The organism is Cypionkella sp. PAMC25878 (assembly GCF_058135695.1).
Map to the genome: position 1 here is coordinate 1,100,775 of NZ_CM176871.1, position 54,527 is coordinate 1,155,301.

Consider the following 54,527-nt stretch of genomic DNA (forward strand, 5'->3'; position numbering starts at 1 on the left):
CAGGTCGCAAAGCCCGTGGTGGAAACCTATGTCAGCCGCAATGTCGGACCACTCGCGTTGCTGCGCGATCTGGCGCAGACGGCGCGGGTGTTGGCGCGGTTTGGGCCGCGTTTGCCGCGACTGGTGGAAGCGGCTTTGATCGCGCAGGCCGAAAGCCCGCCGCCTGTGAAAACCCGGCCCCGGTTATTCGCGCTGCGGCTGGTTTTGGCGGCGTTTGTGGTGTTCGCCTTGGGGATTTGGCTGGGGCGTATCCTGTAGCTAAAGCGTGTCAGGTTTAGATTGAATCGAAAATCGCGGCCTCTCGCAGATGCTCTAGCGCGTTTTCGATAAGCATGTTTCTATCAAGACCTGACCCGCTCTAAGGCACGCGCAGGGCAGTGATTTCTGTGGCGTTTACCTCGACCCCGCCCGCCAAAACCAGTGTTGGGCCATTGGCCCCGCCACGTGCCTCAAGGATCTTTGCATAGGATTCGACGGCTGCGGCATCGCCCAACTGCTGCGTGCCGCTATAGCTTTCAAGGCTGAGGGAATAGATGCCATTCGGCAGAGGATTTCCGGCTGCATCCGCGCCAAGCCATTGATAGGTTCCGCCCTCTCGCGAGACATCTTCGCGGGAGACGACCTGATCTTGCGCATTTTTCACCACCAGAACCGCGCGATCGGCGTGGATTTTGGGCTGATAGCTGATGGTGACGGGATCGTCGCCCAGATAGACCGGGGCGGCAGAGCGGGCCTCTTGCCCGACCCAAGCCGCCAGCTGCGCCATGCCAAGAACGCCGAACTGGCTGGTCAGCCCTTCGAGCAGTTGGTTGGTTTTGGTCTGCTGCTCGACCCCGGAAAAGGTCGCCAGTTGCACCGCATAATCTGCCGAATCAATCGGCTTCGTCGGGTCTTGGTTCTTCATTTGCGTCGTCATCATCTTTAGAAACGTATCAAAATCTGTCGAGACGGCGGTTTTGGAAGGGGTTCTATTGGCAGTTGTCTGGGCTGTGGTGACGGCGGAGGTTTCCATCAGATGCTCCTTTCAAGAGCTTTTCGAGGTACGTTGATTTCAGGTGCTTCGCTTTTCTAACTGGGTTCGAAAGGCTTTAGAGCCGGAGATTAAGCCCCTGCCCAGACGGTGCGACAGCGGCGGTAGAAATGGGTCGTGGGGTGGGGTGGGGCTCGACGAAGTCTGCGTCGGACAGCGCGATAGGTTCGGGTGGCGGTGTGGGGGATCTTTGTTGCTGACCCCATTGGCCGAAGTTGAGCGAGGCTTGCGAAAACCCAGATTGACGGAATTCTTGCAGCAACTGATCAGAGTGCCGCCGCAACAGATCAAGGGTTTCCGGGCGCTCGGCGCTGAGCAGGATGCGGACGGTCTCGCCGTGTTGCTGGATCTGAAACTTGACGTGGCCGAGTTCCTCGGGTTGCAGCAGCACATCAACGCCGTCGGTTTTCGCGGCGGTGATGTGGTGGAGGAGTTGTGCCGGAACAGCAGTGGCAAGGGCAGGCGGCAGGGCTTGCGTTTGCACCGTCTGATGGGGAGGGATCGGCTGCGCTGACGCCGGGTTTGCCTGCTGGTTGACCTGATCGGGGGTGGGCTGGAGTGTGGTCTGATCTGGCAGTGCTGCGGGCGGATTGGGCGGTACGGCGGCATCGGCTGTTGGTTTGGGTGTCATGGCTGGGGATAGCTGTGCCGAAGTAGGCGCAGCTGGGTGTTGGGCTGGCGCGGTGTCAACCTTGGGGGTTCGCGGATTCGGGCTATCGGCGACTTGCGGGATCGGGGCCACATTCGCACGCGTGTTTGGCGGAACAAATGACTTGAGATCAATGCTATCGGTCTCGGGCCACGCATTTGCAGGGGCGGGGCCATCCACTTCGGGACTGTCCGTTTTGGACGCATGCGCATCAACCCGCATCCGATTAGGTGAGATGTTTGGTATGTGGAGCGAACCAATCGGCACAGTGACTTGAAGGCGGGTTAGCCATGCGGATTCTGCGGGGGAAATGCTTGGCTTATGCTCTGGCACTGGGGATGATGGGGTGTCCTGAGTTTGGTCCTCTGGGATTTGACCTGGCTGGATTTGAGTGAACAGAGCTTGGGCGGGAAGGGTTTTATCTGGCTGGGCTTCTACGGGCAGAATCTGCTGTGATGCAGCTTGATCTGCCGAGGTTTGATTGGGGAAAGCGTGCGGGGGAAACGCCTGAAGCGGGGGGGTGTTTGCTTCGGCGCGAAGCGGGGCGGGCGTCATCGCAGGCCGGTTTATGCGGGTGGGTCTATCGGCGGGTTGGTCGGCCGTTTGCGCCGGGGCGACGATTTCTGCGGCAGTGATTATTGGAACCAAGACTGCGGCTGCGACACTGGTCTTTGCGATGATCGCTGTCGGGGCGGCTATTGATTTGCGTGCGAGGGCGTTGGTGTCTTGTGGTGTCGGTGTCGGTGTCGGTGTCGGTGTCGGTGTCAGGATAGGGGCGGCCTCGGCGGGGACGACATCGCGCGGTTTTTCGGAGGGTGTGATCGGAGGCGAAGGATCGCCCGACGCAAGCGGCAGCTCTGGTTTTGAGATGCTTGTAGCGGGGATTTCCGCAGCCCCGAAAGTGGCAGGCTGCGGTTTATTCTCTGGTGTCAGCCCCAAGGGCACAGGGGTGGAGATCGGCATCGTCTGCGGGACAGTCGGCGCAGAGCCAAGCGCTGATGGGCTTGCTTCTGTTGCTGGGGCGGCTGTTGGATATGCGGCGGCTGGATCAGGGGTCGAAATGGGCGGAGCGGTTAGAATCGATTCCGCCACCAGAATCGGTTGGGTTTGCAGAATTGGCGGGGCGGGCATGACCATGCCGGCCGCAAGACAGGCTTCGGCGTTGACCGCTGCAACGGGTGGGCTTTGGCTGTCATCCTGCGCCGCAAGCGCCGCGAGAAACCCCGGAGCATCCGGAATATCATCGGCAGGGCCGCGCGGGCCCAAAGCCAGAATGTGTAAACCTTGATGGATTATGGGAATCATCTCTCACCGACTTCTACCGCTCTGAGTCCCTTTATTCCGCTGATTGGTTACCACCTGTTTACCGCCATCGCCGATACTAGGAAAAATCCGAAGGATCAGGAGCTTTTGATGCAGATTTCTTCCACCCCGCCCATGCAGCCCTTCCGTAAGACTGCCGATGACAATCCGATGATGGTGCAGGCCAAAGCGCTGGAGGCCAGTTTTCTGTCAGAAATGCTGGGATATGCGGGGGTTGGCAAAACCCCGGAGAGTTTCGGCGGAGGTATTGGTGAGGATCAGTTTGGATCCTTCCTGCGCGATGAACAGGCCCGGCAGATGGTTGAAAAGGGTGGCATCGGGCTGGCCGAACAGTTGTTTCACGCCATGACGAAAGGACAAGATCATGCAGGCTGAGATGCAGATTGAAAGCTTAATGGAAGCGATGCACGCGGCGATTCTGGCGGCGGATTATGACGCGTTGGGGCAGCTTTCGCCTGCGTTGGATACGGCATTGGCCAATCTACCGCAGCATTTGGACGAGAAGGCGCTGTGGCGGCTGCAACGCAGAGCGGAGCGCAACGCGATCAGTGCGGGTGCGGCGGCCAAGGGCGTGCGTGCAGCCATTCAACGCATGAAGGATGTGCGGCAAATCGCAAGCGGGCTGGTGACCTATGACGAGAACGGCCAACGCTCGGGCCCGAGTGGCCAGCGCGAATTGTCGCGGCGGTTGTGAAGGTTTGCTTCAAATCCGCCGCATATGGTCGGGCGGCATTAGAATTCTGTTAGAACTTTTGGCTGTTTATTCAATCTGCATCCCACGACGGGGTGGCGCATCTGGAACAGGCTCTGATCTGAAACGGGTTCTGGATGCAGCGGGTAGAACGCCAAATCAGCCATCGCAAGATGGCGCACCATGCCGGGCGCAAAGCGCAGGCAGATCGCGAAGGAACAGACAATGTCGTCCATTTTGACCAATAACAGTGCCATGGTTGCGCTTCAGACCATGAAAAGCATCAACCACAATATGAACAAAACCCAGTCGGAGATTTCGACGGGTAAATCGGTGGCCAACGCCAAAGACAACGCCGCGGTCTGGGCAATTTCCAAGGTGATGGAATCTGACGTTGAAGGCTTTAAGGGTATCTCTGACAGTCTAAACCTTGGCTCGTCGACGCTGACCGTGGCGCGCGAAGCCTCGGAAACCGTGACAGGTCTGCTGACCCAGATCAAAGGCAAGATCGTGTCGGCGCAGGGCAGCAACGTTGATCGCACCAAGATCCAGACCGATATTGATGCGCTGACAGGCCAGATCAATTCGGTGGTGGGGGCGGCGCAGTTCAACGGGCTGAACCTGATCAACGGCTCGCAAACGTCGATAGATGTTCTGTCCTCGTTGGATCGCAGCGGGACGGGTGTTACGTCTTCGTCGATCACGGTGAACGCGCAAAACCTGTCGACGGGAGCCTATGCGGCCAATGATGTGTTCGGGGCCTCGACCGGCGGTACGGTTTCGACCGATGCCGATACCTTTGTGCTGACGCTGGATCAGGGTGGCGGCACCGATGACATCACCATCCAAGACGGGGCGACCGCTTGGGCGGCGGGCGATAAGGTCAGTATGCGGATCGGCGACAAGACCGCCTCCTACACCGTGTCGGCCAATGATGTGACCAGCGGCGCGAATACCATCGCCGATCTGGTGGCGGTGGGGATGAAGAATGCCATCGACGCGCTGGGTGTGTCCGGTCTGACGGTGGATTACGACTCTGGCAGCCCCGGTTTGCTGTCATTCACCAATGCTGGCACCAAAGACCTTTCGGTCAGCGGTCAGTTCAAGAACGCCTCCTCGGGTGGGCTTGGGGCGCTGGCGTCGATTGATGTCACCACGTCTTCGGGGGCCGCGACGGCCTTGGGCAGTATTGAGGCGATGGTGCAAACCTCGATTGATGCGGCCTCGGAATTTGGTTCGTCACAGAAGCGGATCGAAATTCAGAGCGACTTTGTCGGCAAACTGTCAGATGCGCTGAAATCGGGCATCGGCACGTTGGTGGATGCCGATATGGAAGAAACCTCGGCGCGTCTGCAGGCGCTGCAGGTGCAACAACAGCTGGCGACGCAATCTTTGTCGATTGCCAACCAGCAGCCGCAGAACATCCTGGCTCTGTTCCGTTGATAAAGGCGGTCGAGGGCGATCATGCCCTCGGCCCCGTTCTCTGACTCTCAGATTTCCAGGAAGGAAAGCCCGTGACAGCCCATTTTACGGCGGCGCGCTCGGTCTATGCACGGCCCGAGGCACCGCAAAAGACCCCACGCTCGCTTGAATACGATCTGCTGGCCCGTATCACCAAACGCCTGACCCAAGCGGCGACCTTGCGGCGGCAGGATTATCCCGGCCTGATCGCCGCTTTGGATGAAAACCTGCGGCTTTGGTCAACCTTGGCCGCCGATGTCGCCGATACCGGCAACAGCCTGCCGTCGAAATTGCGCGCGCAGTTGTTTTATCTGTACGAATTTACCAATCTGCACAGTCGTGCCGTGCGCGCCGACAAAGGCTCGGTTGAGGTGTTGGTAGATATCAACACCGCAGTGATGCGGGGCCTGCGTGGTGATGGGGGCGGGCAATGAGTGGCCTTGTCCTGAAACTTGGCCCGCATGAGCGGGTGCTGATCAATGGCGCGGTGGTTGAAAACGGCGAGAAACGCTCGCGCCTTGCGATCATGACGCCGAACGCAAATATCCTGCGGCTGCGTGATGCGATCCACCCCGAACAGGCTGGCACGCCGGTGCGGCGGGTGTGCTATCTGGCGCAACTGGTGCTGTCGGGGGATACGCCGCCGAAGGATGCGCGGCTGCCGTTGTTGCGCGGGATTGAGCAGCTCAGTCAGGTCTTAGTTGACCATGACAGCCGCTTGTTGCTGGCACAGGCGACAGCGGCGGTGCTGGAGGATCAGCATTATCAGGCGCTTAAAGCCCTGCGTGGTTTGCTTCCGCGTGAAGAACGCCTGTTCGCGGCCCATGCCTCATGAGCTATGCCCCAGCCATCCCGCTAAGTGGCTATGCTGGCTGGGCGTATCTGAAACGCACGATGGCGCAGCAGACCAAGGCGTTTAATTCTGCGCCAGACGTGAAAAGCGATGAGGCGTATTTTCGCGAGAACATCGGCAAGATTAAGACGGCGGCACAACTGGTTGAGGATCGGCGGTTGTTGAAGGTGGCCTTGGGGGCGTTTGGGCTGGAGAAAGATCTGGAGAACAAGTTCTTCATCCAGAAAGTGCTGCAAGATGGCACACTGAAAACCGGAACCTTGGCCAATAAGCTGGCGGATAAGCAGTATCAGAAGCTGTCGCAAGCGTTTGGTTTTGGCGATTACGCGGTGCCCAGCACGCAGATTTCAACCTTTGCCGATGGCATCATCTCGACCTACCAAGCGCGGCAGTTTGAGGCGGCGGTGGGCGCGCAGAATGACGATCTGCGACTGGCGCTGAATGCGCAGCGCGAATTGCCGAAACTGGCCGCGAAAACCAGCAGCTCGGAGAATACCAAATGGTTCACGGTGCTGGGGAACGCGCCGCTGCGCATCGTGTTTGAAAAGGCACTGGGGCTGCCGACAAGTATCGGTACTTTGGATCTGGATCAGCAGTTGGTGGCGTTCAAGTCCAAAGCCAAGGCCCAACTGGGCACCGATGTGATTGCAGATTTCACCGATCCGGCCAAGGTGGAGGGGTTGATGCGACGGTTCCTAGTGCGGTCTGAGGCGCAAACCTTTGCGCAATCGGGCAGCGGCAGTGCGGCGCTGTCGATCATGCAGCAGATTTCTAGCCATGCTAGGTCGCGGTATACTTAACCCCCATCGCGGCGGCGAGGCGGGCGAAGCTGCCGGGGATACCTTCTAACGGTGCAGTTTCGGCGAGAAATCCATCCAAGCTGGGCCAGACCTTGATCGCGGCATCGACCAGTGGATCGGAGCCCTTGGCGTAAAGCCCGGCCTGAATCATCATCTCGGCCCGGTCCCATGCGCCCAAAAGCTGGCGGGCTTGGGCAATCAGGGCGTTTTCGGCCCCGCTGGCTGCTTCGGGCAGGCTGCGCGAGACGGAACGCAGCAGATCAATCGCCGGGTATCGGCCACGCTCGGCGATTTTGCGATCCATCACCACATGGCCATCCAGCACGCCGCGCAGGATATCGGCGATGGTTTCCTCCATATCCGAGCCTGCCACCAGCACCGAAAACACGGCGGTAATGTCGCCCTCGCCCTCCGGCCCCGGTCCGGCGCGTTCGGCGAGCGACATGATCGCCTGCGCAACGGAAGGCGGATAGCCGCGCAGGGCTGCGGACTCGCCCGAGGCCAAAGCGACCTCGCGATGCGCCTCGGCAAAGCGGGTGATCGAATCGGCGAGATAGAGCACATGCAGGCCTTGGGCGCGAAAATGTTCGGCGACCGTCATCGCGGCCATTGCACAACGCCGCCGTGCCAGCGCCGACTGATCCGAGGTTGCCGTCACCAGAACTGAGCGTTTCATGCCCTCTGGGCCCAACACCCGCTCGACAAATTCGCGCAGCTCTCGCCCGCGCTCCCCTATCAAAGCGATCACAACGACATCGGCATCAACGCCGCGTGCGAATTTCGCGAGAAGTGAAGATTTGCCCACACCAGAGCCCGCGAAAAGTCCGATGCGCTGGCCGCGTACCAGGGGCAAAAGCGTGTCAAAAATCGCCACTCCGGTTGAGAGGCGTTCGCCAAGCCGACGGCGTTGGGCAGCCGGAGGCGCAGACGCGCGCAGGGGCCGTTCAACGGACCCACGAAACAGTGGGCGGCCATCCATCGGCCGCCCGTAGGGGTCGATGATGCGCCCTATCCAACTGTCATCGGGGGCAAGGCCGGCAGCGCCAAGCAGTTCAACCTCGGCATCCATTGCCAAGCCGTCGGGCGGGCCTTCGGTCAACACGATCACGCCCTGGGCCGACAGATTCAGTATCTCCCCGCCCAAGCGCCCGTCGATTAAAACCCGATCGCCTTGCCGGGCGCTGCGCTCCAATCCCGTTACCCGGACGACGCCGCGCACGACCTCTGCCACCCGACCCAACGGCTTTGCCGCCACCACGGTTGCGATTTCTGCGCGTAAACCAGCAAAAACTTGATCCATCAGATTCCCTCTTTGTTCGTCGCTTACCCTTTCTAAAGGAATCACCCTTAAGCCTTAGTGAAGCGATCCAGGGAGAATCCCGATGTTTGAAAAACTTCAGCTGACCAGTATGGCCAATGCGATGGCAGAGCGCGCCGGTGCCCGGATGGGGGTGACGGCGCAGAATATCGCCAATGCGGATACACCCGGATATAAGGCGATGGACTTGCCGTCTTTTGCCGAGACTTATCAGGATAATGGCACCGCAATGCGGACAACGCGGGCGGGGCACATCGCCGCCGGTGATCAGGTGCCGGAACCGATTTTGCGGCAGGCAAAGGGTGGTGGCGCACCCAACGGCAACACGGTTTCACTGGAACAGGAAATGGTGAAAACCGCGACGATCCGGCAAGATCACGACATGGCCCTAGCGATCTATCGCAACACATCGGAGATCATTCGCGCCAGCCTTGGCCGGGCGCGATAGGGGGCGGGATGAGCGACCTTTCCACCTCATTAAGTTTCGCCGCCTCTGGAATGGAGGCTCAGGCGCAACGGCTGCGGCATGTTTCGGAAAACATCGCCAATGCTGACACTCCGGGATACCACCGAAAATTGGTGGGCTTTCGGGAGGCTATGGAGACCGGTCTGGTTGAAACCACGCCGGTCCATCTGGATCAGAGCCCGCTCACCAGCGTGTATGATCCGGGCAATCCGCTTGCGGATGCCAGCGGTCACTATGATGGGTCGAACGTCGATCTGGTGATCGAAATCGCTGACGCGCGCGAAGCGCAGCGCAGCTACGACGCAAACCTCAAACTGTTCGATCAGGCGCGGCAAATGACGCAGAGCCTGTTCGAACTCTTGCGCAGATAGGAAGTCCAGAATGGATATCAGAACATCTCTTGCCAGCCAGAGCTACGCTTTGGCGCGATCCGCAGCAGCCCCCGAGCCTGCTGCGGACAGTGGCGAAGCGGTGATTGGGCGGGTGATTGGCAGCTTTGCCGATACTTTGGCCCAAGGTGAGCAAACCGCCCGCGCCGCGATGACCGGCAATGCCGATCCGCATGCGTTGGTGCAGGCGCTGGCGAGTTCGCAACTGGCGGTAGAAACCGTGGCCACCGTGCGCGACAAGGTGGTCGAGGCATATCAGGAAATCCTGAGGATGCCGGTATGACCGATCAGTCGATCTACGATATTCTGCGCCAAGGCCTGTGGGTTGCCGTGCTGATGTCGGCGCCGCTGCTGGCGGTGGCACTGGTGGCGGGGGTGGTGATCGGGCTATTTCAGGCGCTGACCTCTATTCAGGAGAACACCCTGACGTTTGTGCCCAAGGTGGGGGTGATGCTGGTGGTGTTCTGGGCCTCGATGAGTTTCATGACCGCCACCCTTGTCGCGTTCTTTCAGGACCGGATCATTCCGATGGTTGCGGGGGGCTGAGATGGACGCTGCAAGTTACACGGCTTTGACCCGGCAATCCGGGCTGATGCGCGAAATGCAGGTGGTGGCGAACAATATCGCTAATATATCCACCACCGGGTTTCGCCGGGAAGGCATTGTTTTTGAAGAATATATCAAGAATATCGACGATGGCCCTTCGCTGTCGATGGCGACGGGCGATGCGCGGGTGGTCGATCTGACCCAAGCGGGGGTAAGCCAGACTGGCGGCACGTTTGATCTGGCGATTCAGGGTGACGGCTTCTTTCAGGTGCAAAGCCCGGATGGCCCAAGGCTGACGCGGGCGGGCAGTTTTACGCCCTCTGCCACTGGCGAGTTGGTCACGAATGACGGCTACCCGCTACTGGATGAGGGCGGCACGGCAGTGGTGATCCCGCCGGGTGCGGGCCAAGTTGCGATTGCACAGGATGGCTCGGTTTCGGCGAATGGCGCGCCTTTGGCGAAGATCGGGCTGTGGCAACCCGGCGATCCGCTGAGCCTGCAACACCAATCCGGCACGCTGTTTTCGGCGGATTCCATGCAGCCCGCGACGGGTGGGATGGTCATGCAGGGCTATCTGGAAGACAGCAACGTGCAACCGGTGCAGGAAATCGCCCGGATGATTGAGGTCCAGCGCGCGTACGAGCTGGGCCAAAGTTTCATGGATCAAGAAGACAAACGCATGCGCGGCGTGATTGACACGCTGGGCCGATAGGAGATCACGGATGAACGCCCTTCAAATCGCAGCCACGGGAATGAGCGCGCAACAGATGCGGGTTGATGTGGTGGCCAACAATCTGGCGAACATGTCGACCACGGGGTATAATCCGCGGCGGGCTGACTTTGCCGACCTGCATTATCAACAACTTGCACGACCGGGGACGGTCTCGGCGCAGGATGGCTCGGTGCTGCCGACCGGCGTGCAGATGGGCTTGGGGGTGCGGCCTTCGTCTGTATCGGTGGTGCTGGGGCAGGGCACTTTGACCCCAACGGGCGGTGATCTGGACGTGGCGATTGAGGGCAAGGGCTATCTTGAGGTGACCCTGCCCACAGGTGGCACCGCTTACACCCGCGATGGGGCGCTGAAACGTACGGCGGATGGGCTGATCGTCACCAATGACGGCTTTCAGGTCTCGCCCGGTGTCACCATTCCGTCGGATGCGCGCGATATTTCGATCAACGCCAATGGCGAGGTTTACGCCAGCTTCAGCAATCAGGTGCAACCGCAACTGCTTGGCCAGCTGACGCTGGCGGGCTTCACCAATGACAAGGGGCTGGAGGCGATCGGCTCGGATCTGTTCGTCGAAAGCCCGGCCTCGGGGCCCGCCAATATCAGCACGCCGGGTTTGGATGGCTTGGGCACCGTGCGGCAAAGCTATCTGGAGGAAAGCACGGTCGATTCGGTGCGCGAAGTGACGGAATTGATCAAGGCGCAGCGCGGCTATGAGCTGAACGCCAAGGTGATCACCGCCGCAGATCAGATGCTGTCGGCCACCACCCAGGTGCGCTGATGTGGCGGTTTTTATTGATCTTGCTCGCGTTTCCCGCACTGGCCGATAGCGTTGTCGCCACCCGCACCATCCGCGCCCACAGCCTATTGTCGGCGGACGATATGACACTGGTGGCAATGGATATTCCGCAAGCGCTGACCGATACAACCGCCGCGATTGGTCAAGAAACCCGCGTCGCGATCTATGCGGGAAAGCCGATTCTGCTTCAGCAAATCGGCCCCAGCGCGATCATCGAGCGCAACCAGATCGTGCCGCTGTCCTATAGCGCGGGCGGGCTGAGCATTCTGACCGAGGGTCGCGCACTGGCACGCGGTGGGGTTGGCGAAACCATCGAAGTGATGAATTTGACCTCGCGCACCAAGGTTGCGGGCCTGATTGGCCCGGACGGCGTGTTGCGTGTCGGCCCTTCTTTCTAAAGGAACAATCATGCGTCTTATGCTTATGTCCCTGACCCTACTGACAGCCTGTGGCCGGTTGGAGCAGGTCGGCCGTGCCCCGGATTTCACGCCGCTGGAGGGCAGCTACCAACACCACGCGATGTATTCGACGCCGCTGCCGGAAAACGCGCCGCAAAATGGGCCGACAGATGCATCTTCGTTGTGGACGGCTGGCAGCAGCTCGCTGTTTGGCGACCGTCGTGCCGCGCGCACCGGCGACATTCTGACCGTGGTGATTGAGATCAACGATAGCGCCGAGATCAAGAATGCCTCAGGCCGCAGCCGCGCCGGGTCGGACAAAATGGCGATCCCGTCGCTGTTTGGCGTGCCGGAATCGGTCAACCCCGATCTGCCTGATGGGGCGACTTTGGACGATGCGGTGAACACCTCGTCGTCGTCGAGTTATAAGGGCGATGGATCGGTGAAGCGCAATGAAAAGCTGACTCTGCGGGTGGCGGCGACGGTGGTCGAGCAACTGCCGAACGGTGTGCTGCGGATTGAGGGCCAGCAAGAAGTGCGGGTGAACTTTGAGATGCGGGTGCTGCTGGTGACGGGATATGTGCGCCCCGTCGACATCTCACGCCAGAACGAGATTACTTACGACAAGATCGCCGGGGCGCAGATTTCCTACGGCGGGCGCGGCCAGATCACCGATGTGCAGCAGCCCCGCTATGGTCAGCAAGTCGCCGATGTCCTTTTGCCGTTCTGAGGTGCAGGTATGATCCGCAAACTTATTCCCGTTCTGTTGGGCCTGATCGGACTCGGCATTGGTCTTGGTGCGGGGATTTTCCTGCACCCCGCCCCGCCCGCCACGATTTCGCAGGATATTGCATCCGAAGGCGAGGGCACATTGGCGGAAGCCGGAAAAGCCGAACATGCCGATGCGCCGCCCAAGGATGTGGCGGCTGAGGGCGGCCCGGAATATGTCAAGTTGACCAATCAGTTCGTGATCCCGGTGGTGGAGCAGGGCAGGGTCGTCTCGATGGTGATCTTGGCGCTGACGCTGGAGGTTGGCGTGGGCACCACCGAAGCCATCTACGCCCGCGAACCCAAGCTGCGCGATGCTTTCCTGCAAGTGCTGTTTGATCACGCCAATTCCGGCGGCTTTGACGGCGCGTTTACCGATGGCGCGAATCTGGTGTTGCTGCGCAAGGCACTGCTAGAGGCGGCACAGACGGCGATTGGGCCGAATGTCTCAGATGTGCTGATCAGCGATATCGCAAGGCAAGACAGCTAATCCTCTCTTGGTTTTAACGCAGTGAGCTTGATGGCCACGCCGCCAAGCGCTTGCTTTTTGCCGAATGCCTCACGCGCAGACTCGCGGGCTTCCATCCAAGCCACGGTCTGGCGGGCGAGCAACATGTTCAACTCGGCCCGCCGCGCATCAGCCCAACGTTGATAGTTCAGACCGGCTAGAGCGCCTGATATCTCGGAAATCTGCTCGGCCGAGGGTTGCGGTGCCGTCAACCCGGCCAGTTGCGCCTCGCTTTCCAGTTTTGCCCGCGCGGCGGCCTGTAACACCGCCAAACGACTGTCGAGCAGTAGGTTTGAAATCTGTCCCAGCTTGGCGAGTTGGTGTTTCTGGCTCATTTTACATAAACCTTCCGGCGTTTGCGCATGGCTTCGGCGAAGCGGATGGCAGCGGCCACGGCGCGGTAATGCTCCGGGCGGATCTGCTGGCCGATCTCGACCGTCGCATAGATCGCGCGCGCGGTGGGCGGATCGGATTGCAGCGGCACGCCCGCCTCGGCGGCGCGGGTGCGGATGCGCGCGGCGACCTCATCGACACCTTTGGCCACACAAATGGGTGCTGCGCGCCCCTTCCGGCTCCATTTCAACGCCACTGCGTAATGCGTCGGGTTCACCACCACGACATCGGCTTTGGCCACGTCTTGCAGCATCCGATTGGTGGCAATCTCTTGCCCACGCTGTCTGCGCTGTTGTTTGACATGCGGGTCGCCCTCGGAATCCTTCATCTCATCCATCAGATCTTTGCGCGACATCCGATTGCGGCGCAGATGCTGCATCCGCTGCCACATGTAATCACCGCCGCCGAACACAGTGGTGGTGATCACCACCAAGACCATGAAATGCAGCAGTAATTTCAACATCAGCGCCACGCTTTGTGCGGGCTGCAACGCCAGGCTGGCCAGAATATCCGCCGCATTATTGGACAGCTGCACGCCCAAAATCAGCGCGACCGTCAGCAATTTTGCAAAGCTTTTGCCAAATTCGAACAGCCCCTCGCGGCCAAATTTCTGCCGCGCCGTGGCCAGCGGTGAGATGCGCGACCATTTTACCGTCAGCTTCTCTGGCACAAAAACCACAGCGCGTTGGGCGAAAAGGACCATCAGCACTGCCAGCATCGGCACCACAAACAGCGGCAACGCGGCTTTGACAAAGCCTGTGGCCATGCCTGCGACCGGGGCGGGGGCGCGGCCGAACAGCAACGGTGCCAGCCGGTCGGGCTGATCCAGCAAAACCAACGCGGACTGACCAAAGTGCTGCAACAGGCTGCCACCACTGACTAACCCGACCAAAACAAAGCCGGCATAGGCGGCTGCGGTGCTCAGATCGGCGGATTTTGGGATTTCACCGCGCTTGCGGGCATCTTCCAGCCGTTTTTGTGAGGGTTCGTGCGACTTGTCATCGTCGTCGTCGCTCATGGCAAAGCCTGAAACGGTGCGGCGAGAAAACCATGCAGCGCTTGCGCCCACAGCGCCAAGGCCAGCGGCACCGACAGCACCATCAGTACCAGTCCGCCCGCCGTCAGGGCTGGGGCCCCGATCATCGAGACCATCAGCGCGGGCATCGCGCGGTTGATGATACCCAGAGCGATATTGTACAGCAGGGCCGCAATGGTGAAGGGCGCGGCCAGACTAAACGCCAGTGAAAACATATGGCTGATCTGCGACAGCCCCCAATATGCTGCATCTTCGGCACCGGGCAACTGACCCGCAGGCAGGATCTGATAGGACAGGATCAGCAGCTCGGCCACCCGCACATGCAGCCCGGTTGCGACCGCGATGGCGAGCCCAGCCATCACCAGCAGATTGCCGATGGCGGGCTGCGGCTCGGGTCCGGCATCGCCGAACATCTGTGACAGAGTGGTCGCCTGCGCCGCCATCGCGCCCGCCGTTTGCAGCGCAAGGATAAACAGGCGCAAGCCCACGCCCAGCATCAGGCCGATGACCACCTCGATCAGCAAGGACAGTACGCCAGCCGCAGCCGGATCAGGGGTAATCTGCAGGGCCGGGGCCACCACCGCCGTAAACGCCAGCGCGAGCACCAACCGCACCCGTTGCGGTAAGACTTGTTCGCCAAAGGCTGGCAGCAAGGACATCGCCGAACCCACCCGCATGAATACGAGAAGCCCGAGCCAGAGCAAATCAGCGCCGATCCCGGTCAGCGTGTTCATTTGCGCGATCAGATCATTCATGGGGGCACGATTCCGACCATCGCGGGGCGCGCCTCCATGCCTATTTCTTCGTATGAAAGCACCGGGGCAGACAGGCCCTTGGCCGCCAAAACCGTGCGCAGAAACCGCCGCCGCAGGGTTGAGGTGACAAGGGCTGGGTAGATTCCCGCCTCGGCAGCACGGTTCAGCCGATCGGCGATAGCATTGGCCAAACGGCTGAATTGATCGGGCGGCAGGGCGACGTCGCGCTGACCGCGCTCCCCCTCGATTTGATACGAGGTAAAGGTCTTCTCCCAATCCGGGGCGAGTTGGATCAGCGGGATGGTGCCGTCTTCACGCTTCAGTTCGGCCACCAGTTGGAAACCCAAGCGTTGCCGGACATGCTCGCAAATGGCCTCGGGTACGCCAAGGCTGCGCGACTCTGCAATGGCCTCTAGGATCAGTGGCAAATTGCGGATTGATACGCGCTCTTCCAGCAGCATCCGCAACACGGTGAGCAGCAGGTCGACTGGAACCTTGTCCGGCACCAATTCCTCCAGCAAGCGGCGATTGGCCTCGCCGCGCGCGGTGTCGGACAGGGTGGCAAATTCGTCCAGCAGTCGGCGCAGGCCACGCAAGGACAGAAGGCGCGCGAGATTGCCGCGGATCACTTCCAAGAGATGCGTCGCTAGAACCTCGGCCGCCGAGACGACAGTGAGGCCTGCAAGCGCCGCTTCTTCGTGATTTTCCGGCCTGATCCAGCGTGCAGGCGCACCATAGACGGGTTCGCGCACATCTTGGCCGGGGGGAGCATCAAGCCCGTCTACCAGCAGAACCAATACCCTATCGGGCATCAGGCGATCGTGCACGCGTTCCACGCCCTGCAGGCGAATCCGGTAGCTGCCCAGAGTCAAGCCTGCCTCATCGGTCAGCCGGATTTCAGGCAGGATCAGGCCAAAGGCTGAGGCGACATGGGTGCGCATATTGGAAATACGCACATCAAGACCAGTGGCGGGGTCGAGCACCATGCCGACCAAATTCGGCGCAAATTCGATGTGAATCTCGTCAAAGTCCAGCACATCGCCGATGGATTTGCGCTTTGGAGCCGCGCGCTCTGGCTCTGGAGCGACGGCCGCACGTTGCGCCTTGTGAAACATCGCCCAAGCACCCCATCCCATAAGCACGGCCCCCGTCATGAACGGGAAAAACGGCATGCCGGGCACCAAAGCGAACAGCGCCATCAGCACAGCAACCGTGCCCAAAGCGCCGGGATACCGGCCCAACTGAGCGAAGAATGATACATCGGCGGCACCCTTAGCGCCTCCGCGAGACAACAGAAGCGCCGCCGCAACCGAGATGATCACCGCAGGGATTTGGCTGACCAAGCCATCGCCAACCGTTAGAATGGCATATGTTTCAAAGGCTTGCCCAATCGGCATCCCGTGCATCACGGTGCCCATCACCAGACCCATCACAATGTTCAAGCCGGTGATCAGCAGGCCCGCCACGGCATCGCCTTTGACAAACTTTGACGCGCCATCGAGTGAGCCGAAAAATGTCGTCTCGGCCAGTTCCATCTCGCGCCGCCGCTTAGCTTCCGCGTGGTCAATCGCCCCTGCCGCCATGTCTGCGTCAATCGCCAACTGCTTGCCGGGCATCCCGTCAAGCGCAAACCGAGCACCAACTTCGGCCATCCGGCCCGCACCTTTGGTGATCACCACAAAGTTGACGATCAGCAACACGCAGAAAATCACCAAGCCCAACAATAGGTTGCCACCCATGATGAACTCGGCGAAGCCTTGAATCACATGGCCGGCGGCATCGGTTCCGGTGTGGCCCTGCCCGATGATCAGCTTTGTGGACGAGATGTTTAGCGACAGCCGCAACATCAGCGAGGCCAGAAGGATCGTCGGGAAGGCAGAGAAATCCAACGGTCGTTCGATGAACAGGGTCACCGTCAGCATCAAAATTGCCAAGGCAAAGGACAAAGCGAGGCCCAGATCCAGCACCCAAGCGGGCATCGGCAGCACCATCATCATGATGACGGCCATCAGCGCCAGCGCCAGCCAGATCGTCGGTTGGTAAAATGAAGCGGCGGTCAGTTGGATTTTTGGCATGTTATGGCCGCGCCGCGAACAGGGGGATGGCACCTTCGGTCAGCGGCACAAGCGAGGCCGCCGAGCCGCGCGCACCCGCTTGAAGCAGCGGAAAGCGGTTTATGCGGGGCGCTGGTGCTGCCGCAGCGATCACATCTTCAGCGACGGGGGGGACGGCACCCGTCGCACGCAGATCAATGAGGGCGGTTTCGACCTTGGCCAAATAGGCCTGTGCCTGATCGGGGCTGCGCGAATGATAGGCGGCAACGGCTTCGGTCCAGCCGCCTTCGGATCGAAACAAGCTGGTCAGAAACGTCGCAGCATAGACGGCGTTGGTTTCTGGGTCAAACATATCCTCAATCGAGCCGAAATTCTTGCTGTGCCAATGCAGGTTGATCTGAAAACAGCCCGCGTCGAAATTTTCCTCACCTTGCGCCAGCAGATCATTCGCATAGCTGATCGCCTCATCGATATCGTCAAACCAATGACCTTGGCCGCCCTGATTGATCGTCCAAGGCCAGGGTTGCATTTCCCCATCCGAATGACGTCCGGTTTCCACCCGACTGATGGCCATCAGCAACTCTAGCGGCACAGAGCTGTTTTGGGCGGCATGTTGTGCTGCGAGGTCACAAACATCGGTATCAGAGCGGCTGTGCGCAGAGCCGCACAGCAAGAGCGTCAGCCCTGCTGTGGCGAGACCGCCGCGAAGCTGCGATGATATGGGCCGGTTTGGCATGGGTTTCACCCGAATGTTCCGTCACGTTTTGTGGCGGCGATAGGGCAAGATTAGGGGCAGAATCTTTCCAAACCGTAACCAAAAGCGGTGATTATGAATTAAGGGGCGGTGACTTGCGTCAATAACGCGTCGATGGCATCGCGTGTGGAGACACTGCGCTCGACCAGTTGTTTGCCAACCGCAAGCGGCCCTTTGTCGACAGCCGCACCGCCATCGGAATTCGGTGCAGGGGTTAGCTTTCTGGCCAGATGCTTCCACGGATCGGCACCACGGATGCCCGTTTCTGCCCAATTTTCCGCAATGCTCAGTGCGCGCTGTTCGGCCGCAGAATCCCCCGACTGTTCGTAGATTTGTGCGGCAGCCGCTTCGTCACCTAGTTGCTGCATTGCCAGCGCGCGCAATTTTAGCGCATCGGGCGAGTCTTGGCCCGTCAACGCCCGCAAAGCTGCGCGTCCATCGTGCCGCTGCAGCTGAATCTTGGCCAACAGAATCGGATCAACCTGCGTTTCGTCGCGCAGCCACTGCAGCGCGCTGTCTGCCATGCCCAAATGTAACAACCGCTCGGCAAGCGTTGCCGCAGTTTCCGGCGTCAGCTTTGGCTCTGGCGCAGAGGAGACAATGACGGCATGTGCCAGCACAGCGTCATCCGTCCCCAAAAGCGACAGTATGCGCCAAAGTTTAGGCTCGGCTGCGGGGGCGTCTGGCAACAAAGCAAAGGCACCCTGCATATCGCCCGAGGCGGCTTTTGCCAATAACAGGGCGCGGATCGCCGCAGGGGCGACGGCTGATCCGGTTTGTTCTTTCGCCACGGCCTCAAGGGCCGTGACCATATCGGGCGCAATCGGCAGATCTTGGGCAATGCGCGCCTCAGCCAATGCCACCAAAGCCGCCGTCGTGCCGGGGCCGGGATCGGAAACCATTTGGTGCAGCGTCACCTCGGCTGCTGCAGCATCGCCCTGGTGCATCTCGATTTTAGCCGTCAGAAGTGCTGCATCCGGCCCCGCCCCGCCCGGAGCCCGCAAGATCGCATCGCGCACGCGGGCTGCTGCGTCATTGGCCCCGATTGCCATGAAGCGATCCGCTAAAACCGGACCCAGATCACGGCGCAAACCGATGGGCAGGGCGGAGAACGCCAGAAAAGCGGCGTTGGTGTTGACATGTTTGCTCGCGTCCAGCTTGGGCTGGGCGAGGATGGCCCAAAGTGCGGCCGCGCTATCGCAAGCTTCTTGACCAATGAAGACAGAGCCCGGATCGGGACGGCCATCCACCAGACGCGCCATGCTTTGCCACAGCGGCTTGTCGGGCATATCCATCGGGAAGGCCTGCATCAACTGCTGCGCCTCGGCACCAAAGCCGATGAAAAGATCGAACTGGATTGCGCGTTGCAGCACTGCGGGGTCTGGTTTATCAAATTCGGCAATCAAACCCTCGCTTGATGTGGCGATTTGCGCAAACACTGGGCGGTCATCGCCCCAACTTGCCACATCCAGCCTGTCAAATTCGATGCAGGTTTGGCCTTGCGCGCCGATCTTGTCGTGATCGGGCAGACCATTTGATAAAGACACGCCCGGCATTTCGCCCCAACCAATCCGCACCGAGGGGATAGTTTCAGCCGTCGATGTGAGATTTACCGTCTTGCTGGGCTGCAATGTTGCCATATTGACCACGCCTTGAGCCGCCCCTCGGCTCAGCTGATGCAACAAAGAATCGCGCAGCGGCTGCAAAGCGGGATCACTGTTGGGTTGGAGGGCAAACGGCCGAGCGTTTGCGGCCTCGGGCTGGCCGGTTCGCAACTGTGCCAAGGCTTGCACCGTCCAGTCGTAGCGAGCGGTTGTGATGTCGGGGGGCGCAGGCGCGGCGCTTGTTTCGGGTTGTGCTGCTTGCACCAGCAGCTTCTCAAAGGACGAGCCCTTTGGTGGCCTGCCATCGCGCAGATCAATCACCACGATGCCGGGGCGAAATTCAAACGGGATCGCGTAGCAGGCGCAGGCGATGGCAAGGTTCAGAACTCCACTGGCGGGATCGGCAGAAATCCCGGCGAGCCGGCTTTTTCCGATCACTTTGAATGTCTCGGTCAGATCATAGCTGGGCGTCTCATTCGCGATGCGCAGCGCGTAGCCGTCCTCTGTCCGGCCGACCAGCCAATCGACGGGTCTCTGATATTCCAGTACCAAGCGGGTAAAGCCGTCGTGCTCACCGGATTTGACCAGAACGGGCGCGGCTGCGGCCATGGTCGTGAAGGCAAGCCAGGCCATGAAAATCAGCCGGATCATGCAACCTCCTGCTTCAAGGCCCGCAATGATTCCTCAACCGCCGCGAAGCTTGGCCGAACGTGATACGGGGTATTTTGGCGACCGACTTCGATACAGATATTCGGCGCGTGACGGTGTAGATTGGCCACCAGCACCTCGCGCACAAGCTGATAGAAATGGCCGTCATCCTCGGTCACCGTTTTCACCCGCGCGGCGAAGGGGCCCATCAGGCCATAGGCCAGAAATACCCCCAGAAACGTGCCCACCAATGCCGAACCAATCATTTCGCCAAGAATTTCAGGCGGTTGATCCAATGATCCCATCGTCTTGATCACCCCCAGAACCGCAGCCACGATACCAAGCGCGGGCAGGGCGTCAGCCATGGATTGCAGTGCGTGGCTGGAGTGCATGGCGTGGGCCAAAGCGGCCTCAACCCGTTTGTCGAGCACTTCTTCAACCTGATGCGGATCGTCATAATTCATTGAGGCGGCGCGAAAGGTATCGGCGATCAAGTCAACCGTTTCGTGATCTTTCTGAATTTTTGGATATTTGCCGAAAATTGTCGATTCATGCGGGTTCTCAATATGCTCCTCCAACCCCACCGGATTGGCGCGGGCGATGCGGATCAACTCGAACAGCAGGCACAGCAAATCACGGAAGTCATTGGGTTTCCATTTTGGCCCTTTGAAGACTTTGCCGACATCTTTCGCGGTGTGTTTGACCGCAGCGAGATCATTCGACACCAGAAAAGAACCCAGCGCCGCCCCACCGATCATGATCATCTCAAACGGCAGCGCCTCCATAATCGGGGCAAGGTGGCCGCCGTGGATGACAAACCCACCGAACACCATCACGAGGATGACGATGATACCGATAATTCCGAACATGGCTGACCCTACCCAATTTCCTACGCGCAGCATTGCAGAGCCGGGTTAAGAAACCCTGACTCTAGTTCTTCGGTGCCATTGCATTGCGCCCGGCAATCAATACGGAAATCGCATAGACTTTCGCCGGATCCATTCCAGACATCACCGCCGCCGCCGCCCCCGGAGTCATCCGACCGAGGAAGCCTGCGGCAAACTCGGGGGCCATTTCACCGAACAGTTTGGCGGCATCAGCGGGCTTCATGGCTTCATAGACGGCGGTCAACCGGGTCAGATCCGCCTCTGCGGCACCATCGGCAATCTGCAAGGTTTTCTTCAGGCTTGCTTCGGCGGCAGTCATTTCATCAATCCGGGCCTTGATCGCGGCCTCGGCCAGTGCCAGCGCCGCCATCCGATCGGCGAAGGCGGTTTCGCGCGCGGTGACTTGACCTTCGCGCGCGCTTAACGCTTCGGCCAAGGCGAGAGGCGTCGTGGGGCAGGATTGTGGATCGGCGGCAGGCACCGCTGTTGCAGCCACAGAATTTGCCAGAGCCGAGCCCACGCCAGATCCAATGCGCAAGGCACCAGAAGCCGCAAGAAACAGCGTCAGAATCACCAAAGTGCCGCGACCACTGCGCAGGCGGTGCTTTGTCATTCCGCCGCCTCCATATCCGTTCGCGCGACCCGCCTGCGCACAAAGCGCAGGTTCCGGGTGGCCTCAGTGGATTCAGCCTCAACATTGCCGGGAGGAGCCGCAGGGTCAGGCAGATCATGCATAGACGCGACCAGCAGTTCCAATCGGCCAGCCACAGATTCGGCGCGATTGGTCAGCGCGATCAACCCATCCGCCGAGCCATGCGCCGCCTTGCGCGCGTTTTCCAGTGCCCGCGTCATGTCATCGACCTGCGCCGACAGCACCGCAATCGCGCCACCCATGCCGGTTTCCAACGTGGTGAATTTCTTCAACCTGCCCGACAGCACATAGCAATAAATCGCCACCCCGAACGAGCCCGCCGCCATCAAAATATCCGCGATCAGCACCATTGGGTTTCCTTCAGTTCAAGACAAATTCGGTGACAAGCAGATCGCGCACCCGACCATCGCCGGTGACAATCTGAATCCGGCGCAACAGTTGCGCCCGCATCCGCACCAATGCGGCCGAATCGTCAAATTCAGCCGGATCAATGGCGCGCAAATAGCCGTTCATCACATCGACAATGCGGGGCAGCAGGGTGGTGACCTCTGCCGCGTGACTGCCTGCGACCTCCAGCTGCGCGGTGAAGCGTAGATGCCGACCATCTTCGCCGGGGCCGATCGAGACGATCACCGATTCCACCGGAACAAAACTGATATTGGGCAATGGGTTGGGTTCAGTGACCCCTTCTGCATGATCCGCGCGCCCAGCCAGAATTAACCCTGACCAAGTGGCGTAAAATCCGCCGCCACCCAGCAAAAACGCCAGCACGAGCCCGATCAGTAAAGGCTTTTTCGACTTCTTTTTCGGTGCCGCATCCTGCGGCTGTTCAGCTTCGGCCACTTGGCCCTCCGTCTTTGCTTGCAGACCAAACATAGACCCAAGCTCACTAACCGATTGTTAAGGCCAATCCGTCAAAGCTGGCTTCATCGGGCAGAAGCCCCTCACCGGAGAGCGACCGTGCAGAACCTGTTGCAAATTTGGCAAAGCCTTGATGGCCGCAAACGTCTTGTCGTTCTGGGGGCAACTGTGGCGATGTTCTTGGCCGTAATGGCTATGTCGCGGATGGCAGGGACGCCGGGAATGTCTTTGCTTTATGCAGGGTTAGACAGTTCGGCGGCTGGCGACGTGATCACTGCGCTGGATCAGAAAGGGGTGACATACGAGGTGCGCGGTCAGGCGATTTACGTCGATGAGGGCCAACGTGATTCACTTCGAATGACCTTGGCGGCGGAGGGGTTGCCCGCGAATTCGGGCACCGGATATGAATTGCTTGATTCGCTGTCCGGCTTTGGCACCACGGCACAGATGTTTGATGCGGCCTATTGGCGGGCGAAAGAGGGCGAGCTTTCGCGAACGATTCTGTCCAATCCGCAAATTCGCGCGGCGCGGGTGCATATTGCGCAGGCCCCATCACAGCCGTTTCAACGCGACGTAAAGCCCAGCGCCAGCGTGACGATCACCTCGGTTGGCGGCAGCCTGCCCGCTGTGCAGGCCAAAGCGTTGCGACATCTGATTGCGGCTTCGATACCGGGAATGACGCCCGATGAGGTCGCGGTGATTGATTCGGTTGCGGGATTGATCGCCTCGGACGCTGATCAGACAGCCCCGAGCGTCGCCGCGGATAGCAGAGCGGCTGAGATCAAGCAGAATGTCGAACGCCTGCTGTCCGCTAGGGTCGGGCCGGGTAAGGCGGTGGTCGAGGTGGCGGTGGACGTGATCACCGATGCCGAACAGATCACCGAGCGCAGTTTTGATCCGCAAAGCCGTGTCGCGATTTCCACCGATAACACGCAACAAACCGGCTCCAACACGCAGCCCGGTGGGGACGTCACGGTGGCCTCGAATTTGCCCGCCAACCAAGCGTCGGCGGGGGGCAATGGCAAAAGTGAAAATTCCGAAACCCGCGAGAAGGTGAATTACGAGGTGTCCGAAACCAATCGCCAGTTGGTGAAGACCCCCGGCGCGGTGCGCAAGATTTCGGTGGCGGTTCTGGTGGATGGCGTGCCGGTGACGGCTGCGGATGGCACTGTCAGCCTGCAGCCCCGCCCAGAGGAAGAACTGGGAGTTCTGCGCGAACTTGTCACCTCTGCCGCAGGTCTTGATACCGCGCGCGGGGATGTTCTGACGTTGAAATCACTGGCGTTTGAGCCTTTGCCGCAGGTGGGCGATGTGGCGACAGCCAGTATGTTTTCCTTTGGCGAGATCAATCTGATGACGCTGATCCAGACCGCTGTGCTGGCTTTGGTGGCGCTGATTCTTGGTCTTTTCGTGATCCGCCCGGTGCTGACCTCGGCCAGCCGCAGGCAGGCTCTGCCCGCCCCGATGCCGACACTGGCCTTGCCGGGTATTGCCAACTTTGACGGCCAACGCGTGCTGACAGGCGAGATCGACGATGGCACCGATCTGCCGCCGCTGTCTGTCGTCTCGGGTGTGCCGGGATCGGACGGCGCAAAAGACCCGATGAGCCGTCTGCGTCAGCTGATCGAAGAACGTCAAACCGAATCCGTCGAAATTCTGCGCGGCTGGATGGAAGTTGAGGAGGAGGTGCGCTGATGACCCTGCGATTGGAAGTGTTTGAGACAGAGCAATCCGCAAGTGGCGGCAAGACGGTTGTGCTCGACACCATGCATCTAGAGGAAACCAAACTCGCCGCCTACGATTCCGGTTACACGGCGGGCTGGGAGGATGCGGCGGCTGCGCAATCCAGCGACCAGACCCGCGTGCAGGCCGATCTGGCGCGTAACTTGCTGGGGCTGTCCTTCACCTTCCACGAGGCGCGCCAGCATGTGCTGCGCGCGCTGCAACCCTTGATGAGCGAGATGGTGGGTCGGCTGTTGCCCGCGCTCGCCCGCGAAACGCTGTCTCAAGTGGTGCTGGAGGCCTTGATGCCAATGGCTGAAAAACTGGCTGACACGCCGATCACGTTGGTGCTGAACCCCGCCGCGCGCGTGGCGATCGAGGCATTGTTGGAACAAGCCACCGGCCTGCCGCTGATCGTGACGGAAGAGCCCAGCCTTAGCGAGGGGCAGGTCTATTTGAAATTTGGCGACACCGAAACGCAGATCAATCTTGACCGCGCAACCGCTGAAATCACCGCCGCCGTGCGCGGATTCTTTGACATTCCAGAGCAGGAGAAAAAATATGGATGAACTGTCAGATGGCAATCCGTTTGGCCAAGTGCCGATTGAGGTCACCATCTCGGTCGGAAAAGCCCGCCCGCTGGTGCGCGATTTGCTGCGGCTGTCGCGTGACGCGGTGCTGGCGCTGGATCGCAGGGTGGATGATCCGGTCGAACTTTACGTCGGTGATCGCCTGATCGCCCGTGGCGAGTTGCAAGAGTTGGAGGGCGACAGTTCTGGCCAACTCGCCGTCCGACTGACCGAAGTGGTGAACCTGCGGGGCGGGCTATGATGCAACGTGCAGGTCTGGCGCTGGCGATTTTGCTTTTGTTTACCGCCCCGGTGCTGGCGCAAGGGCTTTCGATTGATTTTGGCGATAGCAGTTCGCTCTCCACCCGCTCGGTGCAGTTGCTGGTGGTGATGACGGTGCTGAGCCTCGTGCCGGGCCTTGCGGTGATGATCACCTGTTTTCCCTTCATCGTCACGGTACTGTCAATTCTGCGCCAAGCCATCGGGTTGCAGCAATCGCCGCCGAATATGCTGATCGTCAGCCTCGCGCTGTTTTTAACGTGGTTTGTGATGGACCCGGTGTTCACCGAGGCTTGGGTGAAAGGGGTGGAGCCGCTGAACGAGGGCAGCATCAATATTCAGCAGGCTATTCCGCTGATTTTAGGACCGTTTCGCGGGTTTATGGCGCATCGGTTGGATGGCGATACCTTTGCCGCGTTGCAAAATCTGCGGCCGAATGTGGCGCAGGCTCTACCCGTGGATGCGCCACTGTCGCTGCTGGTGCCGTCGTTCATCCTGTCGGAAATTCAACGCGCCTTTGAGATCGGCTTTCTGATCTTTTTGCCGTTCCTGATTATTGATCTTGTCGTTGCCGCGGTGCTGATGTCGATGGGCATGATGATGGTGCCGCCTGCGGTGGTGTCCTTGCCGTTCAAGCTGGCGTTTTTCGTGGTCGCCGATGGTTGGAGCCTGGTGTCCAGCGCGCTGGTCCGAAGTTATTTCTGACAGGGTTCAACCGAAACCGGGCGGCTTCCGGCCCGTTTCAGTTGACCACGAACTCGGCATGGAGCGCCCCAGCCGCGTTGATGCTTTTCAGAATGTCGATCATATCGTGGGGTGCCACCCCCAAAGCGTTCAGTCCGGCCACCACCTCAGACAAATTGGTGCCGCCGGACACCTCTGCCAATCCGGTGCCGGGTGCGTTTTGGATATCGACCGATGTGCGCGGCAGCACGATGGTTTCGCCTTCGGCAAAGGGGTTCGGCTGCGACACCATCGGCGTCTCGTCGATCCGCAGCGTGAGGTTGCCCTGCGCCACCGCGACCCGGCTGATCCGCACGTCTTCGCCCATCACAATGGTGCCCGAGCGTTGATCGACAACAACCCGCGCTTTCGTCTCAGGCTCCACCAGAATATTCTCTACCCGGCTGACCAGATGCGCCGGCGAGCGCCCGTTGGTTTGCAGCAACACCGTGCCCGCATCCAGCATCTCGGCCGAGCCTCTGCCGATCTGGGCATTGATCGCGGATTCGATCCGCTCGGCTGTGGTGAAATCGGGCTCGCGCAGCGCAAGCCGCATCGACTCCAGCTGGGTGAAGTCAAACTCCACCTCACGTTCCACCCGCCCACCCGAGGGGATCATCCCGGCGGTCGGCACACCCTGCACCAGCTTTGACGCCTGACCGCCGGCAGAAATACCGCCCGCAATGATCGCCCCCTGCGCCACCGCATAGATCTGACCATCCGCGCCGTTCAGCGGCGTCATGATCAGCGTGCCGCCCAGCAGGCTCTTTGCATCGCCAATCGCAGAAACCGTCACATCAATTTGTCCGCCCGCACGGGCAAACGGTGGCAAAGCTGCGGTCACGAACACAGCTGCGACGTTCTTCGGCTGATACTGCTCGCCAGTCACATTGACGCCCAACCGTTCCAGCAGATTTGACATGATTTCTTCGGTGAACGGCGCGTTGCGCAAACCATCCCCGGTGCCATTTAGGCCCACAACCAGCCCATAGCCCACCAGATCGTTGGATCGCACGCCGTCAAATTCCACCAGATCCTTGATGCGGATCGGGTCGGACCAAGCCGCACTTGACAGCAGGCTGACCATGACGGCGCAGAGAAGCTTTCTCATTTCAGATAATCCAGCAGGCTGAGGCGCGAAAGCCGCGCGGTGAGGGCGTAGATTTTCTCTAACTGCGCCTCGGTTTCATCCAGACGAGTGGCAGTTTCATAAGGATCGGCTTCGGTGATGCCGTTGCGCGCAATCTGCAAAGCCGAGGTTTCATTGGTATTGCGGGTTGTGGCGGCGTCGACCTGCGCTTCAACCAAGCCAAGGCGGGCAGCCACATTGGTGCGATCGGTTTTGTTTTCCAACAGGCTGAGCCCGGCACGGCGGGCAAGGTCCTGCCGCCCCGTACTTTGCCCAGCCAAAACCCCGCGATTAAGCAAAGCCGCCAGTGCCAGACCCTTAATTGTGTCGCGCAATGCGGGGTCTTTGGCGGTGACATCGATGCGGGTTTCCTCTCCCGGCGCAATCGCCAAAGCGGCCAAAGCATCTCCACCTTGGTAGGCGACAGCGTCATAACCTGTGGGGCTTGCAAACCAGTTACTCACCGCCGTCTCAACATCTTGCGCGCTGACAGCACCAGCAACGGCAGCCGTCAGCGCCGAAAGGAGTGTGTCAGAATCCACTGTGGCGGCACCGGTCGTCGCTTGTCCTGCAAATAGGCTGCGATCTCCAAAGCGGGTGTTCAGCACTGACAAAGCAGTTTGTAGGTTCTGCTCGGCATGCTTACCCGCAGCGTCAATCAGCGCCGCTGTCCCCCCCGTTGATGTCGAAATCAAAGAGTTACTGAGGTTCCCGGCCAGATCATCCACAGTGCCAAGCGCGGTTTGCATAGCCCCTGCAAACAGCCCCGCCTCAGAGGTCACCGCATTATAGCCTTTCAACCGCGCCAACGAGACATCAATCCCCGAAATCGGCCTCAGATCGCCCGAGACCCGTGCCGCCGTGTCGCTGACCCTGCCCGTCGCTGCCTCATTGGTCAGCCGTTGCAGGTTTTGCTTCAGATCAACGGTATGCCGCCGCAGCATGAAAGATCGAGCCATATCGCCTAGGGAAACCGCGCTCATCGCTTACATCTCCAGCAGTTTCTGCATCATCTCGCCGATGGTGGAAATCACCTTGGCATTGGCGGCATAGGCTTGTTCAATCACCAGCAGGGATTGCATTTCCTGATCTGTATCAACGCCTTGCTCCAATTCCATCGTGCTTAGCGTATCCAGCCGTGCCGCCGAATAGCTGGCCTCATTTTCTGCGGTGACCCGCGCACTGGCCACACCCGAAACGAAATCCGCCGCCAAGGTGGAAAAGCTGCGCGCCCCGGTCATGAAACCGCCAGAGACGGGCGTGCGGGGGGTGGTTAGTGCTGTTTGCAGGTCTTTCAGCAGTTGGCTGTTGCCCGCAAGCCCCGGCGCGGTGGCGCCCAGACCATCGCGCATCCGCCAAAGTGCGCCGCCCTGTACCGGATCTGCGGCGGCGTTGACGGTCAGGCGCTGCGCAAGACCTATCTCATTGCTTGTATTGAAAGCGACGCCGCCATCGGTGAACAGGCCCGCTGTGCCCGCAGCCCGCGTGCTGTCCAACCCGGTGGCGGCAAACCGTTCCACCAGATCGCGAGCGGTGGCATCGAGTTTCGCCTGCGCTTGCGGGGCAAGATCATCGCGAATGGCGAATTGCGCCGCCAGTGTGCCGCCGGAAATCGGACCATCCTCAGCCACCGTCGAGATCGCCTTACCGTTCAGCGTCAACCCCGACAGAGCCCCGCTGGCTTGAGTCATCCCCGCGACCACCACGCCCACCGGCGTAAATCCTAGCTGCGCAGGCAGCCCGTCCAACACAACCGCGCCGCCGGTGGTAAACAGCGCAATCTCACCCTTGTCGCGCGACACTTCGCGCAAAGGAATGATCTTGGCGATGCTGTCAATCGCCTGCTGGCGCTGGTCGATCAGCGCCGAATTGTCGCGGCCAGAGCCAGAAGTCGCCCGGATTTGGCCGTTCAGATCCGCGATTCGGGCCAAAGCCGTATTCACCTGCGTGACCTGGCTTTCGATTTGATCATCGGCATCAGAGCGCGCCTGTTGAATATCGGTGCCCGCCGCCGCCAGATGACTGGCCAAAGTTTTGGCCGATTCCAGCACTTTCGACAACCGCGCCTCGGATTCCGGGCGAGAGCTGGCTTCCAACAGCGCTGTGTCGAAATCGCTGATCCGGCTGCCCAGAGAGGTGGCGCTATCCACCGTTCCAAGCGCCGACTCGACTCGTTTTAGAAAGCTTGCCGTGGCGTCGCGCCCGCCACTGCCTGCCTGTGCCAAGCGGCGATCGCCCAGCAAAATCGGATCGCCGCGCCGCACCACGCCGGTCACGCTGACGCCCTGACCCGAGCCGCCAATGGTGCGCGCGCTCAGTTGCAATTCGCGCCGCCCATAGCCCTCGGTCATCGCATTGGCGATGTTTGACGAGACGATTTCCGCGGCACGCGCTGCCGCGTTAAGACCGGAAAGCGCGGAGGAAAGGCCGGATGTGATCGACATTCAAGCCTCTTATCGTTTGATATTGGTGGTTTCTTGCAGCATCTCATCTGCGGTCTGGATGACCTTGGCGTTGGAGGAATAGGCGCGCTGGGTCTGGATCAATTGCGTCAGTTCCGCCGCCACATCGGTCGAGGATTCCTCGCGCGAAAAGCCCACCACTGTGCCGGTTGGTCCATCACCCGCATTCCACAAATAGAACGGGCCAGAGGCCGCTGAGATCTGATAGGTTTGATTGTTCATCGCCATCAACCCATTCGGGTTTGGTACATCCACCACCGGAATCTGGTAAATCCGCCGGGTGAAGCCCTGATCATAAATCGCGTAAAGATCGCCCTTTTCATCAATCTCAACCGAGGTCAGGCTGGCGACGGGAGAGCCGTTTTTGCTGATCGACACCGGGGCGAAGCTGCTGGACAGCTGGGTCATCCCGTTCGGTTGGCCAAGCTCACCCACTTTCAACGAAATGCCGCCACCCGCTACCGATAGTGGGATTGTGCCACTTGCCGGATCATAGGCCCCGCCTGACACCGCCGTGACCGAGGCCAACGTGCCACCCGCTGACTGTGAGGGATCAAAGGTCAGCGTATATTCGCCAATCACCGCCCCCCCCGAGGCGCTGTCGCGCACCGTCATCGTCCAAGCGTTCGAGGCCCCGGTGGCGGGCACTGTCGGGGTAAAGCTGAAATCCAGCGATTCCGAGGTGCCAAGATTGCCGAAATATTCCACCGTCAGATCATGCGGATCGCCCGAAGCCCCGGCAATGCTGGCGGAGGCGGGCAGGTTCACGCCCAGTGTCATCTCTGACGTGGGGTTGCCGATATATTGGTTGGCGTTGATCCGCACGGGTTCAAGTGCCGCCATCGTATCACGCGGATAGGTGTTCAGGCTGCCATCTGGGTTGGCTGGCCAACCCATCAGCACCAACCCGGTTTCAGTACGCAACACCCCCTCGGCATCCGGGCGGAACGACCCGGTTGTCACCAGTGAAATCGGATAAGCTCCGTTGGTGCCGTCCAACGACCCTGCATCGGTCACAGGCAGAAACCCCCGACCATCAATCGCCAGATCGGTGGCGTTGGCCGTCGAAATCAGCGGCCCGCGTTCATCAATCAGCCGCATATTCGAGGCACGCACCCCGCCCGCCGAATAGCTGGCCTGCGCACTGCCATTCAGCACCACCGAGTGAAAATCGGTTTCTGAACGTTTATAACCATAGGTGGATGAGTTCGCGATATTGTCGGCAATCGTTGCAAGTCGGTTGGCGTTGGCATTAAGCCCCGCCACCCCCGCGTTCATCGATGAGGAAATCGTCATGGAAAGCGCCTTTCTGCAGCCTCGACCTTTTGTCAGATCGAACCTGCCTGATGCACCTTAAGATCGCCCTAACAGTTCAAATTTTAAGCATCTCATCGGTCCTTGCGCAGCAGAATGATCTCCAGCCGATTGTTGCGGATTGCCGTCGGATCTTGCGTGGCGGGTTTGCGATCAGCATGGCCACTGATCCGCGCCATCCGGGTGCTGGCAATGCCGTCGCTTTCCAGCAAAGCCCGCATCGCTTGCGCGCGTGCGGTGGAAAGATCCCAAGCGGGGTTGTCTTTCAAGGTGATCGGCAAGGTGCGCAGATGGCCGTTCACCGCGATTTTATTTTCTGCCAGACCCAGCACCTCGGCGATCAATCCGGCGATCTTGCGAGTCTCCCCCGTGGGTTCTGCCGTGTCATCCACGAACAATGGTGCATCCGGAAGATCAAAGATTTCAACCACTAAGCCCTCATCTGTGACCTTAGTCACCACATGCCGCAGCATCCGCTGCATGGTCATGCTTTCGCCGCCCTGCGCCATCAGGGTCTGCGCGATCTGCGCCATCCGGCCCTGTTCTGCCGCCGACTCTGCATCCTTCTCGGCCGAACCAGACTCGCCGCGTGCCTTGTTGCTTTCGGTCGGCTGCGCGAGGCTGGCCCCGGTGCCATTCTGAGCAAGCGCCTCCTCGGAGAACGTCGAGTCCCCCCCGAACATGCTGTCGCCGCCCCCGGAAACCCGGCTGATCGCAATCGTAGGACTGAAGTAATCCGCGATTCCCTTACGTTGTTTTTCCGTCGTCGCGTTTAGCAGCCACATCAGCATGAAGAAGGCCATCATGGCCGTCACAAAGTCAGCATAGGCCACTTTCCACGCCCCACCGTGGTGACCGCTGGCTTTGATAATTTTCTTCCGCTTGATGATGACTGGCGCGGCATTTGATTGCCCGGCCATCACACACCCATGTTTCACACCCACGGTCAGGTATAGCCGAACAGGCTTTACCAAGGCTTAAGCGATTGGATTTTAGCTATTTCCCAAAAGCCGCGTGATGCCTTGCTTGGTCATCCTCTGTGCACAAATATCCCACAGGGGTCTGGGGGTGTGAAACCCCCGGCGCTTAGCTTAGCCAAGCAAACTACCGCTCCCGCAAAGCCTCATTCGACTTATAGAGCGGCTTGGTCAGATAGGTCAGAATCGTCTTGCCACCCGTCTCCAACTCCACATCTGCCTGCATACCGGGCTTAATCTCCAGCCCCTTCTGCCGCGCAGTGAACTTGCTTTGATCCACCGCCAGCGTCACCTTGTAATGCGGATCGCCATTCGGATCACGCGAGCGTTCATCCTTGAACGTATCGGCCGAGATGAACACCACCTTGGCCTTCAACGAGCCATAAATCGTGTAATCATAGGCCGACAGCTTCACCGTCGCGTCCAAGCCTTCGCGCACCGAGGCAATGTCGCGCGGCTTCACCCGCGCCTCGATGAACAAAGCGTCATCCAGCGGGATGATCTGTAAAATTTCCTCACCGGGCTTGACCACGCCGCCAATCGTGGTGATCGACAGCTTGTTCACCACCCCCTTCATTGGCGCCACCAGCACGGTGCGTGACAACTGGTCTTGCGCCAGTTTCAGCTTTTGCCGCAGCCCCGCGAGGTCACTTTCGGTCTTGGCGTAATCCGTCGCCCGCTCCATCTCGGTGGTGGTGCGCGCCTCTGACAGCTTGTTCTTCGCGTCCGAATTATCCCGGCGCGCGCGCGTCACTTCGATCAGCGGCGCGATGTCTTGCTTATACATTTTCTCCAGCAGTTCCGCCTCTTTGGAGGTCTGCTCCAATACCGCCTGCGCGCCACCCACCCGCGCGTCATATTCGCTAAGACGCGCCGTCAGCAGCGTCTTTTCCGAGGCCACAACATCCGGCACCCTCTGCGCAAATATCTTCGGCACGTCAAACCCTGGCGCGCCATTCATCTCGGCCTCCAGCCGCAAACGGCGGATTTCCAAGGTGGCGATTTCATCCGACAACTCATCCACCGCGGCCTGATATTGCGTGCCATACAGCCGCGCCAATGTCTGGCCCGGCTCCACCACATCGCCCTCGGCGACATTCAGTTCCGCCAGAATCCTACCCTCAAGGTTCTGGATGATCTGGGGCCTGCTGGAGGATACCACCTCACCCTGCGCCCGCACGATCTCATCGACCCAAGCCACCGAGGCCCAAGCCACGAACACCACCATCACCACGACAATCATCCAGATCGTGCGGCTGGGGCCGCGAGTCTTTTCGGCAAAGCCTTCGTCATAGGTGGCAAGGCTCATGGCTTCGCCCCCCTGACCTGCATAGTGAATGGCTTTTTCACCGGCGTGATGCTGCCAATTGCAACCCCAGCTGCCGGAGCAGGGGCCTGCGCTGCCACGCCACCATTGTTCAGATGTGCCAACACGGCTTCCCTAGGCCCATCGACCACCAATCGCCCGTTCTGCATGATCACCACCCGGTTGGTCAGTTGCAAAATCGGCACCCGGTGCGTCGCGATGATCGCGGTGCGCCCGTCCAACCAAGTTTTCAGCCGACTAACCAGAGTGGTCTCCAGCGTCTGATCCAGCGCCGCCGTCGGTTCATCCAAAATCGCAACGCGCGGGTTTTGCAGCCAAATCCGCGCCCAGCCGATGCTTTGACGCTGACCCACCGACAGACCTTCGCCCATCTCGCGGATCTCCAGATCGAGGCCCCTCGGATGGCTGCGCACAAACGGCCCCAGTCCTGCAAAATCCAGCGCAGCGAACAGACGGTCATCATTGCGCTCTAGCTGAGACATATTCAGGTTGTCGCGCAGCGTGCCCGCAAACAGCCGCACTTCCTGCCCCAGATAGCCAACGCCTCGCCGCAAATCGCGCGGATGTACTTGGTTCAGGTCAACGCCGTCGATCAAAACGCGCCCCGCCGAAGGCTCATAAAGCCCAGCCAGCACGCGCAACAACGTCGATTTACCCGAGCCATTCGCGCCCAGCACCGCAATATGCTGCCCTGCCGGGATCGACAGGCCGTTGATTTCAACAGTCGTCGCCGCTTTCGGATCATAGCGGAACTCGACATTGCGCAACTCAAACGCGCCCACCAGCTTGTCGCGGCGCAGATAGTGACGTCCGGTTTCCTCGGCTTGATTGGACCCTACAATCGCCTCTAGCCCGTCCAAAGCGGCCTTCACATTGGTCCATTTCGACATGGTGGAGGAGAGCGAGGCCAATGGCCCCAAAGTCCGACCGGTCAGAATCCCGATGGCAATGATCGTGCCCACCGTGAAATCGCCCGCAAACACCAGATAAGCCCCGGCGACCACCGCCAGAATATAGGTCGCCTGCTGCACGCCCTGCGCCCAATAGCCCAGCATCGCCGTCAGATGCCGCTGATCGGATGATTTCACCGCCGACAGCGTGGAAAGTTCCGCCCAAATCCGTTTGATCCGGTCTTCCCCGCGCTGGGTGGTGACGGTTTCGGCCTCAAAGATTGCTTCATACAGCACCCGTGCTGCACGGGTCGAAGCGCCCTGCGTTGCCGCCGTCAAAGCCACCATGCGCTTTTGAAACAGGAAACCCGGCAGCACCATCAGCGCGCCGCCCGCAATCAAAATCCACACCAGATTGCCGCCAATCGAGGCCACCAAGGCGAGGAAAATCAGGATAAACGGCAAATCCGCCATCGTGCCGATTGTGGTTGCGGTGAAAAACTCGCGCACCGAGGAAAACTCGCGCATCGCGGCAAACAGCGATGACGGGCTGCGCTGCCCCGGCCCGTGCTTCATCCCCAACAGCTTGTCCATCAGCCGCGCCTGCACGGAAAGTTCAATCCGCTTGCCCGTCGTATCCATCAGCCCCGAGCGCGCCAGCTTCAAAGCCGCTTCCAGCACAATCGCCAGCATCGCGCCCAGTGCCAGCACCCACAACGTCGGTTCCGACTGATACGGGATCACCCGATCATAGACCTGCATCGAGAACAGCGACACCGCCACAGCCAATAGGTTCGCCACCAGCGACCCCGCAGCGACCTCGCCCAACTGCCGTTTGTAACGGGTAAACTCACCCCAGAACCAATGCGGGGTTTTCGCGGCCTCAACATGCCGTGACTCAAGTTCTTTAACGGAGGTGCGCACCCGCAAAATCCGGCCCGCATAGACCTGCGCGAAATCTTCATGCGGCACCTCGGCGCGCATATTATCGACGCTGGTGTCATAAACCTCAACGCCGTCGGCCGTCTCACCCAGAACCAAAACGATCTGGCCCGAGGTCATCTCGGCCAAAGCTGGCCAGTGCCCAACTGCAGGGGTAGCCACAGCAACCACCTGCGCCGCAATTCCGCAACTGCGCAACGCCCGCGCCACTTCCGGCAGGCCCAACTGCCCCGCGTCCGAGGCCAGCTGAATCTGCTCGACCACATCAGACACCGCCAGATCGACACCACAGAGCCCGGCATATACCGTGGCCAGTTGCGCCCGGCTTAGCGCCCGCGCGTTGTGCCGACCCTGCGGCACCCGCGTATCCGAGCCACTACGCGCGGCAATATCTCCAGCCGCAGCCACCCGGCCCGCATTGATATCGAAGGCGACAACCCGGTCATTCACATCCGTGCCCCATCTACCAACAACCCACGATCCCGGGCGATTTCCAGATCAATCAGTGCCATGTCATAGCCCAGCGAGGCCTGATCGCGCTGCAGCCGCGCATAGGCGTCGTATTGGCCAACCAACTCCAGCAGAGTCCGTCGCCCGACCTTGTATTGCTGGGTGAACAGATCAAGGTTCGCCGCCGTCTGCTTCAGCACCTCATCGCCCTGCGCGCGACGAGAGGCCAAATTGGCATTCTGCTGCTGCAACGCCACAATACGGCGATTGGCGATCTCGGCGGCTTCCGCCGTCTGACGGTCCACCACATCCCCGGTCTGCTGCAACGCTGCGATATTGTCCTTCGCGCCGGGATTAAACAGCCCCGCGCCGTTCAACTTCACGCCGGGATTGATGCCACCATCATCCAGACCCGCCGTCGCCGACAGACCAAACTTCAACCCGGCCAGTTGCATCTGCGCCTGAGCAATCGCCCGCGCGCCCTCTCCACGCGCTTTGACCACCGTCAAAGGCTCAGTCGTCGATTGGCCCATATCGGGCAGGCTATCCAAGCCGCTGATCTCGCCCAAAGGTTGCCCGGCCAAAGCGGCCAATTGTGCCATTTGGCTGGACTCGGTCTGCAGATCCACCGCCACCGTCGCCTGCATTTCGGCAACACGTTGGTTCAAGACCTGCTGTTCCGAGCCATCCGACAGACCGCCCGCCACGCGCTTGCCCATGATCGTGTTGAATTCCTGCAAACGGCCCGCGGCCGCCTGCGCCACTACGGCCTGCGCCCGCGCCCGTTGGGCATTGACGTAATATGACAACCCCTCAAACACCCGCTGATTCATCGCGGTGGAAAGGCTGACCGCCGCCACTTCGACATCGGCCGAAGCAAATGCCCGCTCAGCTTTACGCCGCCCGTTGTCGAACAAAGCCTGCTCCAGCAACAAACTTGCTGCCAACCCACCCAGCGAGGACAGGTTCACCGAAGGTCCAATCGACGGCAGCCAGTTCTTCGACTGCGCATTCGCCTTCAGCCGCGCCACGCGCAACTCGGCCTCTGCCGCGCCAGCGCTGGCATGGATCACCGCGTCGGACACTTTCGCATAAGCGCCTCCCGGCGGCAAAACCGAGCGTCGCCCCTGTAAATTTCCGATCAGGCCCGATCCCGCAGGTTGCCCCAGGACCCCCACCGCACTCGGCCCCGCCTGCTCATGCGTTTGCAGCATCGAGGGTGCCTCGGGCCCCGCCATGCAGCCCGCCAGCAGGGCAAACCCTGCCAGCGCCGGGACGAGGTATTTCACCCCGTTCCCGAACCCGTTCTTGCTGTTCTTGGGCATCGCCCGTTTCCCCGATCAAACAGCGGTATTGACGTGGATATCGTCGTCAACCAACACCGAAGCCCCGCTGCTGCCCAGCGTGTAGAGCGTATAACTCTCACCGTTCACCACCTGATGCGCACCGGCGACCGCGCCGACGATATTGACATGATCATCCGCACCGCCGCGGATCGCCATCTGGTGATCCGCCCCGGTCAGACTGTTGATCTGCGCCTCGGTCAGCGTCAAAGTCGCTTTCGAAGACGTCAGGTCGATGGTGCCGAAGTCAAAGCCGTGCAGACCTTCGCGGTTCAGATCCACCGTCACATCGGTGGTCGAGCGCAGATACAAAGTGCTCTGCTCGTTGCCCGCCGCATCGGTGTCGTTGATCACCAGATAGCTGCCATCGGCCACCGGAGTGCCGAAGAACGCCCAGTGGCTTTGAACCGAATTGATTGCGGCATCGGGAGGGCCCCCAAGGTCTTGCAGCATGGTCGCTGCGCCCGTCGCCGCGACTGCGTGATAGGTCAGGTCATCCGGCGATACTGCCGTCGCAACGCCAAATATCACGTTTCCGCTGCCCGCGTCATTGGTGATCCAAGGATCATTCGGCATCACGGTGTCATAGTGGAAACTGTCGGTATAGCTGGCGGTGTTGCCCGCATGATCCGTCGCCGTCACCGTGACCGTGGTGTTACCTTCGCCTGTGGGCAACGACGATGCTGGGAAAGTCGCGCTCCACAGCCCATCCGCGCCGACCGAAGCCGTCACTTCCGAGCCATTGGCCAGATGCAGCACCAGCGTCGAGAACGGCTCAGACGTGCCGGTCAGCGTCAGGCCAGCCGCGCGTTCAGCTGCGTTCAAAATATCGTCGCCCGCAATCACCTCAACATGAGTGAAGTTGCGCACGATGGTATCCACCGCGACCTGCTCGGTAAGGGTCGAGACGTTGCCAACATGATCCGTCGCCACCGCCGTCAGCGTCACCGAGTTCTCACCCGCCGGAATCTCGCCCGCCGGAATGGTGAAGCTCCAGCTGCCATCGGCTGCGACAGTGGCCGCATGTTGCGCGCCGCTGCCGAACGTCAGCATCACGGTCGAACCCGCTTCGACATGACCCGTCACAGTCAAACCGCTGGTGGCCTCTGCCGCGTTCAGGATCGTATCCGACCCGGTCGACAGGATGGCGCGGTCAAACGGCACCACTTCGGTATCGACATTCACCACATGGCTGGTCGTGGCGGTGTTGCCCAAAGCATCGGTCGCCACAGCCGTCGCGGTCGTGGCATAAGTGCCCGAGCGGATTTCACTGGTCGAGAAATTCGCCGTCCAAGTGCCTGCACTGCTGGCGATAACGGTGTGGGTTACGCCCTCCATTGTCACAACAACGCTTGCACCCGCTTCGGCCGTCCCGGTCAGCGCCACGCCAACGGCTTCTTCTGCGCCGCTGATCATATCATCGCCGCCCGCTTGGCCAACATTGATCGCCACATTGGTTTCGGTATCGACATGCACCGTATGCGACGCGGTTGCCACGTTGCCCGCCGCATCCGTTGCCCGCACCGTCACGACCGAGTCATAAGTCCCGGCCGCCACTTGGCTAGGCGCGAAATTCGCGCTCCAGATGCCAGCAGCGCTTGCGGTCACGGTATGGCTGACGCCTTGCATGGTAACAACAACCGTCGCCCCTGCATCCGCCGTGCCGGTCAGCACCAGCCCAGCCGCTTGTTCAGCGCCCGAGATTGCATCATCGCCGCCCGCCTGACCCGCCGGGATCGCCACTGCGATCTCGGTGTCAACATGCAGGCTGTGCGTGGTGGTCGCGGTATTGCCAACCGCATCCACCGAAGACACCTGCACCGTCGAGTCATAGGTGCCGCTGCGCACTTCGCTGGCAGTGTAATTTGCGCTCCAAGTCCCTGTCGAACTGGCGGTTACGATTCTGGTCGCACCTTGGAACACCACCGTCACCTGAGCGCCCGCTTCCGCCGTGCCAGTCAAAACCAGCCCACCCGCTGCCTCTGCCGCGTTGACAAGATCAGCGCCGCCAGCTTGGCCCGCATTCACCGCAACCGAAGTCTGGGAGTCGACATGGATGTTATGTGTGGTGGATGCGCTGTTGCCCGCAAGATCGGTCGAAACCACCGAAACCACCGTGTCATAGGTGCCGGGTGTCACTTCGCTGGCCGCAAAATTTGCGGTCCAAGCGCCAGAAGCGCTTGCCGTGACAGTGTGGCTAACCGCGCCCATCGTCACCACAACCGCAGCACCGGCTTCCGCCGTGCCGGTCAACGCCACCCCAGCGGCAGCTTCAGCGCCAGAGATCACATCATCGCCGCCTGACTGGCCATTGTTCACCGTCACCGAGGTTTCAGTGTCGACATTCACCACTTGGGTTGCCGTCGCGGTGTTGCCAAAGCTATCGGTCGCCGTCGCCGTTGCGGTCGACGTATAAGTGCCCGCCGTCACCGAGCCCGCCGGATAGGTCACCGACCACACTCCGCTCGAATTCGCCACCGTAGTCAGCGTCGTGCCATTCCACGCCACCGAAACTGAAGCCCCCGCCTGCGCTGTGCCGTTCAGCACCAAACCCGCTGCCGCTTCGCTTGCGTTCACCATGCCGTCGCCACCCGGCGTGCCTGTGAAGGCCACCGAAGTCTCGGTATCCACCGCGAACGTATGGGTCGAGGTCGAGGTATTGCCGTGGTTATCCGTCGAAGTCGCGGTAATCGTTTGGGTATATTCCCCAGCGGGCAGGGTGCCCGTCGGATAAGTCGTGGTCCAATGCCCGTCCGAGCCGACCACAACCGTGTTCGTCACCCCATTCAGCGTCACATCCAAAGTCGCGCCCGTAATCGAGGTGCCTGCCACCACCAATCCGGTCGAATTCTCGACAAAGTTCACCTTGTCGTCGCCCGTCACTGCATCAAAGTTGATCGGGTTCGGCATGGTATCGACCACCAGAACATCGTTCCAGGTCGTGCTGTTGCCCGCTGCATCGGTGGCCTTCACCACCACCGGAATTTCATATTCGCCGGGATCCACTTCCTTCGTCGGGAAGGTCACTGTCCAGTGCCCAGTGCCCAGTGCTATCCACCACGGTGGTCTGCGTATGGCCATTGACCAAAACGTCGATCTTCGCACCCGGTTCGCTGGTGCCAGCGATCACCACGCCATTCACATAATCTGCGCCATTCTCAACATGGTTCACCGATTTGGTGCCCTCGGTCACAGCCACCGCAGGCGGGGTCGTGTCAGGCGTGCCACCACCACCGCCACCACCCGAACCACCGCCACCAGCAATCACGGCAATCGCGCCAGCCCCGGCAGCAATCGCGCCAAAACCGTCCAGGCCCAGAAGACCCGGCACAAACGGCGCCATGCCAGCAGGCTCGTTCGACACCATCGCCACATCCGAGACGCTATCCGCTTGGGTAAAGCGCATATCGTCCAGCGGGCTCCACTTGTCCCAGCCGCTGACCGGGCCGTAATCCGCCGCCAGCACGCCGCCCTGACCCTCGTGGACGATCACCTCGGTGATCTCGCCATCCGAGGAAAGATAGAGATGGTTCACATCTCCCGGCTGTTCGTTGAAGTAGTTGCTTAGAACGATGCTGCGGCCATCCGACAGCTTGACCAGCAAATCGCCGCCCTGCTGTTCATAGCCCACAACGCTCGCGCGGGAGAGGTTCAGCGAAACGCTATCGCCCGAACCAACCTGAATGAAATTGCCTTGGCTGTTGCCTGCGACACTGCCATGCTGCGCGCCGCCCGCAACATTGCGGACCGCGAAATCAATCGCTTTTACCATCTTACTGCTCCGCCTCAAAAACCCAGGCTTTCGTGCCCGGCGTGTTATTCGCCCCACTTTCGGGGGCTGATTGCTGATAGGGATACAAAGGTCGCGATGCGATTTTTAGTGGTTCGGCCGAGCGTGCCTTGAATTTGTCAGATTTTCCCCTCATTTCAGCTACATTTGCGGCTTTCGCGCTACAGATCATCTTCTTTCGTGCAGCCATGGCGCGGAAGCCATTACGCGCCAATCTCCCATTGGTTGCATTTTCGAAACAATCAACCGGGCGTTACATGAAGTATTCCGGCTATCCCCCTTTACCTGACAGCCTTTTCGGTCTTTTGATCAGACATGGCAGGCCAAACCGAAACCCTCACCAATAAGATCCTATCGTGGATCGACACAGGCCGCCTCAACCCCGGCGATCTGATTGATGAGGCCGAACTGGTCGCCGAATTCACCGTCTCCCGCACCCCCGTCCGTGAAGCTATCTTACAACTCGAAGCCATGGGCCTTGTGCGCCGCCTGCCGCGCAAGGGGGCGACAGTGTTCCGCCCCAGCCTTGAGGAATTCTTGGCCATCCTCGAAGTTCACGCCAAACTTGAAGGTCAAGCCGCAGGCCTCGCCGCCCGCCGTCTGTCGGTGTCTTGGGCCACAGCGCTAGAAGCCGCCGTGCAAGCCTGTGAGACATTCTCGACCGAACAAGGCGACGCCAACCCCGATGCCTATTACCAGCTGAACCTGCGCTTTCATGAATGTGTGGCGCTGGCCGCAGGCAATCCTTTCCTGACCGAGATGATCAAAACCAACGCCCGCAAACTGCTGGCCTACTACCGTGCCCGCTACCGCTATGCCGGGGCCATCGCCACCTCTGCCACTGAGCACCGCGCCATCGCCACGCTGATCTTCGCCCGCGATGCAGCCGGGGCCGAGACCCTGATGCACCGCCACGTCCAATTCGACCAAATCACCGCCATGGACCTACTGGCGGCGCTGTCCTGATGCTTTGTCCTGATGCGTAGGGTGCGCTTCAGCGCACCGCGCCTGTCGCCTCACGCCCCCAACCGCTGCAACAGCCGCACATAAGCCGCTTGGCCCAACCGAAACGCTTCCAGCCGGAAGAACTCATTCGGCGCGTGCAGGTTCTCGTCATCATGCGAAAATCCAAACATCACCGCATGAACCCCCAGCACCTCCAGCAAGGTCGTCATCACCGGAATAGACCCTCCCAACCGCGTGCGATACGGGGCTTTACCGTAAACCTCCTCCAACACCTGCGCCGCGATCCCCGTCGCATTATGACCCGATGGCACCAAAAACGGCCCCGCGCCGCCCGACCCCGGCTCCAGTTCAGCCGTCACCCCGGCAGGGCAATGCGCCTGCACATGCGCTTCCAAAGCTGCTAAAATCTTTGCAGGATCCTGCGCTGCCACCAACCGACAGGTGATCTTCGCCCGCGCCTCTGCCGGATGCACGGTTTTCGAGCCAATCCCCTGCCACCCGCTCGTCAACCCGTTCACATCCAGCGTCGGACGCGCCCACAGCCGTTCGCGTGTCGTGTACCCCGGCTCGCCAAACACCGCAGGCGCACCGGTTTCCGCCAAATAGCGGGGTTCATCATAGGGAATCCGCGCGATCGCCGCCCGATCCGCTCCGGTCAGCCCCAAAACATCGTCATAGAACCCATCGACTGTCACCAACCCATCTGCCGATTTCATCGAGGCCAGCAGATGCGCCAAAGCCATCGCCGGATTGGCAATCCCACCGCCATGCAGGCCCGAGTGTTGGTCCGATCTTGGCCCCCGCACCACGATCTCGGCCTTTACCAACCCCTTTAACGCCTCAACGATCTGTGGCTGATCTGGCGCATATTGCAGCCCATCGGCAGAGAAAATCATATCCGCCGTCAGCCGATCCACATTGGCCGCCACAAAAGGTGGTAGATCTGGGGAGCCGATCTCCTCCTGCCCCTCAAAGAAAAACTTCACATTCACCGGCAAGCGCCCCGTGGTTTTCAGCAGCGATTCCACCGCCAGAATGGGCACCAACATGCCGCCCTTGTCATCCGAAGCCCCGCGCCCCCAGACCTTGCCATCGCGCACCTCAGGTTCAAACGGCGGGCTGTCCCACAGCTCAAACGGCTCTGCAGGCTGCACATCGAAATGCCCATAGATCAGGATCGTCGGCTTATCGACCCCCGCGTGCAGCCAATGCCCACAGACCACCGGATGCCCCGCCGTCGGCAACACCTCGGCCCCGTCCACCCCTGCCGCCGTCAACCGCGCCGCCACCCATTCCGCGGCCCGCACCACATCCGGGATATTCTCGAGCTTGGCCGAAACCGACGGAATCCGCACAAATGCCAGCAATTCCTGCACAAACCGCGCCTGCTCCGCGTTCAGATACTGCTGCCATTCCATCGCCATCTCCTGCCATTTCACGCCAAGGCTAGACCATCTGCAACCGCCAAGCAAACCCTCGCCATGTCAGGATTTTCCTTTGCCGTTGACAGAATCCACACCCACCGATACCGATTGTGAAAACGTTTTCACTAGCAGGATCAAGCCATGAACACCGCTCGCCTCAACCGCCTGTTCGCGCCCTCGGGCAACTGCTTTGATGTTGCTATCGACCACGGCATGTTCAACGAGGCCTCCTTCCTCGGCGGCATCGAAAACATGACAAAATCCATCCAAACCGTCGCAGCCGCCGCCCCCGATGCCATCCAGCTCCCCCCCGGCACCGCGAGAATCCTGCAAGCTATCCCCGGCAAAAGCCGCCCCGCTCTAGTTTTGCGCACCGACATCGCCAATGTCTACGGCACCCCGCTGCCGCGCACGCTCTATTCCGAAGTCATCGATCGCCCGGTGGAACAAGGCCTTGTCCTCGACGCCGCTTGCGTTGTGGTCAACCTGCTCCTGCTCCCCAATCAGCCCGAACTTTACCGAGACTGCGTGCGCAACGTGAACGCCTTGAAGCGCGAATGTGAAATCTACGGCATGCCGCTGATGGTCGAACCGCTTGTGATGCAAGACAATGCCAAGGGCGGCTATATGGTTGATGGTGACATCGCCAAAATCCTGCCCCTCGTCCGCCAAGCCGCTGAACTCGGCGCCGATATCATCAAAGCCGATCCCTGCACCGATGTTTCCGAATACCATCGCGTCATAGAAATCGCCCAAGGCATCCCGGTTCTGGTGCGTGGTGGCGGTCGCGTTTCTGACGCCGAAATCCTCGCCCGCACGCACGAGCTGATGCAACAAGGCGCGCGCGGCATCGTCTATGGCCGCAATGTCGTGCAACACGCCAACCCCGGCGGCATGACCCGCGCGCTGATGGCGATTGTGCATGACAAAGCCACCGCCGCAGACGCTGCCAAGCATCTGGCCTGAAGCGATGCAAGAAATCCGCTTCGGTATCATTGGGTGTGGCCTTATGGGCCGTGAATTCGCCTCCGCTGCCGCGCGCTGGCTGCATCTTGCCAACCCCAAAGCCAAACCGCGCATCGTCGCGGTCTGCGACACCAACCCCGCGCTGATGGATTGGTTCGCCACCCATCTGGGTGAGATTCAAACCACCACCGACTATCACGACCTGTTGAAAAACCCTGACGTGGATGCCGTCTACTGCGCCGTTCCCCACGTCCTACACGCCCAAATCTATCCCGACATTCTCAACGCCGGAAAACACCTGTTCGGCGAAAAACCCTTCGGCATGGACCTCGCCCAAAACCGCAGCATCATGGCCGCCATCGCAGCTCACCCAGAACTTACCGTGCGCTGCTCGTCGGAAATGCCGTTCTACCCCGGCGCGCAAAAGGTCATCGACTTCGTAAGGTCCGGCGCGGCTGGCGATATTCTCGAAGTCGAAGCCAGCTTCCTGCATTCCTCCGATATCAACCCCGACAAGGTGATCAACTGGAAGCGGATGCAGGCGGTGAACGGCGAATATGGCTGCATGGGCGATCTGGGGATGCATGTTCTGCACGTCCCGCTCCGCCTCGGCTGGCGCCCCGATACTGTGCAAGCGAGCCTTGTGAAACGTGTCAGCCAACGCCCCGATGGCAAAGGCAATCTGGTGCCGTGCGAGACTTGGGACAACGCCACCATCACCGCCCGCGTCCCCACCACCTATGGCAATTTCCCAATGGTGCTAAAGACGTGGCGCATCGCACCGGGCGAAGCCAACACTTGGTCGCTCCGCGTCCTTGGCATGAAAGGCAGCGCCTTTTTTACCACCAAATCGCCTCGGCAGTGGCAGTTCATGCACTACAAAAACGGCGGCACCCAGACGTGGCAAACCGAAGATCTCGGCTACACGCCCTTGTTCCCCGGCATCACCGGCGGTATTTTTGAATTCGGCTTCACCGATGCCATCCAGCAAATGTGGGCCGCCTATATCGACGAACTCGCGGGCGGAGACGCCGCAGGCTTCCCCTGCGCTCACCCGTCCGAGGCGGCAGCCCATCACGCTATCCTCACCGCCGCCCTGACCGCAGGCAAAGAAAACCGCACTGTCAGCGTGGACTACGCATGAGAAAGGGCATCGCCTGCGCGGGCAACTGGATCGTCGATATCATCCACAGCATCGAGGCTTGGCCGCAGAAAAGTGATCTCGTCCGCATCCAGCACGAAGCCACCGGGGTAGGTGGTGGTGCCGCCAACGTCGTCCTAGACCTCGCCGCCTTCCAGACCGACCTGCCGCTGTACGCTGTGGGTCTGATCGGCACCGACACCCATGCGCAAATCTGCCTTGCCGCCTGTGCGAGCGCCAAAATCGACACAGGCTGGCTAAAGCAAACCCCGCACCACCCGACCGCCCACACCCAAGTGATGAACGTCCCCGGTGACAGCCGCACCTTCTTCTACCATCCCGGCGCCAATGACGCGCTCAGCGAAGCTGACATCCCCATCGAAGCCATCGCCGCCCAAAATGCTAAAATCTTCTACCTCGGCTACCCCAACCTGCTCGCCACCCTAGACACGGTGGAACCCAACGGAGAAACCCCCGCCGCCCGCATCCTTGCCCGCGCCCAAGCCGCAGGCATGATCACGTGCGTTGATCTGGTCTCATCCGCCACCCCGCACTTTGCCGCTACCGTCAAAGCCATCCTGCCACACACAGATTACCTATTCCTGAATGAAATCGAAGCCGCCCGCGCCACCAACCGCGCCGACATTGCCCCCGACGACCGCGCCCGCATCTTGGAAGCCGCAACCGCCCTGCAAGCCCAAGGCGCTAAAGCCGTGATTCTGCACACCGGTACCCTCGCCCTCTGGCTGGCCGAATCCGCGCTCTGGTCTAGCCCCGAGCCGATAAATCCCGCTGAAATCCTCAGCCCCGTCGGTGCCGGGGACGCCTTCTGCGCAGGCATCATCTACGCCATCCACGAAAACTGGACCGCCGAGCAAGCCCTCCACCTTGGCCACCGCGCCGCTGCCGCCGCCTTGAAAAGCGTCACGGCCAGCGAAGGCATCCCCCCGCTGGCCGCGTTTATCTAGTTCTTAGCCGCTACTCAGATGTAGTGGTTCCACAAGTTCTCCAGCCGTTCTTGACGGCCCGAGCGTGGCTGCGGGTTGATGTTGTTCTTGATCACCGCCTCGGCGATCACTTCCAGCGGCTGCGTCAGCATCGCCTTGGCACCCTCACGCTCCCAGCCTGCATAACGTGCGCGCCGTGCCGCTTCCAACGTATCATCCTCCAGCAGATAAACCGCCGCTTTCAAGGCCCGTGCGCAGGTGTCCATGCCGCCGACATGCGCGAGGATCAGATCTTCCGGGTCCAGCGATTGCCGCCGCACTTTGGCGTCAAAGTTGGTGCCCCCTGTGGTATAGCCGCCCGCGCGCAAGATCTCATAAAACGCCAGCGCCTTTTCAGCGTGGTTGTTCGGGAACTGGTCAGTGTCCCAGCCGGATTGGTAATCATTGCGGTTCATGTCGATCGACCCAAAGATCCCCAAAGCCGCAGCCGTAGCGATCTCATGTTCAAAGCTGTGCCCGGCCAAGATCGCATGGCCCTGCTCGATGTTGACTTGGACCTCTTTCTCCAGCCCGAAATCCTTCAGGAAGCCGTAAACCGTCGCCACATCATAGTCATACTGATGCTTCGACGGCTCTTGCGGTTTCGGCTCGATCAGGATCGCGCCCTTGTAGCCAATTTTGTGCTTATACTCGACGACCGATTGCAGGAACCGCCCGGCATGAGCGCGCTCTTGGGCAAGATCGGTGTTCAGCAGCGTCTCGTAGCCCTCACGCCCGCCCCACAGCACATAGTTCGCACCGCCCAGTTTATGCGTGGCATCCAGACAGGATTTCACCGTGGCCGCAGCATAGGCGTAAACCTCGGGATCGGGGTTGGTGGCAGCCCCCGACATCCAGCGCTTGTGGCTGAACATATTGGCGGTGCCCCAGAGCAACTTGGCCTTGTGGCTCGATTGCTTTTCTCCAAGATAATCCACGATTTCTTCAAGGTTGCGCAGGGATTCGGCGAAAGTCGCCCCCTCAGGTCGCGCATCGGCGTCGTGGAAGGCGTAGAATGGCGTGCCGAGAATATCGAACATCTCAAACGCCACATCGGCCTTCAGCTTGGCAAGCGCCATGGTGTCGCCGAACCACGGGCGATCGAAGGTCTGCCCGCCAAACGGGTCGCCGCCCGGCCATGCGAACGAATGCCAATAGGCGACGGCAAAGCGCAGATGATCCTCCATCCGCTTGCCCAGCAGCACCTCATCGGGGTCGTAATGCCGGAAAGCAAACTCGTTGGTCGAGCCTTCGCCCTCATACTTGATCTGCGGGATGTTCTTGAAAAAGTCGGTCATGCGAGGCTCCTTATAGCGGTTTGTGCAGCGCGATAACGGGCGTGGCCCGCATCGAAGGCATCTTTCAGGGTGGGATCGGGCAGGATTTCCCGCGCGATTTGCGGAAGGGTGGCCACTTCCGACCCAGCCCCAGTGGCGGCCATCAGGCCAAGACGGGCTGCCCCGAAAGCACCACCGAAATCTCCGGTCACAGGCAGGCTGACCGGGCAATCCAAGGCGGTGGCAATCGCGCGCAGCCAGTAGTCGGAGCGTGATCCGCCGCCGACTGCCAGCAAATGCTGCAATTTGGTGCCAGTTGCAGCCAAAGCGTCGCGGCAATCGCGGAAGGCAAAGGTCACGCCCTCCAACACCGCGCGGGTGCCCGCTTGGCGGTCGGTGGCATGTTCCAAACCGGTGAACGCGCCTCGGATTGAGGCGCTATTCAACGGCGTGCGCTCCCCCCCCAGATAGGGCAGGAACACCGTCTTACCCGGCGCTTGCAGCGGGCCGACTTCGCCCGTCAAGGTCGCGGCATCCGCCCCGACCAGTTTGGAATACCAGTTCAAAGCATCGGTCGCAGCCAGAACCACCCCCATCTGGTGCCAGGTGTTCGGCAAGGCGTGGCAGAACGTATGCACCGCCGTCGCAGGGTCGGGCTGATAGCCATCGTTGGCGGCAAACAACACTCCGCTCGTGCCCAAAGACACAAACGCCTCGCCCGCCCGCACCACACCGACACCAACGCCCGAGGCTGCATTGTCGCCGCCACCCCCGGCCACAACCACGCCCGCGCCGATGCCAAATCGGCTGGCCAACTCACCTCGAAGCACCCCAGAAACCTCCGAGCCTTCCACCAAACGCGGCATCTGCGCCCGGGAAAGCCCGGTATCGGCTAGCAAAACATCCGACCAATCCCGCTTGCCAGTATCCAGCCAAGCCGTACCAGCGGCGTCTGACATTTCCGAGACATGCTCGCCCGTCAGCCACAGCCGCAGATAGTCCTTTGGCAGCAGCACTTTCGCCACTTTGTCCCACAGGGCAGGCTCATGCTTGCGCAGCCAGTCGAGTTTCGGCGCGGTGAAGCCCGGAAACACAATATTGCCGGACAGGCGGCGGAATTCTGGCTTTGCATCCAAAGCCGCTGCTTCGGCGAAACTGCGGGTATCGTTCCACAGAATACAGGGCCGCAGCACCTGATCCGACGCATCCAGCAAGGTCGCCCCATGCATATGGCCGGAAAGGCCGATACCTTTTACCGCCGCCAACCCATGTTCGGCGAGTTTGCCCAACACAATTTCAGCCGCCGCGATCCACGAGGCCGGGGCTTGCTCCGACCATCCCTCCGCCGGACGTTCCACTGTCAAGGGCGCCGTCGCCTCAGCCAGCACGTGCTGGCTGTCATCCATCAGGATGCCCTTCAGCCCCGAGGTGCCCAGATCGAGCCCGATATACATAAGTGTCCTCCCCAGAACGCGTGCATGTCAGCGCTAACATGCCAGTTATGAAATCGTTTACGCTATGCCGTTTCATCCTTCAACAGCAGGAATAAAGCCAAAGCGGTTAGAATGACTCCGCCCAGCACATTTATCGGCGGCGCTGTGCGGCCAAGTGCGATTTCCCACAGGATCACCCAGCTTGGCACCAAATAGGTATAGGCCATCACCTTGGCCGAAGGCAGCCGCAGCGTGGCAAATTGTAGCAAAACGAAAGTCATCGCAGAGGCCGCAACCGAGACATAAACCAAGCAAATCCAAACGATGGCGGGCAGGGCGGCCCAATCGGTCGCCAGCACATCGCGCCAACCCCACAGACACAGAATCACAAAGCCTGCCAGCATCATACCAAAGGTGAACACCAGTGCAGGCTCGCCTCGGTTCAGCTTGCGCACCATTGGCGCATACAGCGCATGCGCGATGCAGCCGAAGAAATAGATAAACTCGCCGCGTCCAACCTCAAACCGCGCCAAAGCTGCCAGATCACCGCGAAAGATTACCCACAGCGCGCCAACAGCCCCGATCGCCAAGGCCAAACCCATCCGGACGGTGGTGATTTGCCCCAACAGCAGCCAGGCAAACCCTGCCGCCATCAACGGCGTCAGCGTGAACACCGCTGCCATCGGCACGGCTTCCGCCGTCTGCAAGCCCCAGAACATCAGTACGAAATAACACGCGAGCAACCCGCCCAAGACGACATACCGCCACGGTGCCGCCCATGTCTTGCGCGGCACCCCCACGGTCAGAAAGGCCGCCAGCCCCACCAGAGCCCCCGCCAAAGCAAACCGCGCCACCGTCAAGGCCGCGGGCGAGACATGCGGGGCCGCCATTGCCCCCAGACTAAAGCTGCCCGCGACCAGCGCTGAAAACGCCAACATCGCAACATGGCCACGTTGGGGTGGGCTTAATGTGGCCCAAAGCCTCAAGCGCTGCACCACGTTGCCGCCGATTGCCGCAAACAGCTCAGGAAGCTCTGCACCTTCAAGGTCCGGTGCAAATCCACATGCGTCACGATCCAGAGCGGCGAGTCCCATTCCGGGATCGGTGCCATCACCTCGACCAGATCGGGGTCCAGCCGCGCCTCATGCGCCCGCATGAACCCCAGCCCCATCCCCGCCTTCACCGCCGCTTCCGATGCCGCAGGTTCGTTGACGCGGAAGGTCAGCCGATCTTGCGACACTCGTTCCCGCAGCCAGCGATAGAACGGCGCGCGGTTATCAGGGTTATCAACGCCAACGAAACGGTGCAGCACCAGCTCGGCTTCGCCATTCGGCAGCCCATGCCGTGCCACATAGGCTTTCGAGGCATAAAGCCCGAACTGCATCTTCACCAAGGGCAGCGCGACATTGTCCGGCTCTTGCGGCGTCGCCCCCGCCCGGATCGCCACGTGCGCTTCGCCATAATCCAGCCGATACAGCCGCATATCGGTCAGAAACCGGATCACCACCGCCGGATGCGCCTCTTGGAAGGTCGCGAAAACCGGGGCCAGCAGATGTGCAATCCCGGTGATTGAGGTCACCACCAACTCGCCCGCCACGGTCTCGCCCTGACCCTTGATCCGGCTGGCCAGCTGGCCAAACTGATCTTCGGTGGTTTGCGCCACCGATAACAAATCCCGCCCGGATTCCGTCGGCGTATAACCGCGCGCATGGCGCTGGAACAGCTTCGCCCCCAACCGCTTTTCCAGACTGTCGATATGCCGGATCACCGTGGCATGATGCACCCCCATCACCTCGGCCGCCCCTGAAACCGTGCCCATCCGCGCCACCTGAAACGCCGTCCTGATCTCGTCCCAGTTATCCATCGAGCAGATCCCCTGTGCATTTGCGCACATAAATCAGCAAAGGCTGCAGATAAAGCAAGGGGTTTGTCGGCTTAGACATAAGGCTTGCCCGAAGCGCTGCTTAGGCGGATGCTAAGGTCAGGGTGTTCAAGCCGCCAGAGGCCACCATGAAGCTTGTTTCCTCATCGCCGGATCGCTTGGTGCTGCGCAAAAGACCGGTGCTGATGGGCATCGGGATCGCCGCTGCCATGCTGCTGTTCGCGGCGATCTGGCTGGCCAAATTCTTCTCAAACGATCACAGCGATCTGACCGTCCTCGCGCTGCTGTTTGGCCTGTTCGGCGTGGTGTTCATCGTCTTCGTGCGGCAAGAGGTGGCGGTGTTCGACCGCCCCAGCAACACGCTGACCTTGCGCAGAGTCGGGGTCTTCGGCGCACGCGAGCAAAGCCGCCCCTTGGCCGAGGTCACCAAGGCAGTGGTGGAAACCAGCGCCAATGACGGCGACAGCAGGGCCGGGCCAAGTCACCGCGCCGTGCTGAGCTTCACCTCTGGCCCACCACTCCCCCTATCCGCAATCTTCCGCTCGGGATCAGAAGCAAAGACAGCGGTGCAACAAATCAACACTTGGTTGAACCAAAAGACCGGGCAGACCCAAAAGCGCCCGAAAAAACGCTGATCACCCAGCCCTGCTTGACTCTGCCCCCCCAACCGCGTATCGCCCGAACCAATTCCCCCGGAGGCAACCGCTTCCGGTCCCTTGGCTTATGCCGGGATCGCCACCTGTCAGCGCGTTGCGCCCACAGGTGCTGTTTCGCATTGGCCTTGGGAAACCCGCCGTAGCGCCCCATATCGGGGTTTTGATCTAGGAGAGCGTGATGTTTGAAAGCCTGTCAGAACGCCTTGGTGGCGTGTTCGACCGCTTGACCAAGGCCGGCGCGCTCTCGGAAGCCGACGTTGACACCGCGCTACGCGAAGTCCGCACTGCCCTGCTGGATGCAGACGTGTCGCTGGAAGTCGCGCGCAATTTCGTCAAAGCCGTCAAAGTCCGCGCCATTGGCCAAGCTGTCACCAAGTCGATCACTCCCGGCCAGCAAGTCGTCAAGATCGTCCACGACGAACTCGTGCGCGTGCTGGCGGGCGATGATGAACCCGAAGCGCTGAAAATCGACAACCCGCCGTCCGCCATCCTGATGGTCGGTCTGCAAGGTTCGGGCAAGACTACCACCACCGCCAAGCTGGCCAAGCGCCTGAAAGAGCGCAACGGCAAGCGCGTGCTGTTGGCCTCGCTCGACACCAACCGCCCGGCGGCTATGGAGCAGTTGGCGATCCTCGCGGGCCAGATCGGTGTGGACTCCCTGCCAATCGTCAAAGGCGAAACCGCCGTCCAGATCGCCAAGCGCGCCAAGACCCAAGCCGCGATGGGAGGCTATGACGTGGTGTTCTTCGACACCGCTGGCCGTCTGCACATCGACGAAGTGCTGATGGCGGAAATCCAAGCCGTCCGCGACATCGCCCAGCCCCGCGAAACCCTGCTGGTGGTCGATGGTCTGACCGGGCAAGATGCGGTCAACGTAGCCTCGGAATTTGACGCCAAAGTCGGCATCTCGGGGGTCGTCCTCACCCGGATGGACGGCGACGGTCGCGGCGGTGCCGCGCTTTCGATGCGCGCTGTCACCGGCAAGCCGATCCGCTTTGTCGGTCTTGGCGAAAAGATGGATGCGCTGGAGACGTTCGAGGCTGAACGTGTCGCAGGCCGCATCCTTGGCATGGGCGACATTGTGGCGCTGGTCGAAAAGGCCCGCGAAACCTTTGAGGCCGAACAAGCCGAGCGGATGGCACGGCGCTTCGCCAAGGGTCTGTTCAACATGAACGACTTGAAAAGCCAGCTTGAACAGATGCAGAAAATGGGCGGGATGCAGGGCGTGATGGGCATGATGCCCGGCATGGGCGGCATGGCCAAGAAAGCCGAAGCTGCGGGCTTTAACGACAAAATGCTGACCCATCAGATCGCCTTGGTCAATTCGATGACCAAGAAAGAGCGCGCCAACCCCGATCTGCTGGCCGCGTCGCGTAAAAAGCGCATCGCAGCCGGGGCAGGGCTTGAGGTGTCAGAAGTGAACAAGCTTCTGAAGCAGCACAAGCAAATGGCCGATATGATGAAGAAAATGGGCAAAGGTGGTGCCATGAAAAACGCCATCAAGCAGATGATTGGTGCCAAGGGCGGGATGCCCGATATGGCCAACATGTCGCCCGAAGCCATGGCCGAAGCCGCCAAAGGCATGAAGCAAGGCCTCGGCATGGGCGGCGGCTTCCCCGGTATGCCGCGCGGTCTGTCGCTGCCCTCCAGCCTTTCGGGGTTGATGAAGAAGAAATGATGCCTGCCGACCGCCTTTCTGCGATCAGGATCGCCCGCGTCAATCACGCCGGAGAATACGGCGCGATTCGCATTTACGGCGCGCAGATTGCGGTGTGCAGTCTGTTGTGGCCGCGCCTTGTGTTGCCGTTGTCGCAGCTAAAAGCGCATGAGGTGGAACACTGCCGCCTGTTCCGCGCAGCTTTGTCGGCGCGCGATGGTCGCCCCTGCCGGGCGATGTATCTGTGGAGTATGGGCGGCTGGGTGCTGGGTGCTGTCTCGACTCTGTTCGGCCCCAACCTGATCTGGGTCTGCACCGAGGCTGTTGAAGAAACCGTGCATCATCATCTATCCGATCAGTTGGATTGGCTGAAGTCGCGTGATGGCGATTTATATGGGCTTATCAAAGGGACTCAGGCTGAAGAAGAAGGCCACCTTGACCTCGCCCGCAGCGAGAAGACCCGCGACAATGCGATGACGAAGGCGTTCGGAGCACTGGTGCACGCCAGCGTGTCGTCGGTGGTTTGGCTGTCGACTTGGGGTCAGTCATCGCGGATGCGGCATGACTTGCGGAGGCTGGCATGATCGAACTGACGGGCATCCCGGTGCTAGAGACCGAACGCCTGCGCCTGCGTGGGCCGAAGTCGTCGGATTTTGAGTCGATGGCGGCCTTCCTCGCTTCGCCCCGCAGCGCCTATGTCGGTGGGCCCGTCAGCCGCGCGCAGGCTTGGCGCAGCTTTGGCCATCTAACCGGCCATTGGTTGCATCGTGGCTATTCGATGTTCATTCTGGCCGACAAATCCACCGATGCAGCCCTCGGCATGGCAGGCCCATGGTTCCCCGAAGGCTGGCCTGAACCCGAACTTGGCTGGTCGATCTGGGCATCTGAGGCCGAAGGCAAAGGCCTGGCACACGAAGCCGCCCGCGCCGCCCGCCGCTTTGCCTATGACAGCCTTGGCTGGAAAACCGCCATCAGCCTGATCGCCGATAATAACCTGCGCAGTCAGGCGCTGGCGCAGCGCATGGGCTGCACTCGCGACGGCGAATTCATCCACGAAACCTTCGGTGCCAGCCAAATCTGGCGTCACCCCGCCCCGGAGTCCCTACAATGACCGACGCCACCACCATCGCCGCCGAGCTGCTGAAAGACCACCGCGAGAGCATCGACCGCCTCGACGCGATCCTCGTCTACACCCTCGCCGAACGCTTCAAGCGCACCCAAGCCGTGGGGCGTCTGAAAGCCGAACATGATCTTCCCCCGTCCGATCCCAGCCGCGAAGCGCGCCAGATCGAACGGCTGGAATGGCTTTCGAAAGAAGCCGACCTCGACCCCGAATTCGCTAAGAAATTCCTGACCTTCATCATCTCCGAAGTCATCAGGCATCACGAACAACTTCAGAAATAACCGCAGACACGCGGTTCCAACCAAACCTAAGGAGACTACACCATGTCCATGAAAATTCGCCTCGCCCGCGGTGGTTCGAAAAAGCGCCCGCACTATTCGATCGTCGCCACCGACAGCCGCAACCCGCGCGATGGCCGCTTCCTGGAAAAGCTGGGCACCTATAACCCGCTCTTGGCCAAAGACAGCGAAGAGCGCGTGAAAATGAATATGGAGCGCGTGCAATATTGGCTGAGCCAAGGCGCACAGCCAACCGACCGTATCGCGCGTATGCTGGAAGCCGCTGGTGTGCTGGCGAAAAAGGTCCGCTCGAACCCGAAATCGGCCGTCCCCGGCAAACGTATGGCCGAGCTGACCAAGAAGAAAGCCGCGCGCGCAGAAGCACCGGCAGCTGCTGAATAATCAGCTTGCTGATCCCTGAAAACTGCGGCTCCCATCCGGGGGCCGCATC

Annotated in this window: 60 protein-coding genes (1 of these 60 only partly in view); 31 read left to right on the top strand and 29 right to left on the bottom strand. The window is 60.5% G+C overall.

All coding sequences use genetic code 11. The features are described from left to right. Positions 1–258, top strand: partial view of a 2-polyprenylphenol 6-hydroxylase gene (ubiB, locus tag ACS5RD_RS05095; RefSeq protein ID WP_054005522.1) — the 3' end only. 1,272 nt of this gene lie to the left of the window's left edge; 258 of the gene's 1,530 nt are visible here — the last part of the coding sequence; the start codon falls outside the window, past its left edge; its stop codon occupies positions 256–258. Positions 259–358: 100 nt separating this feature from the next. Here ubiB and ACS5RD_RS05100 read toward each other — a convergent pair whose 3' ends face one another. Then, positions 359–1,012 carry a flagellar hook capping FlgD N-terminal domain-containing protein gene (locus tag ACS5RD_RS05100; RefSeq protein WP_489930284.1) on the bottom strand — a complete coding sequence of 218 codons (654 nt, stop codon included), beginning with the start codon at positions 1,010–1,012 and terminating at the stop codon, positions 359–361. 76 nt (positions 1,013–1,088) lie between these two features. Beyond that, positions 1,089–1,661, bottom strand: a complete 573-nt coding sequence (locus ACS5RD_RS05105; RefSeq protein WP_489930285.1) for a flagellar hook-length control protein FliK — start codon at positions 1,659–1,661, stop codon at positions 1,089–1,091. A 1,016-nt stretch (positions 1,662–2,677) separates the two neighbouring features. Between ACS5RD_RS05105 and ACS5RD_RS05110 the strand changes: the two genes are divergently transcribed. The 3 genes from ACS5RD_RS05110 (at position 2,678) to ACS5RD_RS05120 (ending at position 3,696) form a co-directional block, all read left to right on the top strand. Continuing rightward, positions 2,678–2,812, top strand: a complete 135-nt coding sequence (locus tag ACS5RD_RS05110) for a hypothetical protein (RefSeq protein ID WP_268871779.1) — start codon at positions 2,678–2,680, stop codon at positions 2,810–2,812. Between the two features lie 280 nt (positions 2,813–3,092). Further along, positions 3,093–3,377 (top strand): rod-binding protein, encoded by a 285-nt coding sequence (locus ACS5RD_RS05115; protein WP_489930286.1) that lies wholly within the window; start codon positions 3,093–3,095, stop codon positions 3,375–3,377. Beyond that, entirely contained in the window at positions 3,367–3,696 is a 330-nt protein-coding gene (locus ACS5RD_RS05120) for a hypothetical protein (protein ID WP_489930287.1), read from the top strand. The genes ACS5RD_RS05115 and ACS5RD_RS05120 overlap by 11 nt, the downstream gene beginning before the upstream one ends. 38 nt (positions 3,697–3,734) lie before the next feature. Here the strand turns inward: ACS5RD_RS05120 and ACS5RD_RS05125 are convergent, their stop codons facing one another. Continuing rightward, positions 3,735–3,950, bottom strand: coding sequence for a hypothetical protein (locus ACS5RD_RS05125; RefSeq protein WP_489930288.1), 216 nt, complete (start codon positions 3,948–3,950; stop codon positions 3,735–3,737). Between ACS5RD_RS05125 and ACS5RD_RS05130 the strand changes: the two genes are divergently transcribed. The 4 genes from ACS5RD_RS05130 (at position 3,919) to ACS5RD_RS05145 (ending at position 6,807) form a co-directional block, all read left to right on the top strand. Beyond that, complete coding sequence (locus ACS5RD_RS05130; protein ID WP_489930289.1) at positions 3,919–5,136, top strand: flagellin N-terminal helical domain-containing protein; 1,218 nt, start codon at positions 3,919–3,921, stop codon at positions 5,134–5,136. The genes ACS5RD_RS05125 and ACS5RD_RS05130 overlap by 32 nt on opposite strands. Before the next feature lie 71 nt (positions 5,137–5,207). After that, a complete protein-coding gene (flaF, locus tag ACS5RD_RS05135) occupies positions 5,208–5,588 on the top strand; it encodes a flagellar biosynthesis regulator FlaF (protein ID WP_489930290.1) in 381 nt (126 codons plus the stop codon). Beyond that, positions 5,585–5,989 carry a flagellar biosynthesis repressor FlbT gene (gene flbT / locus ACS5RD_RS05140; protein ID WP_489930291.1) on the top strand — a complete coding sequence of 135 codons (405 nt, stop codon included), beginning with the start codon at positions 5,585–5,587 and terminating at the stop codon, positions 5,987–5,989. Before flaF ends, flbT begins: the two co-directional genes overlap by 4 nt. Further along, entirely contained in the window at positions 5,986–6,807 is an 822-nt protein-coding gene (locus ACS5RD_RS05145; RefSeq protein ID WP_489930292.1) for a DUF1217 domain-containing protein, read from the top strand. Before flbT ends, ACS5RD_RS05145 begins: the two co-directional genes overlap by 4 nt. Here the strand turns inward: ACS5RD_RS05145 and ACS5RD_RS05150 are convergent. Beyond that, complete coding sequence (locus tag ACS5RD_RS05150; RefSeq protein WP_489930293.1) at positions 6,788–8,107, bottom strand: FliI/YscN family ATPase; 1,320 nt, start codon at positions 8,105–8,107, stop codon at positions 6,788–6,790. The two genes, ACS5RD_RS05145 and ACS5RD_RS05150, sit on opposite strands and share 20 nt — an antisense overlap. An 82-nt stretch (positions 8,108–8,189) precedes the next feature. Here ACS5RD_RS05150 and ACS5RD_RS05155 point away from each other — a divergent pair, with 82 nt between their 5' ends. The 9 genes from ACS5RD_RS05155 to ACS5RD_RS05195 are packed head-to-tail and all read left to right on the top strand — an operon-like array spanning position 8,190 to position 12,708. Beyond that, on the top strand, positions 8,190–8,573 hold the full coding sequence (locus tag ACS5RD_RS05155) for a FlgB family protein (protein WP_489930294.1): 384 nt from the start codon (positions 8,190–8,192) through the stop codon (positions 8,571–8,573). 8 nt (positions 8,574–8,581) lie between these two features. Then, positions 8,582–8,962: a flagellar basal body rod protein FlgC gene (flgC, locus tag ACS5RD_RS05160; RefSeq protein WP_489930295.1), complete on the top strand. Its 381-nt coding sequence runs from the start codon at positions 8,582–8,584 to the stop codon at positions 8,960–8,962. A gap of 10 nt (positions 8,963–8,972) precedes the next feature. Then, on the top strand, positions 8,973–9,263 hold the full coding sequence (gene fliE, locus ACS5RD_RS05165) for a flagellar hook-basal body complex protein FliE (RefSeq protein ID WP_489930296.1): 291 nt from the start codon (positions 8,973–8,975) through the stop codon (positions 9,261–9,263). Beyond that, positions 9,260–9,526 carry a flagellar biosynthetic protein FliQ gene (locus tag ACS5RD_RS05170; RefSeq protein ID WP_489930297.1) on the top strand — a complete coding sequence of 89 codons (267 nt, stop codon included), beginning with the start codon at positions 9,260–9,262 and terminating at the stop codon, positions 9,524–9,526. Before fliE ends, ACS5RD_RS05170 begins: the two co-directional genes overlap by 4 nt. Position 9,527: 1 nt before the next feature. Beyond that, positions 9,528–10,238 carry a flagellar hook-basal body complex protein gene (locus ACS5RD_RS05175; RefSeq protein ID WP_489930298.1) on the top strand — a complete coding sequence of 237 codons (711 nt, stop codon included), beginning with the start codon at positions 9,528–9,530 and terminating at the stop codon, positions 10,236–10,238. A 10-nt stretch (positions 10,239–10,248) separates the two neighbouring features. After that, a complete protein-coding gene (gene flgG, locus ACS5RD_RS05180; protein WP_489930299.1) occupies positions 10,249–11,034 on the top strand; it encodes a flagellar basal-body rod protein FlgG in 786 nt (261 codons plus the stop codon). Then, positions 11,034–11,450 carry a flagellar basal body P-ring formation chaperone FlgA gene (gene flgA / locus ACS5RD_RS05185; RefSeq protein ID WP_489930300.1) on the top strand — a complete coding sequence of 139 codons (417 nt, stop codon included), beginning with the start codon at positions 11,034–11,036 and terminating at the stop codon, positions 11,448–11,450. The genes flgG and flgA overlap by 1 nt, the downstream gene beginning before the upstream one ends. A gap of 10 nt (positions 11,451–11,460) precedes the next feature. After that, positions 11,461–12,180: a flagellar basal body L-ring protein FlgH gene (flgH, locus tag ACS5RD_RS05190; RefSeq protein WP_489930301.1), complete on the top strand. Its 720-nt coding sequence runs from the start codon at positions 11,461–11,463 to the stop codon at positions 12,178–12,180. A 9-nt stretch (positions 12,181–12,189) separates the two neighbouring features. After that, positions 12,190–12,708: a flagellar basal body-associated FliL family protein gene (locus tag ACS5RD_RS05195; protein ID WP_489930302.1), complete on the top strand. Its 519-nt coding sequence runs from the start codon at positions 12,190–12,192 to the stop codon at positions 12,706–12,708. On the opposite strand, the gene ACS5RD_RS05200 is transcribed toward ACS5RD_RS05195, so the two are convergent. The 10 genes from ACS5RD_RS05200 to ACS5RD_RS05245 form a co-directional block, all read right to left on the bottom strand. Next, the gene (locus tag ACS5RD_RS05200) at positions 12,705–13,061 is read right to left on the bottom strand and encodes a hypothetical protein (RefSeq protein WP_489930303.1); all 357 of its coding nucleotides are present in this window, start codon (positions 13,059–13,061) and stop codon (positions 12,705–12,707) included. The genes ACS5RD_RS05195 and ACS5RD_RS05200 overlap by 4 nt on opposite strands. Then, on the bottom strand, positions 13,058–14,137 hold the full coding sequence (gene flhB, locus ACS5RD_RS05205; protein ID WP_489930304.1) for a flagellar type III secretion system protein FlhB: 1,080 nt from the start codon (positions 14,135–14,137) through the stop codon (positions 13,058–13,060). The genes ACS5RD_RS05200 and flhB overlap by 4 nt, the downstream gene beginning before the upstream one ends. After that, positions 14,134–14,910, bottom strand: a complete 777-nt coding sequence (locus tag ACS5RD_RS05210; protein WP_489930305.1) for a flagellar biosynthetic protein FliR — start codon at positions 14,908–14,910, stop codon at positions 14,134–14,136. The genes flhB and ACS5RD_RS05210 overlap by 4 nt, the downstream gene beginning before the upstream one ends. Then, entirely contained in the window at positions 14,907–16,985 is a 2,079-nt protein-coding gene (gene flhA / locus ACS5RD_RS05215) for a flagellar biosynthesis protein FlhA (RefSeq protein WP_489930306.1), read from the bottom strand. The genes ACS5RD_RS05210 and flhA overlap by 4 nt, the downstream gene beginning before the upstream one ends. A 1-nt stretch (position 16,986) precedes the next feature. Further along, positions 16,987–17,700: a transglycosylase SLT domain-containing protein gene (locus ACS5RD_RS05220; RefSeq protein WP_489930307.1), complete on the bottom strand. Its 714-nt coding sequence runs from the start codon at positions 17,698–17,700 to the stop codon at positions 16,987–16,989. A gap of 98 nt (positions 17,701–17,798) precedes the next feature. Beyond that, positions 17,799–19,973, bottom strand: a complete 2,175-nt coding sequence (locus ACS5RD_RS05225; protein WP_489930308.1) for a hypothetical protein — start codon at positions 19,971–19,973, stop codon at positions 17,799–17,801. Further along, entirely contained in the window at positions 19,970–20,839 is an 870-nt protein-coding gene (motA, locus tag ACS5RD_RS05230) for a flagellar motor stator protein MotA (RefSeq protein ID WP_489930309.1), read from the bottom strand. The genes ACS5RD_RS05225 and motA overlap by 4 nt, the downstream gene beginning before the upstream one ends. Before the next feature lie 61 nt (positions 20,840–20,900). Then, complete coding sequence (locus ACS5RD_RS05235; protein ID WP_489930310.1) at positions 20,901–21,470, bottom strand: MotE family protein; 570 nt, start codon at positions 21,468–21,470, stop codon at positions 20,901–20,903. Continuing rightward, positions 21,467–21,859, bottom strand: a complete 393-nt coding sequence (locus ACS5RD_RS05240) for a hypothetical protein (protein ID WP_489930311.1) — start codon at positions 21,857–21,859, stop codon at positions 21,467–21,469. Before ACS5RD_RS05240 ends, ACS5RD_RS05235 begins: the two co-directional genes overlap by 4 nt. 10 nt (positions 21,860–21,869) lie before the next feature. Continuing rightward, the gene (locus ACS5RD_RS05245) at positions 21,870–22,352 is read right to left on the bottom strand and encodes a flagellar basal body-associated FliL family protein (RefSeq protein ID WP_489930312.1); all 483 of its coding nucleotides are present in this window, start codon (positions 22,350–22,352) and stop codon (positions 21,870–21,872) included. 117 nt (positions 22,353–22,469) lie between these two features. On the opposite strand from ACS5RD_RS05245, the gene fliF reads away from it, so the two are divergent. Genes fliF through fliP form a run of 4 tightly spaced genes read left to right on the top strand, consistent with a single transcriptional unit; the run spans position 22,470 to position 25,645 of the window. Then, a complete protein-coding gene (gene fliF, locus ACS5RD_RS05250) occupies positions 22,470–24,065 on the top strand; it encodes a flagellar basal-body MS-ring/collar protein FliF (RefSeq protein WP_489930313.1) in 1,596 nt (531 codons plus the stop codon). Continuing rightward, positions 24,065–24,661 carry a FliH/SctL family protein gene (locus ACS5RD_RS05255; protein WP_489930314.1) on the top strand — a complete coding sequence of 199 codons (597 nt, stop codon included), beginning with the start codon at positions 24,065–24,067 and terminating at the stop codon, positions 24,659–24,661. The genes fliF and ACS5RD_RS05255 overlap by 1 nt, the downstream gene beginning before the upstream one ends. Beyond that, positions 24,654–24,923: a FliM/FliN family flagellar motor switch protein gene (locus ACS5RD_RS05260; RefSeq protein WP_304924933.1), complete on the top strand. Its 270-nt coding sequence runs from the start codon at positions 24,654–24,656 to the stop codon at positions 24,921–24,923. The genes ACS5RD_RS05255 and ACS5RD_RS05260 overlap by 8 nt, the downstream gene beginning before the upstream one ends. Further along, positions 24,920–25,645 carry a flagellar type III secretion system pore protein FliP gene (fliP, locus tag ACS5RD_RS05265; protein WP_489930315.1) on the top strand — a complete coding sequence of 242 codons (726 nt, stop codon included), beginning with the start codon at positions 24,920–24,922 and terminating at the stop codon, positions 25,643–25,645. Before ACS5RD_RS05260 ends, fliP begins: the two co-directional genes overlap by 4 nt. Before the next feature lie 37 nt (positions 25,646–25,682). On the opposite strand, the gene ACS5RD_RS05270 is transcribed toward fliP, so the two are convergent. From ACS5RD_RS05270 to ACS5RD_RS05315, 10 genes are all read right to left on the bottom strand, one after another. After that, entirely contained in the window at positions 25,683–26,750 is a 1,068-nt protein-coding gene (locus tag ACS5RD_RS05270; RefSeq protein WP_489931335.1) for a flagellar basal body P-ring protein FlgI, read from the bottom strand. A 20-nt stretch (positions 26,751–26,770) separates the two neighbouring features. Next, entirely contained in the window at positions 26,771–27,775 is a 1,005-nt protein-coding gene (locus ACS5RD_RS05275) for a flagellin (RefSeq protein ID WP_489930316.1), read from the bottom strand. A 3-nt stretch (positions 27,776–27,778) separates the two neighbouring features. Next, entirely contained in the window at positions 27,779–29,236 is a 1,458-nt protein-coding gene (gene flgK / locus ACS5RD_RS05280; RefSeq protein ID WP_489930317.1) for a flagellar hook-associated protein FlgK, read from the bottom strand. A gap of 9 nt (positions 29,237–29,245) precedes the next feature. Then, positions 29,246–30,550 (bottom strand): flagellar hook protein FlgE, encoded by a 1,305-nt coding sequence (locus tag ACS5RD_RS05285; RefSeq protein ID WP_489930318.1) that lies wholly within the window; start codon positions 30,548–30,550, stop codon positions 29,246–29,248. A gap of 92 nt (positions 30,551–30,642) precedes the next feature. Next, positions 30,643–31,488: a flagellar motor protein MotB gene (locus ACS5RD_RS05290; protein ID WP_489930319.1), complete on the bottom strand. Its 846-nt coding sequence runs from the start codon at positions 31,486–31,488 to the stop codon at positions 30,643–30,645. 184 nt (positions 31,489–31,672) lie between these two features. After that, positions 31,673–32,854 (bottom strand): HlyD family type I secretion periplasmic adaptor subunit, encoded by a 1,182-nt coding sequence (locus tag ACS5RD_RS05295; protein WP_489930320.1) that lies wholly within the window; start codon positions 32,852–32,854, stop codon positions 31,673–31,675. Then, entirely contained in the window at positions 32,851–35,154 is a 2,304-nt protein-coding gene (locus ACS5RD_RS05300; protein WP_489930321.1) for an ATP-binding cassette domain-containing protein, read from the bottom strand. The genes ACS5RD_RS05295 and ACS5RD_RS05300 overlap by 4 nt, the downstream gene beginning before the upstream one ends. Beyond that, complete coding sequence (locus tag ACS5RD_RS05305; protein ID WP_489930322.1) at positions 35,151–36,479, bottom strand: TolC family protein; 1,329 nt, start codon at positions 36,477–36,479, stop codon at positions 35,151–35,153. The genes ACS5RD_RS05300 and ACS5RD_RS05305 overlap by 4 nt, the downstream gene beginning before the upstream one ends. A 15-nt stretch (positions 36,480–36,494) precedes the next feature. Then, complete coding sequence (locus tag ACS5RD_RS05310) at positions 36,495–39,524, bottom strand: beta strand repeat-containing protein (protein ID WP_489930323.1); 3,030 nt, start codon at positions 39,522–39,524, stop codon at positions 36,495–36,497. After that, entirely contained in the window at positions 39,484–40,269 is a 786-nt protein-coding gene (locus tag ACS5RD_RS05315) for a BapA prefix-like domain-containing protein (protein WP_489930324.1), read from the bottom strand. The genes ACS5RD_RS05310 and ACS5RD_RS05315 overlap by 41 nt, the downstream gene beginning before the upstream one ends. Before the next feature lie 333 nt (positions 40,270–40,602). Between ACS5RD_RS05315 and ACS5RD_RS05320 the strand changes: the two genes are divergently transcribed. Beyond that, positions 40,603–41,253, top strand: a complete 651-nt coding sequence (locus ACS5RD_RS05320) for a GntR family transcriptional regulator (protein ID WP_054005512.1) — start codon at positions 40,603–40,605, stop codon at positions 41,251–41,253. Between the two features lie 50 nt (positions 41,254–41,303). On the opposite strand, the gene ACS5RD_RS05325 is transcribed toward ACS5RD_RS05320, so the two are convergent. Continuing rightward, positions 41,304–42,671, bottom strand: coding sequence for a dipeptidase (locus ACS5RD_RS05325; protein WP_489930325.1), 1,368 nt, complete (start codon positions 42,669–42,671; stop codon positions 41,304–41,306). Between the two features lie 147 nt (positions 42,672–42,818). Here ACS5RD_RS05325 and ACS5RD_RS05330 point away from each other — a divergent pair, with 147 nt between their 5' ends. From ACS5RD_RS05330 to ACS5RD_RS05340, 3 genes are read left to right on the top strand one after another with little or no spacing between them, the layout of a single operon-like run. Beyond that, positions 42,819–43,643, top strand: coding sequence for a class I fructose-bisphosphate aldolase (locus ACS5RD_RS05330; RefSeq protein WP_489930326.1), 825 nt, complete (start codon positions 42,819–42,821; stop codon positions 43,641–43,643). Then, positions 43,600–44,787 (top strand): Gfo/Idh/MocA family protein, encoded by a 1,188-nt coding sequence (locus ACS5RD_RS05335; RefSeq protein ID WP_489930327.1) that lies wholly within the window; start codon positions 43,600–43,602, stop codon positions 44,785–44,787. The genes ACS5RD_RS05330 and ACS5RD_RS05335 overlap by 44 nt, the downstream gene beginning before the upstream one ends. Next, entirely contained in the window at positions 44,784–45,752 is a 969-nt protein-coding gene (locus ACS5RD_RS05340; RefSeq protein ID WP_489930328.1) for a carbohydrate kinase family protein, read from the top strand. Before ACS5RD_RS05335 ends, ACS5RD_RS05340 begins: the two co-directional genes overlap by 4 nt. A 14-nt stretch (positions 45,753–45,766) precedes the next feature. On the opposite strand, the gene xylA is transcribed toward ACS5RD_RS05340, so the two are convergent. The 4 genes from xylA to ACS5RD_RS05360 all read right to left on the bottom strand — a co-directional run bounded on the left by xylA (position 45,767) and on the right by ACS5RD_RS05360 (position 50,344). Next, the gene (xylA, locus tag ACS5RD_RS05345; RefSeq protein ID WP_489930329.1) at positions 45,767–47,068 is read right to left on the bottom strand and encodes a xylose isomerase; all 1,302 of its coding nucleotides are present in this window, start codon (positions 47,066–47,068) and stop codon (positions 45,767–45,769) included. Beyond that, positions 47,065–48,501 carry a xylulokinase gene (gene xylB, locus ACS5RD_RS05350; protein ID WP_489930330.1) on the bottom strand — a complete coding sequence of 479 codons (1,437 nt, stop codon included), beginning with the start codon at positions 48,499–48,501 and terminating at the stop codon, positions 47,065–47,067. Before xylB ends, xylA begins: the two co-directional genes overlap by 4 nt. Before the next feature lie 62 nt (positions 48,502–48,563). Further along, positions 48,564–49,466: a DMT family transporter gene (locus ACS5RD_RS05355; RefSeq protein WP_489930331.1), complete on the bottom strand. Its 903-nt coding sequence runs from the start codon at positions 49,464–49,466 to the stop codon at positions 48,564–48,566. Continuing rightward, positions 49,463–50,344 carry a LysR family transcriptional regulator gene (locus ACS5RD_RS05360; RefSeq protein WP_489930332.1) on the bottom strand — a complete coding sequence of 294 codons (882 nt, stop codon included), beginning with the start codon at positions 50,342–50,344 and terminating at the stop codon, positions 49,463–49,465. The genes ACS5RD_RS05355 and ACS5RD_RS05360 overlap by 4 nt, the downstream gene beginning before the upstream one ends. 146 nt (positions 50,345–50,490) lie before the next feature. Between ACS5RD_RS05360 and ACS5RD_RS05365 the strand changes: the two genes are divergently transcribed. From ACS5RD_RS05365 to rpsP, 6 genes are all read left to right on the top strand, one after another. Further along, positions 50,491–50,997, top strand: a complete 507-nt coding sequence (locus ACS5RD_RS05365) for a hypothetical protein (protein WP_489930333.1) — start codon at positions 50,491–50,493, stop codon at positions 50,995–50,997. A gap of 199 nt (positions 50,998–51,196) precedes the next feature. Beyond that, entirely contained in the window at positions 51,197–52,696 is a 1,500-nt protein-coding gene (gene ffh / locus ACS5RD_RS05370) for a signal recognition particle protein (protein ID WP_489930334.1), read from the top strand. Continuing rightward, a complete protein-coding gene (locus ACS5RD_RS05375; RefSeq protein WP_489930335.1) occupies positions 52,696–53,259 on the top strand; it encodes a demethoxyubiquinone hydroxylase family protein in 564 nt (187 codons plus the stop codon). Before ffh ends, ACS5RD_RS05375 begins: the two co-directional genes overlap by 1 nt. Continuing rightward, entirely contained in the window at positions 53,256–53,786 is a 531-nt protein-coding gene (locus ACS5RD_RS05380; protein WP_489930336.1) for a GNAT family N-acetyltransferase, read from the top strand. Before ACS5RD_RS05375 ends, ACS5RD_RS05380 begins: the two co-directional genes overlap by 4 nt. Then, the gene (locus tag ACS5RD_RS05385) at positions 53,783–54,079 is read left to right on the top strand and encodes a chorismate mutase (protein WP_054005500.1); all 297 of its coding nucleotides are present in this window, start codon (positions 53,783–53,785) and stop codon (positions 54,077–54,079) included. The genes ACS5RD_RS05380 and ACS5RD_RS05385 overlap by 4 nt, the downstream gene beginning before the upstream one ends. Positions 54,080–54,121: 42 nt before the next feature. Then, positions 54,122–54,478: a 30S ribosomal protein S16 gene (rpsP, locus tag ACS5RD_RS05390; RefSeq protein ID WP_054005499.1), complete on the top strand. Its 357-nt coding sequence runs from the start codon at positions 54,122–54,124 to the stop codon at positions 54,476–54,478. The last annotated feature ends 49 nt before the right edge of the window (positions 54,479–54,527 follow it).

What these genes read in the sequence shown, in the direction of transcription:
- ACS5RD_RS05235 (WP_489930310.1), bottom strand. Translation starts at nt 21,470, where the DNA reads ATGACAAAGCACCGCCTGCGCAGTGGTCGCGGCACTTTGGTGATTCTG.
- ACS5RD_RS05330 (WP_489930326.1), top strand. Translation starts at nt 42,819, where the DNA reads ATGAACACCGCTCGCCTCAACCGCCTGTTCGCGCCCTCGGGCAACTGC.
- fliP (WP_489930315.1), top strand. Translation starts at nt 24,920, where the DNA reads ATGATGCAACGTGCAGGTCTGGCGCTGGCGATTTTGCTTTTGTTTACC.
- flhA (WP_489930306.1), bottom strand. Translation starts at nt 16,985, where the DNA reads ATGCCAAAAATCCAACTGACCGCCGCTTCATTTTACCAACCGACGATC.
- ACS5RD_RS05295 (WP_489930320.1), bottom strand. Translation starts at nt 32,854, where the DNA reads ATGAGCCTTGCCACCTATGACGAAGGCTTTGCCGAAAAGACTCGCGGC.
- ACS5RD_RS05100 (WP_489930284.1), bottom strand. Translation starts at nt 1,012, where the DNA reads ATGGAAACCTCCGCCGTCACCACAGCCCAGACAACTGCCAATAGAACC.
- ACS5RD_RS05320 (WP_054005512.1), top strand. Translation starts at nt 40,603, where the DNA reads ATGGCAGGCCAAACCGAAACCCTCACCAATAAGATCCTATCGTGGATC.
- ACS5RD_RS05105 (WP_489930285.1), bottom strand. Translation starts at nt 1,661, where the DNA reads ATGACACCCAAACCAACAGCCGATGCCGCCGTACCGCCCAATCCGCCC.
- flbT (WP_489930291.1), top strand. Translation starts at nt 5,585, where the DNA reads ATGAGTGGCCTTGTCCTGAAACTTGGCCCGCATGAGCGGGTGCTGATC.
- ACS5RD_RS05255 (WP_489930314.1), top strand. Translation starts at nt 24,065, where the DNA reads ATGACCCTGCGATTGGAAGTGTTTGAGACAGAGCAATCCGCAAGTGGC.
- rpsP (WP_054005499.1), top strand. Translation starts at nt 54,122, where the DNA reads ATGTCCATGAAAATTCGCCTCGCCCGCGGTGGTTCGAAAAAGCGCCCG.
- flgC (WP_489930295.1), top strand. Translation starts at nt 8,582, where the DNA reads ATGAGCGACCTTTCCACCTCATTAAGTTTCGCCGCCTCTGGAATGGAG.
- ACS5RD_RS05175 (WP_489930298.1), top strand. Translation starts at nt 9,528, where the DNA reads ATGGACGCTGCAAGTTACACGGCTTTGACCCGGCAATCCGGGCTGATG.
- ACS5RD_RS05260 (WP_304924933.1), top strand. Translation starts at nt 24,654, where the DNA reads ATGGATGAACTGTCAGATGGCAATCCGTTTGGCCAAGTGCCGATTGAG.
- flhB (WP_489930304.1), bottom strand. Translation starts at nt 14,137, where the DNA reads ATGAGCGACGACGACGATGACAAGTCGCACGAACCCTCACAAAAACGG.
- ACS5RD_RS05315 (WP_489930324.1), bottom strand. Translation starts at nt 40,269, where the DNA reads ATGGTAAAAGCGATTGATTTCGCGGTCCGCAATGTTGCGGGCGGCGCG.
- ACS5RD_RS05275 (WP_489930316.1), bottom strand. Translation starts at nt 27,775, where the DNA reads ATGAGCGCGGTTTCCCTAGGCGATATGGCTCGATCTTTCATGCTGCGG.
- ACS5RD_RS05120 (WP_489930287.1), top strand. Translation starts at nt 3,367, where the DNA reads ATGCAGGCTGAGATGCAGATTGAAAGCTTAATGGAAGCGATGCACGCG.
- ACS5RD_RS05155 (WP_489930294.1), top strand. Translation starts at nt 8,190, where the DNA reads ATGTTTGAAAAACTTCAGCTGACCAGTATGGCCAATGCGATGGCAGAG.
- ACS5RD_RS05195 (WP_489930302.1), top strand. Translation starts at nt 12,190, where the DNA reads ATGATCCGCAAACTTATTCCCGTTCTGTTGGGCCTGATCGGACTCGGC.
- ACS5RD_RS05220 (WP_489930307.1), bottom strand. Translation starts at nt 17,700, where the DNA reads ATGCCAAACCGGCCCATATCATCGCAGCTTCGCGGCGGTCTCGCCACA.
- motA (WP_489930309.1), bottom strand. Translation starts at nt 20,839, where the DNA reads ATGTTCGGAATTATCGGTATCATCGTCATCCTCGTGATGGTGTTCGGT.
- ACS5RD_RS05360 (WP_489930332.1), bottom strand. Translation starts at nt 50,344, where the DNA reads ATGGATAACTGGGACGAGATCAGGACGGCGTTTCAGGTGGCGCGGATG.
- ACS5RD_RS05365 (WP_489930333.1), top strand. Translation starts at nt 50,491, where the DNA reads ATGAAGCTTGTTTCCTCATCGCCGGATCGCTTGGTGCTGCGCAAAAGA.
- ACS5RD_RS05340 (WP_489930328.1), top strand. Translation starts at nt 44,784, where the DNA reads ATGAGAAAGGGCATCGCCTGCGCGGGCAACTGGATCGTCGATATCATC.
- xylB (WP_489930330.1), bottom strand. Translation starts at nt 48,501, where the DNA reads ATGTATATCGGGCTCGATCTGGGCACCTCGGGGCTGAAGGGCATCCTG.
- ACS5RD_RS05325 (WP_489930325.1), bottom strand. Translation starts at nt 42,671, where the DNA reads ATGGAATGGCAGCAGTATCTGAACGCGGAGCAGGCGCGGTTTGTGCAG.
- ACS5RD_RS05200 (WP_489930303.1), bottom strand. Translation starts at nt 13,061, where the DNA reads ATGAGCCAGAAACACCAACTCGCCAAGCTGGGACAGATTTCAAACCTA.
- ACS5RD_RS05210 (WP_489930305.1), bottom strand. Translation starts at nt 14,910, where the DNA reads ATGAATGATCTGATCGCGCAAATGAACACGCTGACCGGGATCGGCGCT.
- ACS5RD_RS05290 (WP_489930319.1), bottom strand. Translation starts at nt 31,488, where the DNA reads ATGGCCGGGCAATCAAATGCCGCGCCAGTCATCATCAAGCGGAAGAAA.
- xylA (WP_489930329.1), bottom strand. Translation starts at nt 47,068, where the DNA reads ATGACCGACTTTTTCAAGAACATCCCGCAGATCAAGTATGAGGGCGAA.
- fliE (WP_489930296.1), top strand. Translation starts at nt 8,973, where the DNA reads ATGGATATCAGAACATCTCTTGCCAGCCAGAGCTACGCTTTGGCGCGA.
- ACS5RD_RS05335 (WP_489930327.1), top strand. Translation starts at nt 43,600, where the DNA reads ATGACAAAGCCACCGCCGCAGACGCTGCCAAGCATCTGGCCTGAAGCG.
- ACS5RD_RS05240 (WP_489930311.1), bottom strand. Translation starts at nt 21,859, where the DNA reads ATGGTGCTGATCGCGGATATTTTGATGGCGGCGGGCTCGTTCGGGGTG.
- flgG (WP_489930299.1), top strand. Translation starts at nt 10,249, where the DNA reads ATGAACGCCCTTCAAATCGCAGCCACGGGAATGAGCGCGCAACAGATG.
- ACS5RD_RS05270 (WP_489931335.1), bottom strand. Translation starts at nt 26,750, where the DNA reads ATGGTCAGCCTGCTGTCAAGTGCGGCTTGGTCCGACCCGATCCGCATC.
- ACS5RD_RS05115 (WP_489930286.1), top strand. Translation starts at nt 3,093, where the DNA reads ATGCAGATTTCTTCCACCCCGCCCATGCAGCCCTTCCGTAAGACTGCC.
- ACS5RD_RS05380 (WP_489930336.1), top strand. Translation starts at nt 53,256, where the DNA reads ATGATCGAACTGACGGGCATCCCGGTGCTAGAGACCGAACGCCTGCGC.
- ACS5RD_RS05145 (WP_489930292.1), top strand. Translation starts at nt 5,986, where the DNA reads ATGAGCTATGCCCCAGCCATCCCGCTAAGTGGCTATGCTGGCTGGGCG.
- flgA (WP_489930300.1), top strand. Translation starts at nt 11,034, where the DNA reads ATGTGGCGGTTTTTATTGATCTTGCTCGCGTTTCCCGCACTGGCCGAT.
- ffh (WP_489930334.1), top strand. Translation starts at nt 51,197, where the DNA reads ATGTTTGAAAGCCTGTCAGAACGCCTTGGTGGCGTGTTCGACCGCTTG.
- ACS5RD_RS05305 (WP_489930322.1), bottom strand. Translation starts at nt 36,479, where the DNA reads ATGCCCAAGAACAGCAAGAACGGGTTCGGGAACGGGGTGAAATACCTC.
- ACS5RD_RS05130 (WP_489930289.1), top strand. Translation starts at nt 3,919, where the DNA reads ATGTCGTCCATTTTGACCAATAACAGTGCCATGGTTGCGCTTCAGACC.
- ACS5RD_RS05170 (WP_489930297.1), top strand. Translation starts at nt 9,260, where the DNA reads ATGACCGATCAGTCGATCTACGATATTCTGCGCCAAGGCCTGTGGGTT.
- ACS5RD_RS05110 (WP_268871779.1), top strand. Translation starts at nt 2,678, where the DNA reads ATGGGCTTGCTTCTGTTGCTGGGGCGGCTGTTGGATATGCGGCGGCTG.
- flgK (WP_489930317.1), bottom strand. Translation starts at nt 29,236, where the DNA reads ATGTCGATCACATCCGGCCTTTCCTCCGCGCTTTCCGGTCTTAACGCG.
- ACS5RD_RS05375 (WP_489930335.1), top strand. Translation starts at nt 52,696, where the DNA reads ATGCCTGCCGACCGCCTTTCTGCGATCAGGATCGCCCGCGTCAATCAC.
- ACS5RD_RS05125 (WP_489930288.1), bottom strand. Translation starts at nt 3,950, where the DNA reads ATGGCACTGTTATTGGTCAAAATGGACGACATTGTCTGTTCCTTCGCG.
- ACS5RD_RS05285 (WP_489930318.1), bottom strand. Translation starts at nt 30,550, where the DNA reads ATGACGATTTCCTCATCGATGAACGCGGGGGTGGCGGGGCTTAATGCC.
- ACS5RD_RS05150 (WP_489930293.1), bottom strand. Translation starts at nt 8,107, where the DNA reads ATGGATCAAGTTTTTGCTGGTTTACGCGCAGAAATCGCAACCGTGGTG.
- ACS5RD_RS05385 (WP_054005500.1), top strand. Translation starts at nt 53,783, where the DNA reads ATGACCGACGCCACCACCATCGCCGCCGAGCTGCTGAAAGACCACCGC.
- ACS5RD_RS05225 (WP_489930308.1), bottom strand. Translation starts at nt 19,973, where the DNA reads ATGATCCGGCTGATTTTCATGGCCTGGCTTGCCTTCACGACCATGGCC.
- flgH (WP_489930301.1), top strand. Translation starts at nt 11,461, where the DNA reads ATGCGTCTTATGCTTATGTCCCTGACCCTACTGACAGCCTGTGGCCGG.